The 47792-nt window shown below is 69.7% G+C and carries 37 protein-coding genes and 1 tRNA gene; 4 read left to right on the forward strand and 34 right to left on the reverse strand.

Going from position 1 to position 47792, the window contains the following annotated elements; all coding sequences use genetic code 11:
* Positions 1–616 precede the first annotated feature (616 nt).
* The 5 genes from CEP50_RS15575 to CEP50_RS15595 all read right to left on the reverse strand — a co-directional run bounded on the left by CEP50_RS15575 (position 617) and on the right by CEP50_RS15595 (position 7361).
* Positions 617–1231: a hypothetical protein gene (locus CEP50_RS15575; RefSeq protein WP_106114685.1), complete on the reverse strand. Its 615-nt coding sequence runs from the start codon at positions 1229–1231 to the stop codon at positions 617–619.
* Positions 1232–1392: 161 nt separating this feature from the next.
* Positions 1393–3978, reverse strand: a complete 2586-nt coding sequence (locus CEP50_RS15580; RefSeq protein WP_019855812.1) for an ATP-dependent Clp protease ATP-binding subunit — start codon at positions 3976–3978, stop codon at positions 1393–1395.
* A gap of 259 nt (positions 3979–4237) precedes the next feature.
* Positions 4238–5143: an ABC transporter ATP-binding protein gene (locus tag CEP50_RS15585; RefSeq protein WP_181188412.1), complete on the reverse strand. Its 906-nt coding sequence runs from the start codon at positions 5141–5143 to the stop codon at positions 4238–4240.
* Complete coding sequence (locus CEP50_RS15590) at positions 5140–6246, reverse strand: FecCD family ABC transporter permease (protein ID WP_106114686.1); 1107 nt, start codon at positions 6244–6246, stop codon at positions 5140–5142. The genes CEP50_RS15585 and CEP50_RS15590 overlap by 4 nt, the downstream gene beginning before the upstream one ends.
* Entirely contained in the window at positions 6243–7361 is a 1119-nt protein-coding gene (locus CEP50_RS15595; protein ID WP_106114687.1) for a FecCD family ABC transporter permease, read from the reverse strand. Before CEP50_RS15595 ends, CEP50_RS15590 begins: the two co-directional genes overlap by 4 nt.
* Positions 7362–7457: 96 nt before the next feature.
* Here CEP50_RS15595 and CEP50_RS15600 point away from each other — a divergent pair, with 96 nt between their 5' ends.
* Positions 7458–8450 (forward strand): ABC transporter substrate-binding protein, encoded by a 993-nt coding sequence (locus CEP50_RS15600; protein WP_106114688.1) that lies wholly within the window; start codon positions 7458–7460, stop codon positions 8448–8450.
* A 216-nt stretch (positions 8451–8666) separates the two neighbouring features.
* Here CEP50_RS15600 and CEP50_RS15605 read toward each other — a convergent pair whose 3' ends face one another.
* The 18 genes from CEP50_RS15605 to dacB form a co-directional block, all read right to left on the reverse strand.
* Positions 8667–9029, reverse strand: coding sequence for a histone-like nucleoid-structuring protein Lsr2 (locus CEP50_RS15605; RefSeq protein ID WP_019855817.1), 363 nt, complete (start codon positions 9027–9029; stop codon positions 8667–8669).
* A gap of 242 nt (positions 9030–9271) precedes the next feature.
* Positions 9272–10786 (reverse strand): lysine--tRNA ligase, encoded by a 1515-nt coding sequence (gene lysS / locus CEP50_RS15610; RefSeq protein WP_106114711.1) that lies wholly within the window; start codon positions 10784–10786, stop codon positions 9272–9274.
* A gap of 77 nt (positions 10787–10863) precedes the next feature.
* Positions 10864–11694, reverse strand: coding sequence for a type III pantothenate kinase (locus CEP50_RS15615; protein WP_019855819.1), 831 nt, complete (start codon positions 11692–11694; stop codon positions 10864–10866).
* Between the two features lie 101 nt (positions 11695–11795).
* A complete protein-coding gene (gene panD / locus CEP50_RS15620; protein ID WP_019855820.1) occupies positions 11796–12209 on the reverse strand; it encodes an aspartate 1-decarboxylase in 414 nt (137 codons plus the stop codon).
* A 124-nt stretch (positions 12210–12333) separates the two neighbouring features.
* Positions 12334–13260, reverse strand: coding sequence for a pantoate--beta-alanine ligase (gene panC, locus CEP50_RS15625; protein WP_106114689.1), 927 nt, complete (start codon positions 13258–13260; stop codon positions 12334–12336).
* On the reverse strand, positions 13257–14210 hold the full coding sequence (locus CEP50_RS15630) for a Rossmann-like and DUF2520 domain-containing protein (protein WP_219905508.1): 954 nt from the start codon (positions 14208–14210) through the stop codon (positions 13257–13259). Before CEP50_RS15630 ends, panC begins: the two co-directional genes overlap by 4 nt.
* A gap of 169 nt (positions 14211–14379) precedes the next feature.
* On the reverse strand, positions 14380–15603 hold the full coding sequence (locus tag CEP50_RS15635; protein ID WP_106114690.1) for a PrsW family intramembrane metalloprotease: 1224 nt from the start codon (positions 15601–15603) through the stop codon (positions 14380–14382).
* 66 nt (positions 15604–15669) lie between these two features.
* Positions 15670–16932 carry a DUF6779 domain-containing protein gene (locus tag CEP50_RS15640; RefSeq protein WP_146134817.1) on the reverse strand — a complete coding sequence of 421 codons (1263 nt, stop codon included), beginning with the start codon at positions 16930–16932 and terminating at the stop codon, positions 15670–15672.
* Positions 16933–17150: 218 nt separating this feature from the next.
* The gene (locus tag CEP50_RS15645) at positions 17151–17615 is read right to left on the reverse strand and encodes a DUF3180 domain-containing protein (protein ID WP_106114692.1); all 465 of its coding nucleotides are present in this window, start codon (positions 17613–17615) and stop codon (positions 17151–17153) included.
* A 107-nt stretch (positions 17616–17722) separates the two neighbouring features.
* A complete protein-coding gene (gene folK / locus CEP50_RS15650; protein ID WP_106114693.1) occupies positions 17723–18217 on the reverse strand; it encodes a 2-amino-4-hydroxy-6-hydroxymethyldihydropteridine diphosphokinase in 495 nt (164 codons plus the stop codon).
* Complete coding sequence (gene folB / locus CEP50_RS15655; protein WP_019855827.1) at positions 18214–18606, reverse strand: dihydroneopterin aldolase; 393 nt, start codon at positions 18604–18606, stop codon at positions 18214–18216. Before folB ends, folK begins: the two co-directional genes overlap by 4 nt.
* The gene (gene folP / locus CEP50_RS15660) at positions 18599–19447 is read right to left on the reverse strand and encodes a dihydropteroate synthase (protein WP_258175304.1); all 849 of its coding nucleotides are present in this window, start codon (positions 19445–19447) and stop codon (positions 18599–18601) included. The genes folB and folP overlap by 8 nt, the downstream gene beginning before the upstream one ends.
* Positions 19447–20070, reverse strand: a complete 624-nt coding sequence (gene folE, locus CEP50_RS15665) for a GTP cyclohydrolase I FolE (RefSeq protein ID WP_106114695.1) — start codon at positions 20068–20070, stop codon at positions 19447–19449. The genes folP and folE overlap by 1 nt, the downstream gene beginning before the upstream one ends.
* Before the next feature lie 80 nt (positions 20071–20150).
* Positions 20151–22706, reverse strand: coding sequence for an ATP-dependent zinc metalloprotease FtsH (gene ftsH / locus CEP50_RS15670; protein ID WP_106114696.1), 2556 nt, complete (start codon positions 22704–22706; stop codon positions 20151–20153).
* Positions 22707–23047: 341 nt separating this feature from the next.
* Entirely contained in the window at positions 23048–23605 is a 558-nt protein-coding gene (gene hpt / locus CEP50_RS15675) for a hypoxanthine phosphoribosyltransferase (RefSeq protein WP_019855832.1), read from the reverse strand.
* 32 nt (positions 23606–23637) lie between these two features.
* Positions 23638–24621 carry a tRNA lysidine(34) synthetase TilS gene (tilS, locus tag CEP50_RS15680; protein WP_106114697.1) on the reverse strand — a complete coding sequence of 328 codons (984 nt, stop codon included), beginning with the start codon at positions 24619–24621 and terminating at the stop codon, positions 23638–23640.
* A gap of 78 nt (positions 24622–24699) precedes the next feature.
* On the reverse strand, positions 24700–25890 hold the full coding sequence (locus CEP50_RS15685) for a zinc-dependent metalloprotease (RefSeq protein WP_258175306.1): 1191 nt from the start codon (positions 25888–25890) through the stop codon (positions 24700–24702).
* 64 nt (positions 25891–25954) lie between these two features.
* Entirely contained in the window at positions 25955–28123 is a 2169-nt protein-coding gene (dacB, locus tag CEP50_RS15690; protein ID WP_106114698.1) for a D-alanyl-D-alanine carboxypeptidase/D-alanyl-D-alanine endopeptidase, read from the reverse strand.
* A 532-nt stretch (positions 28124–28655) separates the two neighbouring features.
* Here dacB and CEP50_RS15695 point away from each other — a divergent pair.
* Positions 28656–29144, forward strand: a complete 489-nt coding sequence (locus tag CEP50_RS15695) for an inorganic diphosphatase (protein WP_106114714.1) — start codon at positions 28656–28658, stop codon at positions 29142–29144.
* Positions 29145–29282: 138 nt separating this feature from the next.
* On the opposite strand, the gene CEP50_RS15700 is transcribed toward CEP50_RS15695, so the two are convergent.
* The 5 genes from CEP50_RS15700 to CEP50_RS15720 all read right to left on the reverse strand — a co-directional run bounded on the left by CEP50_RS15700 (position 29283) and on the right by CEP50_RS15720 (position 34672).
* Positions 29283–29717 carry a hypothetical protein gene (locus tag CEP50_RS15700; protein ID WP_106114699.1) on the reverse strand — a complete coding sequence of 145 codons (435 nt, stop codon included), beginning with the start codon at positions 29715–29717 and terminating at the stop codon, positions 29283–29285.
* Positions 29718–29880: 163 nt separating this feature from the next.
* Positions 29881–30708, reverse strand: a complete 828-nt coding sequence (locus tag CEP50_RS15705; RefSeq protein WP_258175307.1) for a DUF4231 domain-containing protein — start codon at positions 30706–30708, stop codon at positions 29881–29883.
* Positions 30709–31861: 1153 nt separating this feature from the next.
* A complete protein-coding gene (locus CEP50_RS15710) occupies positions 31862–32884 on the reverse strand; it encodes a cytochrome d ubiquinol oxidase subunit II (protein ID WP_106114701.1) in 1023 nt (340 codons plus the stop codon).
* Positions 32881–34236, reverse strand: coding sequence for a cytochrome ubiquinol oxidase subunit I (locus tag CEP50_RS15715; protein ID WP_106114702.1), 1356 nt, complete (start codon positions 34234–34236; stop codon positions 32881–32883). Before CEP50_RS15715 ends, CEP50_RS15710 begins: the two co-directional genes overlap by 4 nt.
* 362 nt (positions 34237–34598) lie before the next feature.
* Positions 34599–34672, reverse strand: a tRNA-Thr gene (locus tag CEP50_RS15720).
* Positions 34673–34774: 102 nt separating this feature from the next.
* On the opposite strand from CEP50_RS15720, the gene CEP50_RS15725 reads away from it, so the two are divergent.
* A complete protein-coding gene (locus CEP50_RS15725; protein WP_106114703.1) occupies positions 34775–36301 on the forward strand; it encodes a hypothetical protein in 1527 nt (508 codons plus the stop codon).
* A 30-nt stretch (positions 36302–36331) separates the two neighbouring features.
* Here CEP50_RS15725 and CEP50_RS15730 read toward each other — a convergent pair whose 3' ends face one another.
* From CEP50_RS15730 to CEP50_RS15745, 4 genes are all read right to left on the reverse strand, one after another.
* Positions 36332–37552 (reverse strand): DNA polymerase III subunit delta', encoded by a 1221-nt coding sequence (locus tag CEP50_RS15730; RefSeq protein ID WP_106114704.1) that lies wholly within the window; start codon positions 37550–37552, stop codon positions 36332–36334.
* Positions 37553–37624: 72 nt separating this feature from the next.
* A complete protein-coding gene (topA, locus tag CEP50_RS15735) occupies positions 37625–40552 on the reverse strand; it encodes a type I DNA topoisomerase (RefSeq protein WP_445596576.1) in 2928 nt (975 codons plus the stop codon).
* A gap of 186 nt (positions 40553–40738) precedes the next feature.
* Positions 40739–41323 carry a hypothetical protein gene (locus tag CEP50_RS15740; RefSeq protein ID WP_106114715.1) on the reverse strand — a complete coding sequence of 195 codons (585 nt, stop codon included), beginning with the start codon at positions 41321–41323 and terminating at the stop codon, positions 40739–40741.
* Between the two features lie 162 nt (positions 41324–41485).
* Positions 41486–43894 carry a sodium-translocating pyrophosphatase gene (locus tag CEP50_RS15745; protein ID WP_106114706.1) on the reverse strand — a complete coding sequence of 803 codons (2409 nt, stop codon included), beginning with the start codon at positions 43892–43894 and terminating at the stop codon, positions 41486–41488.
* A gap of 291 nt (positions 43895–44185) precedes the next feature.
* Between CEP50_RS15745 and CEP50_RS15750 the strand changes: the two genes are divergently transcribed.
* Positions 44186–46558, forward strand: a complete 2373-nt coding sequence (locus CEP50_RS15750) for a DEAD/DEAH box helicase (RefSeq protein ID WP_106114707.1) — start codon at positions 44186–44188, stop codon at positions 46556–46558.
* Between the two features lie 101 nt (positions 46559–46659).
* On the opposite strand, the gene CEP50_RS15755 is transcribed toward CEP50_RS15750, so the two are convergent.
* The gene (locus CEP50_RS15755) at positions 46660–47295 is read right to left on the reverse strand and encodes a bifunctional DNA primase/polymerase (protein WP_106114708.1); all 636 of its coding nucleotides are present in this window, start codon (positions 47293–47295) and stop codon (positions 46660–46662) included.
* 133 nt (positions 47296–47428) lie between these two features.
* On the reverse strand, positions 47429–47792 hold a 364-nt coding region (locus CEP50_RS15760; protein WP_146134818.1), incomplete at its 5' end, for an Rv3654c family TadE-like protein.

Raw genomic sequence — 47792 nt, forward strand, 5'->3', positions numbered from 1 at the left:
AGGGGAAAGCACACGGGGTGCGAGCGTTCGACTTGCATGTGTGAAGCGCGCCGTCAGCGTTCGTCCTGAGCCAGGATCAAACTCTCCAACAAACAACCAGAGAAAAAACCCCAGCAACAAACACTCAAAAAAACCACAAGACCCACACGGGCCCCACACGCACACAAAACAGGGCACTGTTGAATTCTCAAAGAACACACCCACCACCGTGGGCTTCCCGAGTACCGGGACTTCGTCCCCGGCATCCGAGCGTCAACCATTGTAGCACCCCCGCACCGTTCCCCCAACCAGGGGGGTTGGCACCGCCCGACAGCACGCCGAGCATCACACGGGCACCACAACAGCTATTCGGTTACCACCGTGCTCCCGGTCCAACCGGACCCCGGAACACCGCCAAGCGGCCTGACCGCCTGACGGACAAACACTCTACACACTCCCGGAGAACCACTCGCACCCACCCCCCGGCAATCGACAAAACACCAGGTCAGCTCCGGTTTATTCCGCGAAACGAATTCGGTTGTCCGTGGTGGCTTCACACCCGAGGCACCACGAAGCTCCTCGTTCGGACACACGCAGCGGTTCCGACCGGAGATCCGCGACGGACAACTCCGCCACCTCAACCGACACGACGTCGTCGCAGCCACGTGACGGCCCCACCGATCGCGGTCACGAACAGCAGGAGGGCACCGAGCAGAGTCGGCCAACCCCACCGCTGCACCACCGCATCCAACGTACGCCGGGTCAGACTCGTCTCGTCGGCCAGCACGATCGCCAACAGCACGGCCGCCGCCACCAGCACTCCCGCCAACAGCACGTAGCGCGCCGCTCCGAGAACACCGACCCGCTCGTGCACCACCCGGGCCACCTTCACCAACCGGACGACGCGGACGAGCTGAACCGCCGCGACCAGCCGGACCAGTCGCAGCACCTGGGCCGGACCGAAGGCGAAAACCACAGCCGGGATCGTCAACAGCGAGACGAGCACCATCCACCAGTGGGTGCGCAACCAGCGCAGCCGGTTCTCGCTCGCCCAGAAGAGCAGCACCGACTCGGTGGTGAGCACCAGCATCGACAACCAGTTCAACACCGAACCGGCCGCCCCCACGGGCCCGTCCAACCGGGCCAGGAACACGGCGGGGACCGAGACGGCCGCAGCCGTCAGCACCGGAACGTGCAGCGCCCGACCGACCCGGTTCTCCCACGAGTCCGTCAACGGTTCCCCGCCGGACATCACACCGCACATCCTGACAGAGCACCCCCGGATCCGGGGTGCACAGCCTTCTCACCGTCGAGAGATCCCTCCGACTCCGGCCCTGGGGACTCCCGAACGGTGAAAGGCCCCGCTCCTTCGGGCGAAGGAGCGGGGCCCGCAACGGAACTCATCCGAACCACTCACTCGGAGGAGGTGGGCCCCTCCGACTGGTCGTCCTGGTTCGAGGTGGTGCCTCCCGAGGAGTTCCCCGAGGAACCGGCCAGGTCGACCGGCGGGGCGTCCGGGACGGTGGAGGGCTTGCTCTCCCCGCGGAAGACGAACTGGGCGTCGTCGTCCGGGCCTTCCTCGTCGTCCCAGCCCTCGACGTCGACGATCACGATCTGACCGGGTTCGACCTCACCGAACAGGATCTTCTCGGAGAGCTTGTCCTCGATCTCGTGCTGGATGGTGCGCCGCAGCGGCCGCGCACCCAGCACCGGGTCGAAGCCCCTCTTGGCCACCAGCTTCTTGGCCTTGGAGGTCAGCTCGATGGACATGTCCTTGCTCTTCAGCGCGGTTTCCACCCGGCCGATGAGCAGGTCGACCATCCGGATGATCTCTTCCTCGGTCAGCTGGTGGAAGACGATCACGTCGTCGATCCGGTTGAGGAACTCGGGCCGGAAGTGCTTCTTCATCTCCTCGTTGACCTTGGCCTTCATCCGCTCGTAGTTGGAGTCCTGCTGACTCCCCGAGGAGAAACCGAGGCCGACGGCCTTCGAGATGTCCGAAGTACCGAGGTTGGAGGTGAAGATCAGCACCGTGTTCTTGAAGTCGACGACACGACCCTGTCCGTCGGTGAGCCTGCCGTCCTCCAGCACCTGCAACAGCGTGTTGTAGATCTCGTGGTGCGCCTTCTCGATCTCGTCGAACAACACCACGGAGAACGGCTTGCGCCGGACCTTCTCGGTGAGCTGGCCGCCCTCCTCGTAACCGACGTATCCCGGGGGAGCACCGAACAGCCGCGAGGCCGTGTAGCGGTCGTGGTACTCACCCATGTCGATCTGCACCAGCGCGTCGTCGTCGCCGAAGAGGAACTCGGCCAGCGACTTGGACAGCTCGGTCTTACCGACACCGGAGGGGCCGGCGAAGATGAACGAACCGGAGGGCCGCTGCGGGTCCTTCAGTCCGGCACGGGTGCGACGGATCGCCTGGGAGACGGCCCGGACCGCGTCGTCCTGCCCGATGATCCTCTTGTGCAGCTCCTCCTCCATGCGCAGCAGCCTGGAGGTCTCCTCCTCGGTGAGGCGGAACACCGGGATACCGGTCCAGTTCGCCAGCACCTCGGCGATCTGCTCGTCGTCGACCTCGGCGACGACGTCGAGGTCACCGGCCTTCCACTGCGCCTCGCGCTCCTCCTTCTGGGCGATGAGCTGCTTCTCCTCGTCCCGCAGGCGCGCGGCGCGCTCGAAGTCCTGGCCGTCGATCGAGGACTCCTTGTCCCGACGGACCTCGGCGATCTTCTCGTCGTACTCCCGCAGGTCCGGCGGAGCGGTCATCCTCCGGATACGCATCCGCGCACCGGCCTCGTCGAGCAGGTCGATCGCCTTGTCCGGCAGGTACCGGTCGTTGATGTAGCGGTCGGCCAGGCTCGCCGCGGCGGACAGCGCGGAGTCGGTGATGGAGACCCGGTGGTGGGCCTCGTAGCGGTCCCGCAGCCCCTTGAGGATCTCCACGGCGTGTTCGAGGGAGGGTTCACCGACCTGGATCGGCTGGAAACGGCGCTCGAGCGCCGCGTCCTTCTCCACGTTCTTGCGGTACTCCTCCAGGGTGGTGGCACCGATGGTCTGCAACTCACCACGCGCCAACATCGGCTTGAGGATGCTGGCGGCGTCGATGGCGCCCTCCGCGGCTCCCGCACCGACGAGGGTGTGGATCTCGTCGATGAACAGGATGATGTCGCCCCGCGTCTTGATCTCCTTGAGCACCTTCTTCAGGCGCTCCTCGAAGTCACCACGGTAGCGCGAACCGGCGACCAGCGAGCCCAGGTCGAGTGTGTAGAGCTGTTTCTCCTTCAGCGTCTCGGGCACCTCGCCCTTGACGATCTTCTGGGCCAGCCCCTCGACGACCGCCGTCTTGCCGACACCGGCCTCGCCGATCAGCACGGGGTTGTTCTTGGTGCGCCGGGACAGCACCTGCATGATGCGCTCGATCTCGGTGTCCCTGCCGATCACGGGATCGAGTTTCGACTCGCGGGCGCTCTGGGTGAGGTTGCGGCCGAACTGGTCCAGTACCAGCGAGGAGGACGGAGTGCCCTCGCTGCGACCGCCAGCCTCGGCCGGTTCCTTGCCCTGGTAGCCGGACAGCAGCTGCAGGACCTGCTGGCGGACCCGGTTGAGATCGGCGCCGAGCTTGACCAGCACCTGGGCGGCGACGCCCTCGCCCTCCCGGATCAGCCCGAGCAGGATGTGCTCGGTGCCGATGTAGTTGTGCCCGAGCTGGAGAGCCTCGCGCAGCGACAGCTCCAGAACCTTCTTGGCCCTCGGGGTGAAGGGGATGTGGCCACTGGGGGCCTGCTGGCCCTGGCCGATGATCTCTTCGACCTGCTGGCGTACGCCCTCCAGGGCGATACCCAACGATTCCAGCGCCTTGGCGGCGACACCCTCACCCTCGTGGATCAGACCCAGGAGAATGTGCTCGGTGCCGATGTAGTTGTGGTTGAGCATCCTGGCCTCCTCCTGGGCCAGGACAACCACCCGCCTCGCGCGGTCGGTGAACCTCTCGAACATTCGCACTCCCTGACTGCTGCGCCGGCGGTCTCGTACCGGGCACGGCTCCTGCTCACGCCCATGCCCGCGATGGGTTCAGCACTCTGAGCTCCACTCTAGTAGCCCCGGCCCGTTCAGGGCCGGTCCGGCTCACAGCCCTCTTGTCGACAACGCTTAATTCACTGTGCCTAACAGCCCGCTGAACTGCGACATTCCAGCCGGAAACAAACCGGTGCGCGGTGTCCGCCGAGCGCGAACAACCCCCTGCGTACCCACCGTGTCACTCGTTCGGCCCAGTGTCCTCCTCCTCGCTCGGCCCGTCGGACCCCCGGGGGCGGCGCCCACCGAGTGGAACCACCATGGGGGTACCCGTCACCGGATCCGGAATCACACGTGCCCGAAGGTCGAAGACCTCGGCGAGCAGGCTCTCGGTGATCACCTCGTGGGGAGGCCCCTCGGCGGCCACGCGTCCGGCGGACATGGCCACCAGACGGTCCGCGTAGCGTGCGGCGAAGTTGAGGTCGTGCAGCACCATGACCACCGTCCGCCCGCTCTCGGCGTGCAGCCGACCGATCAACTCCAGCACATCCACCTGGTGGGACAGGTCCAGATAGGTGGTCGGCTCGTCCAGCAGCAACAGGTCCGTCCGCTGGGCCAGCGCCATGGACAGCCAGGCCCGCTGCCGCTGTCCACCGGAGAGCTCGTCCACGGACCGCTCGGCCAGGTCCCCGATGCCGGTGAGTTCGAGGGCCTCGGCCACCGCCCGCTCGTCGTCGGAGGACCACTGGCGGTACCAGGTCTGGTGCGGATGCCTCCCCCTGGCCACCAGGTCGGCCACGCACAGTCCCTCCGGGGCCACCGGGGACTGGGGCAGCATCCCCAGGCTGCGGGCGACCTCCTTGGTCGACATCCGGTGGATCCGCTTGCCGTCGAGCAGCACGCTCCCGCTGCGGGGCTGCAACAGTCGTCCCAACGCACGCAGCAGGGTGGACTTCCCGCAGCCGTTCGGCCCGATCACTCCGGTGATGCCGCCGTCGAGGACGTCCAGGTCCAGTCCGTCCACCACGACCCGCTCACCGTAGGCCAGGGAAACGCCGCGGGCGCGTAACCGCGACGACTCCCCCTCGGGGGCCTGGGCACCCCCACTTTCCGACACGGCGGTGGCTCCGACCTGTGAGGCGGTCATGTCCGCACCTCCCGGTACCGGCGAACGAGCAAATAGATCAGGTAGGGCGCGCCGAGTGCCGCCGTGACCACACCGACCGGCAGCTCCAGCGAGCCGAACATCGTGCGTGCGATCAGATCCGAACCGACCACCAACGTCGCCCCCAGCACCATCGAGATCACCAGGGGCGGACGTGACGTGGCGGCCAGGCGCAGAGCTATCTGGGGAACGGACAGGGCCACGAAGGCGATGGGCCCCGCCGCCGAGGTCGCCAGGGAGGCGAGCACGGTCGCCCCGAGCAGCATGGCCGCCCGGGCGGCCGTGACCCGGATCCCCAGTTCGCGCATGGTGTCGTCGTCGAACTGCAACGCCCCGAGCACGTGGGCACCGACCAGCGCGAGCGGCACCAGCACGGCCAGGGCCAGCCCGACGGGAACGACGTTCTCCCAGCCGCGGGCGTTCAGGCTTCCGGTCAGCCACACCATCGCCCTTCCCGCGTCCTGGACCTCACCGGCGGTCAGCAGCCACAGGGTGGCGTTGACCATCAGGGTGTTCATCCCGATGCCCACCAGTACCAGCCGGAACGAGTCGACACCGTTGCGATAGGCCAGCAGCGCGACGAGCAGTCCGGTGCCCACACCGCCGAACAGCGCGACCACGGGAACCCCGAGAGCGGCGACGAGGCCGCTGACACCGCCGAGGGCTCCTCCGGCGACGATCACGGCCGTGGCCGCGGCTCCGGCTCCGGCGGTGATCCCGAGCAGGTCCGGGCTGGCCAGCGGATTGCGCACCACCGCCTGAGTGATGGCACCGGCCAGGCCGAGAGCCGCGCCCACCAACAGGCCGGTCAGGGCTCGCGGCAGGCGCAGTTCGAACACCACGAGGTTCTCCCCCGTGTCCCCGCCGCCGAGGAGGGTCCGCAGCACCCCCAGTGGGGTGATCGGATAGTCCCCGAGCGCGAGATCACAGGAGAACACCACCAGCAGCGCCAGTATCCCCCCGAACAAGGCCAGCAGGGGGCGCGGACGCAGCACGGTGGAGACCGGACCGAGGCGCAGCGGTCTTCTCCCCGGAACCGGGGGCGTGGCGGACCGCGCGGGAGGTGTCCGCTCCGTCGCCTTCACAGTCGCATCAGCCTCCTGCGCCGTACGAGCGCGATGAAGAACGGGGCACCGACCATCGCCAGCATCACGCCGACCTGGATCTCCGAGGGCCGGGCGACCACCCGCCCGACCAGGTCGGCCAGCAGCACCAGACACGCCCCGGTCAGCGCCGCGAACGGCAACAGCCACCGGTGGTCCGGCCCCGAGAAGTATCTGGCCACGTGGGGCACCACGAGTCCGACGAAGCTGATCGGGCCGCACAGTGCCACGGCACTGCCGACGAGCACGGCTATGGCCGCGACACCGGTGGTCCGTGATCTCGTCACGTTGTGCCCGAGGGCCGCGGCCATGTCGTCACCGAGGGAGAGCGCGTTCAGGCCGGGGGCGCTCGCCAGCCCCAACACCATCCCGAGCAGCACGAAGGGCAGCACCTGCCGGATGACGGTCATGTCGCTGACCGCGATGGAACCGACCTTCCAGAAGCGGTAGGTGTCCATGCTCTGCCGGTCCAGCAGCACCAGCGCCGAGGTGAGCGCCTGGAGCAGCGCGCTGATCGCCGCGCCGGCCAGCGCCAGGGCCGCCGGGGTGGCGCCGCCCCGTCCCACCGAGCCGATCGCGAACACCGCGAGCGCGCTGATCAGGGCTCCGCCGAAGCTGAACCAGACGAAACCGAGCATCCCGGATATCCCCAGGGTGAACACGGCCAGTACCACCGCCAGTCCCGCGCCCTGGGTGATCCCGAGGATGCTGGGCCCGGCGATCGGGTTCCTGGTGTAGCCCTGCATCAGCGCCCCGGCCAGGCCGAGGGCCGATCCCGCCAGCACTCCCACGAGGGTGCGGGGCAACCGCAGCTCGTAGACGATCAGATGGTTCTCGGTGTCCGTCGTGGACAGCAGGGCTCGCAGTACCGCCTCGGGCGGTATGAGCTTGGCTCCGACGAAGACGCTCAGCACGCAACTGACCAACAGCAGTGCCGCCAGCAGGGCCAGTCCCGTCAGTCTTCTGCGGCGACGGGCGCTCACGCGCTCCAGCGAGGTGGCGCCTTCGGTCCCTTCCGGAACGGACGGAGCACTCCGGGAGGGGGGCGAGTCGGGATCGGGGTCCCGCGGGTTCCGGTCGACCGAGCTGCGACTCACATCCCACTCCCTTGGCTGTCCGCCCCTGCTTCGCTTAGGTTACCCGCACTTAGGTTAGGCCCACCTAAGATTAACGCATACGGGGGAGGAAAACCGATGCCCGACATCACACGAAGCAGACGGGACCTACTGCGAACCGCGCTGACCGCGGCGGGAGCCCTGCCCGTCCTCGGACTGAGCGCCTGCGGCGGGGGCTCGACGGAGTCGAGCGGAGCGGACTCGGCCGACAGCCGCACCGTCGAGCACGCCATGGGCACGACCACGGTCACGGGCACGCCGAAGCGGGTGGTCGCACTCGACGCGACCTTCACGAGCGCGGTCATGGCCCTGGGCACCGACGTGGTCGGCTACACCACCTTCGGCGGCAGGAAGGGGCTTCCCGCCTACCTGGGCGAGGACCGCGAGGAACACGGCGCGGACGCCCAGCGGGTGGGCAGCCTCAGCGAACCCTCCCTGGAGGGGATCGTCGGGACGGACCCCGACCTGATCCTCTCCGCGAAGGTCCGCCACGAGAAGCTCTACGACCAGCTCTCCGAGATCGCCCCCACGGTGTTCAGCGCGGACACCGGGGCCAGCTGGAAGGAGAACCTGCTCCTGACCGGTCGTGCCCTGGGCAAGGAACGGCAGGCGCAGCGTGAGCTGAGCGACTACGAGCGACGTGCGAAGGCCGTGGGCGACAAGATCCGCACACGGGTGGGACACAATCCCACCGTGTCGGTGGTGCGTTTCGCCGGGGAACCGACCGTGCGCCTGTACAGTGCCGACTCCTTCCCCGGTCTCGTGCTGGGGGACACCGGACTGGCCCGTCCCGAGGGGCAACCGACCGGAGAAGGCATCGCGGTGAACCTGAGCCAGGAACGGATTCCCGAACTCGACGCGGAACACATCTTCCTGACCGTCTACCCGGACGAGGCGGGAGAGGCCGCAGAAGCCAGAAAGAAATTCACGTCCAATCCGCTGTGGGACACCCTGCGAGGCCGGGTGCACGAGGTCGACGACATCACCTGGATGACCTCCGTGGGCATCCACGGTGCACACGCCATCCTGGACGACCTCGCCGACGCTTTCGGCACGGACCGCGCACGCTGAAGCACCACAAGGACGCGGAAGGGTCGGACACCTCGCAGGTGTACGGGTGCGCTCCACGAGGGCGACGTGGCACGACGTCCGCCGGGGGCGCACCCGGACCGAACCGACTTCACGACAGGACGGCCGGATGGTGCCGACGGAACCCGGTACCCGAACGAGTCCGTCCGATCCACGGACGGCCCGAGGAACCGAGCCGTTACCGACTTCCGCGTCGGCTCAGTGCGCCTTGTGGTACTCGGCCACGATGTCGGCCGGGATACGCCCCCGGTCCGAAACCTTCATGCCACGCTTGCGTGCCCATTCCCGAATTGCCTGGTTCTGCTCACGATCCGCGCTGGTGGAGCCTCCCGAGGAAGAGGAAGCCGACCGTGTCGAACCGCTCTTCGGCCCCGGCTTCTTACGCCCTCCGGAACGGCGGGCACTGGCCAGATACCCGCTCAGCGCCTCACGCAGCTCAGCCGCATTCTCATTCGAAAGGTCGATCGTGTAAGAGACGCCGTCCAAGGCGAACTCGACCGTTTCGTCGGCTTCTCCACCGTCCAGATCGTCCACCAGCTGGACGGTCACCTTCTGCGCCATCTTCTTTGTTCCTCTCCGGACCAATCCCTCATGCGACGATGTCCTCACTTCCGGAGTACAGCCCGGTTCCGGGGGAACCGGGCCAATACCGAAGTCCTCCCGCGAGCCCGAGTCGGTATCAACCCCGCGAATACATCGTCACCGTTTCATTCTCGTCAGCAAGGTTAGCGCAGTAAAGCCGGAGCCGCACTCACCCCGCCGAAGAAATTTTGAGGGAGCCGGCCCGGAAGTCCGCGGAACCCTCATTCCGGCCGAACGAGCGGGAACAGTATCGTCTCCCGGATCCCGAGACCCGTCAAAGCCATCAACAGACGGTCGATCCCCATTCCCACGCCCCCGGTCGGCGGCATTCCGTACTCCAGGGCCCGGAGAAAGTCCTCGTCCACGGGCATGGCCTCCTCGTCTCCCTCGGAGGCCAGCCTCGCCTGTTCCTCCAGACGGCTACGTTCCACCACGGGGTCGACCAGCTCCGAGTAACCGGTGGCCAGTTCGAAACCACGGACGTAGAGATCCCATTTCTCCGCCATCCCCGAATGCTGCCGGTGCTGCCGGGTCAGCGGGGCGGTATCCAGCGGGAAGTCCCGGACGAATGTGGGTTCGTAGAGGTGGTTGCCGACCAGGTGTTCCCAGAGTTCCTCGACCAGTTTGCCGTGGCCGTGGGAAGGATCGAGATCGGACAAACCGACGCTTTCGGCGTGTTTACGCAGGGTTTCCACCCCGGTTTCGGGAGTTACCTCGAAACCGAGCGCCTCGGACAGCGAGCCGTACATCGTAATGTGCGACCAGCTGCCGGAAAGGTCGTACTCCGAGCCGTCCGCCCACGTCACCGTCTGAGTTCCGAACAGGCTCTGGGCGGCCTCCTGGATCAGTTCCCGGGTGAGCTCGGCCATCCCGTCGTAATCCGAGTAAGCCTCGTAAAACTCGAGCATCGCGAACTCGGGAGAGTGGGAAGAATCACTCCCCTCGTTGCGAAAGTTGCGGTTGATCTCGAAGACTTTCTCGATCCCACCGACGACACACCGCTTGAGGAACAGCTCCGGGGCGATCCTCAGGTACAGATCCGTGTCCAAAGCATTCGAGTACGTCACGAACGGACGAGCCGCGGCTCCCCCCTGCAGGGTCTGCAACATCGGGGTCTCGACCTCGAGGTAACCGCGCCGGTCGAACGAGTGCCGCAACGAACGCAGCGTCGCGGCCCTGGTCCGCACGGTTTCGGCGGCCTGCCGCCGAACCAGCAGGTCCACGTAACGCTGACGTACCCTGTTCTCCTCGTTGAGCTCCTTGTGCGCCACGGGCAGCGGACGCAGTGCCTTGGCCGCCATACGCCACTCGTCGGCCAGCACGGAAAGCTCACCCCGGCGGGAGGTGATGACCTCCCCAGCGACGAAAACGTGATCCCCCAGGTCGACGTCGGCCTTCCAGTCGGACAACCGCTGTTCGCCGACCTCGTTACGGCTGATCATGGCCTGTAGCTCGGTACCGTCCCCACCGCGCAACGTGGCGAAACAGAGCTTGCCGGTGTTGCGCAGGAACATCACCCGACCGGCGACACCGACCCGCTCACCGGTCGCGGTGTCCACGGGCAGATCCGGGTGAGCGGCCCGCACCTGGGCCAGCGAGTGCGTGATCGGCAGCGCGACCGGGTAGGGGTCCTCGCCCTCCTCCAGGAGGCGCTCCCGTTTCTCCCGACGCACCCGCAGTTGTTCCGGCAGCTCCTCGGCTCCGTCGACACGCCTTGATTGATCCTGGTCATTCACGGTTCCCCAGGGTACGGCCCCCGGGGATGCCCCCACGGCCGGAGGGGTTCGGAAACCGGTCCCGCCACCGGCGGGAATCACTCCATGTTGCGGTCGAAGACCAACCGCAGCCCGAGCAGTGTGAGTTCGGGAACGTGGTGGGAGATCGTCTGCGACTCGCCGATCACCAAGGGGGCCAGCCCTCCCGTGGCCAGCACCGTGGTCGGGCCTCCGTGCGTCTCCTCCAGCTCGGCGACGATGCTGCGGACCAGACCGTCCACCTGACCGGCGAAGCCGAAGAGCAGACCCGACTGCAGGCACTCCACGGTGTTCTTGCCGATCACCGAACGCGGCCGGACCAGCTCCACCTTGCGCAGCTGGGCGGCACGGGAGGCGAGGGCGTCCAACGAGATCTCCACCCCGGGAGCGAAAGCCCCGCCGAGGAACTCCCCCTTGGCCGAGATCGCGTCGATGTTGGTCGAGGTCCCGAAGTCCACCACCACGCAGTTCGTGGAGTACAGGTGGTGGGCCGCCAACGTGTTGATCACCCGGTCGGCCCCCACCTCCTTGGGGTTGTCCACCAACAACGGGACACCGGTACGGATGCCGGGCTCCACCACCACACGCGGGACCTCGCTCCAGTTCCGCCCGAGCATCACGCGCAGTTCCCGCAGCAGCGTCGGCACGGTCGACAACGCGGAGATCCCCGTGATCCTGTCGGCGTAGTCCCCGAGCAGTCCCCGCATCGTGAAGGCCAGCTCGTCGGCGGTCATCCTCGGCTCGGTGCGCATCCGCCAGTCCCGTACCAGGCGGGCCCGCGCCTTCGGCCTGCGTGCCGAACCGGATCCCTGCTCGGAACCGTCGTCAGGGTCGTCCTCGTAGAGTCCCAACACGATGTTGGTGTTGCCGACATCGATCGCGAGCAGCACCGTTGCCTTCCTTCCTTCGACTCGGTCGGCACGACACCGACACGCGGGCGCTCCCCGGATCCACACACGGGGGGGGACACGCCGGAACACGACGGGTGCCGTCACCCGGAAACGGCCGAACTGGCCAGCCCCGAACCGGCGGGGGCGTGCCCGGGATCCCCACCGGTCTCGACGACACGGTTGTCGGAGTCCACGAACAACACCCGGGGACGGAAGGAGCGGGCCTCCGACTCGTCCATCATCCCGTAGGCGATCAGGATCACCAGATCCCCCGGATGCACCAGGTGCGCGGCCGCCCCGTTGATCCCCAGCACCCCGGAGTCCCGCTCACCGGTGATCGCGTAGGTCTCCAGCCTGGCCCCGTTGGTCACGTCCACGATGGTGACCTGCTCACCGTCGAGCAGGTCGGCGGCCTCCATCAACGCCGCGTCTATGGTCACCGAGCCGACGTAGTGCAGATCCGCCTGGGTGACGGTGGCTCGGTGGATCTTGGACTTGAGCATGGTACGAAACATCGGTACTCCCCTCCCGGTCCCGAACACCGGGACCTCGGCCCGGTGCCGGAGACCGCCCGGAACATCCGGAAACGGCAACGGTCGACTCACCCGTGCGTGGCGAGACGGAGAACACGCCGCGCCCCTAGCCCGCCACCGCGTCGGACTCGTTCAACACCACCAGCGCGTTGTCCAACAGCCTGGTCCCTCCCACCGTCGCCGCGAGCAGCAACCGGGCCTCCCCCCGTTCCGGCGGCGGCCCGAGGTCACGGTCCCGCAGCTGCAGGTAGTCCACCTCCACCATCGGCTCGGTGTCCAGCACCTCCCGCGCGGCGGCCAGCACCGCCTCGGCCCCGCGCGGCCCCGCGTGCGCCCCGGCGGTCAGGGCGGCGGACAGTGTCAGGGCGGCCGAGCGCTGCCGTTCGGTGAGATAGGCGTTGCGGGAGGACAGCGCCAGACCGTCCGACTCCCGCACGATCGGAATGCCCTGGATCTCGGTGGGGAAGTCCAGTTCGCGAACCATCCGACGCAGCAGCACGAGCTGCTGGTAGTCCTTCTCGCCGAACAGGGCCAGATCCGGCCCCACGATGTTGAACAGCTTCGCCACCACGGTGAGCACCCCGTCGAAGTGGCCCGGCCTGCTGGCCCCCTCCAGCTCGTCGCCGGCCCGGCCGGCGCTCACCGTGATCCGCGGATCGGGACCGTAGAGGTCCTGCTGCCCGGGAGCGAAGACGAGCTCGACCCCCTCCCCGGACAACGCCGCCACGTCGGAGTCCAGCCGGCGGGGGTAGCTGTCGAAGTCCTCGTCGGGACCGAACTGCAACGGGTTCACGAACACCGAGACCACCGTCACGCTGTTGGGCACACGGCGGGCCGCCCGGACCAGCTCCAGATGCCCCTCGTGCAACGCCCCCATCGTCGGCACCAGCACGATCCTGCGTCCGGTGGCCCGCAGGGCGCGTGTCACCTTGCGGAGCTCCTCGGGCCGCCGGTGCACCGTCAGCTCACGCGGGGTGAACCCCGGCCCCGCACCGACCTCCTCCGAACCGCTCCGGTTCGACGACGTTCTCATCGGCCACCCCCGTCGAGTACCTCGTGAACACCCACCGCGTCGTCCGAGCGAAGCACCCCGGAAGTGACCGCCCGCTGTGCGGTGCGCCTGGCAAGCTGCACGTAACCGGCCACCGTGTCCGGTTCCGCCTCCTCGAGAACCTCCAGATGAGCGCGCACGGTCCCCGCGTCCCCCCGGGAAACCGGCCCGGTCAACGCCCGGTCCCCGTAACGCAGCGCGTTGTCCAGCGCCGCGGAGAGAATGGGGCCCAGCACCCGGTCGGTGTGCTCGATGCCCGCCGAGCGCAGCAGCTGAGCACACTCGTTGACGAGGGTGACCAGGTGGTTCGCCCCGTGGGTCAACGCCGCGTGGTAGAGCTGCCGGGCCTCCTCCGGGATCCGGATCGGGTCCGCGCCCATCTCCACCGCCAGTGCGGTGCCGACGTTGAAACCGGCCTCGTCGTCGGGACGTGCGGTCACGGCCATGCACGCCGTACCCAGCCGCTCCAGGTCCTCCCGTTTTCCGGTGAACGTCATGGCCGGATGCAGCGCCACCGGCAGCGCCCCGAGCCGGGCGGCCGGTTCGAGCACCCCCACACCGTGGGCCCCGGAGGTGTGCACCACGATCTGTCCGGAGCGCAGCGATCCGGCCGCGGCGAGCCCGCGCACCAGCCCCTCCAGGGCGTCGTCGGGAACCGTCAGCAGAACCAGGTCGGCCTGGCGGGCGACCTCGTCGGGAGCACGCACCGGGACCGTGGGAAGCAGTTCGTCCACGCGTCGCAGAGCCGCGTCCGAGACGGCCGCGACCGCGCCCACCTCGTGGTTCACCCCGTGCAGCGCGGCGCCGAGAACACTGCCGACCCTGCCGGCCGAGATCACGCCCACGCGCAACCGCGGACGTGAGGGCCCCACGTCCGAGGGAAGGAACCCGTCCGTGGTCTCCGAACGGGTACCGTGTCGATCAGCGGACACGTCAACCAATCCTCCTACCGTTCCAGTCCCGTACCGGGTACCGGACAGCGCCGCGAGAGTAACGCCGAAACCACCCCCGTGTGCCCCGAGGGTGGCGAGAACCACGCACCGCCGGGCGCGAACGGGGGCGAGAAGGTGCCCGACACCACACCCGGTCGGGCCCGCCGGCTCAACGCCGCGAGGACCGCCGGACGTTCGTCCTGGTGAGCTCGTCCAGCTTGATGTGGGCAGTGCGGATCGCGTCCGGCGATCCGCTCGCCGAACGCCGCGCCTCCTTCAGGTCCGCGATCAGCTTCTCACGGCGTTTCCGGCGCACCGCGCTGGTGGTGTTGCCCTGTTCGGCCCGGTGTTGCAGGAAGGCCAGCTCGGTGACGGCTATCTGGTAGTCCCGCACCGCCTTGGCCGCCTCGGGACCGGCGCTGCGCCGCACCTTGCGTTTCCAGCCACGCCGTTCTGACAGGCTGGCCAGCAGTTCCAGTTCGCTGGGCACGATCAGACCCGCCCGTTGCAGGGCGGGAAGCTGCTGGGCCACGATGCGCTGTTCCCTCCGGCGCTGCCAGACGACCAACCAACCGGTCCCCAGGAAGACGGGCACCATGATCACGAAGTAGACGTTCAGGAAACGGTCCCCGCCGAGCGTGGTGGAACCGTTCCAGACGGCGTGCAGCACCACCGCGGTCAGGAAGCCGAGGGTGGGCCACACGGCCCTCATCCGCCTGTTGCGTGTCCGGGTGGCCATACCGATCCCGATACCGACCATGGCGCTGAACAACGGGTGCGAGAACGGCGCGAGAAGTCCGCGCAGCACGAAAACCGCCACCACGCCCCCGCTCAGGTCGCCCAGACCGGTCTGGGCGAAAGCCTTGCCGAAGTAGAAGATGTTCTCGATGAAGGCGAACCCGGCCGCGGTCAGCGCGGCGTAGACGATGCCGTCGACCATGCCGTTGAACTCGGACCGGCGCCGGATCCAGAGCGCGATCACGAACAGCGCCTTCGCCGCCTCCTCCACGACGGGGGCGGTCACCACCAGGGCGAAGTGCTCCTCGAAGGAACCGTCGAACAGCACCTCGCCGAAACCGGTCATCGCGTCGTTGAGCAGGAACGCGCAGGCCGTGGCTCCCCCGGCACCCCACAGGAACGCGCCGAGCAGCATCATCGGGGGTTCGGGCTCCCAGCGGTCGATCCAGACGATCGCGCCGAACACCACTCCCACCGGCAGCAACGCGGCCAGCGCGCCGACCGTCGCGGCCACGTACCCCATGCGGGCCGTCGCGATGCCGAGCATGGTCAGCCCGCACATGCCGAGCAGTATCAGTCCGGCGACCGGCCATCCGACGGCCTGGTGCTTGTGGGACTGGGTCCTCCGGGCGTCCGAGAGATCAGGATGGGACACGCACGAAACGATAAGCCTCCCGGGGCGACGCCGACACCGCGCACCGCACCTTCGAGACCGCGCGTTTCACTCTTCCCGGCGGCGCCTGCGACGTGTCTCACCGGACTCGCCGTAGGCGGCGAGCAGATCCACCACCGAGGTTCCCTGGGTGTGTGCGCCGGTGGAGCCGGCGGGGGCGTTCTCCCCGCCGGAAGACTCGGAACCACCGTCCCGCCGCGGAACGGGAGGCGGCTGGTTGGCGGAGGGCTGTGCGGACGCCGCCGCTCCCTCCGAGGTCCGCTGTCCAGGCGGTGGGGCGGGCGGCGGGACGGCAGGAGGTTGATCTCCCCGGCCTCCCGAGGCGGCTCCGCCAGAGGGGCGAGGCGGGGTCGGTCTCGCTCCCTCCGGAGCCGGGGGTTCCGTTCCCTCCTTCTCGGCTGGGGGGTGTGGCCCGGAGGGCGGTGTCCGAGTCGGTGCGGGTCTGCCGGGACGGGAAACCGTTCCCCCACCCGTCGCGTTGCCGGGTCCGGCCTCCGCCTCCCGCCCTGCGCGGGGAGGTCCCGCCGGGGAAGGTGGAGGGGTTCTCCCGCTCTCCGGGGAGGGTCGGGAAGGCGGCTCGGGGGGCTGCGCCCGCTCAGCGGATCCGGGGTTGGTGACCGTCCCGGAAAGTGCCCCGACGAAGCGAGGCGGACGTTGGGGAGGAGGCCCCTGGGGCTGTCGTACCAGTCGGGGCTGGTTCACCGGGGCCGCCGGTACCGACTCACCCCCACCGGGGGGAGCCGGAACCGGGCCGTCGGTGGCCGTCTGCCGGGGCGGACTCCCCGCCGAGGAGTCACCCGCGACGGGGGAGGCGGATTCCGCGGAAGCCGCACCGACCGGACGCTCCGCCGCCGCGCGCTGTTCTCCCTCCGAGCGGAAACGTTCGTCCCCCCGGGCGGAGGGGGCACCTCCACGACGTTCGAGCAGCCGACGAAGCTCGTGCACCTCGGAACGCAGCTCGGTGAGCTCGGCGTTGTCCCGTTCCTCCACGCGCCGCCTGATCTCCTGCTCGGTCTCCGCCTCGTGTTCCCGACGTGCCGCTATCTCGCGTTCGAGTTCGCGTTCGTAGTCGAGTTGGCGGCGGTCCAGCAGCTCGTCCCGCTCCCGGACCCGCTCCCGCAGCCGTCCCGCCCGCAGCGCCGCCAACAGGGTCGCCCACAGGGCGGCGATCGTGCCCACACGCAGCAACCGGACATCGTCCCCCAGGACCAGCACGAACGTCGCCGCGCCGGACAGGACACACGCACCGATCCACAACAGGGTGGTTCGAGCACCTCGCGCCGGAGCTTCCGAATCGGTCCGGGCAGTCATGCGGCCAACCGTACCCGGATTTTATCCGTTCGAAATCGGACGGGACTCGGCCGCCACGAGACGGCCACGCAACGAAACGGGACTCCTGCCCACCCGCCACCCGGGAATCCACCGTTTCGCGGGAGGGGCACGCGGCGGGACAACCGAGTGTCCTTCCGGATCCCCGGATCGGTACCCGCGCTCCGCGCCCACCCCGCACCGGAAGACACGAAAGTGTGTTATTCGTCCTCGGTGTCGTCCTCCTCCGGCTCGTCCGGATTGCGCATGCACCGCTCCAGCCACAGCCCCGAGGCGATCAACGCCGCCGCACTGACCAACCCGACCAGCGCGGCCGCCGTGTCCGAACGGGCCACCTCGACACGGGCGTACATCGGCACCAGGAACACCAGCAGCGCCACCCACACGCCGGACATGAGCGCCCCCGCCAACGAGGAGGCCTTGGCCAGCGCCACCATCCGGGTGGCCGTCATCGGATCGAGCGGCTCCCGCCCCTGCCAGTGCTGCGCCCGGGGACGCACCGCGAAGGCCAGCACGACCTCCAGCACAGCCACCACCAGCAGGGTGGCCCCGGCGGCCAGCGGCAACGGAGGCAGGGCCTCGTAGCCCACCCGCACTCCGGCGTAGACCAGCACGGCCGCGATCAACGCCGCGACCACGAGGTCTCGGGCCCTGGTGTAGTTCATCCGTCCTCCGTGCCCACACGGCCGCGCCGCCGACGAACCCCGGGACCCGCCTCGGGCGTGCCCCACCCGAGCACGGCTTCCCGACCCACGCGCTGCGGCCACGGTTGTCAGTACAACGTCAGATCCGAGCGTTTCCGCACCCCGGCGACCTCCTCAGGAGGGAGTTCCCGGCACAGCGCGAAAACAGCACCGTGTCCGGGTAACACGGCGGCACCGTCCATCTCCGCCCAGGGAACCAGCACGGTGGCCCGCTGCGGCGTCCCCGGGTGCGGCAGCAACAACTCGGGGTGGTCGCTGCGCACGTCGTCCACAGTGACCACGTCGACGTCCAGTGTGCGCGGTCCCCACCGCTGCCGGCGAACCCGTTCGGCCCGCTGTTCGAGCTGCTGGGCACGGCGCAACCAGTCCCACTCCCCGAACTCGACGGAGTCCACCAGCACCACAGCGTTCAGGAAGTCGGGCTGATCGGTGACCCCCCACGGAGCGGTCTCGTACACCGAGGAGGTCGCCACCAGCACCTCGGACAACCCCCGCACCGCCAGCCGCAGGTAACCGAGCCGGTCCCCGAGGTTCGACCCGAGGGAAAGGACCGCCCTGCTCATGCCGAAACGGCCCTCCCTCCGCGGCCGCCGCGCCGTGAGCGCCGGATGGTCACCGCGACGTCGTCGAAGGTGAGCGGGATCGGAGCGGAGGGTTTGTGTATCGTCACCTCGGCGGCATGGGGCCTGTCGTCGGTCATGATGTCGTCGGCAATCTCGGCGGCCACCGTCTCGATCAGGTCCCGCGCGGGACCGGCCACCACGGCGGCGGCACGTTCGGCGAGCACCCCGTAGTGCAGCGTGCCGGTCACGTCGTCGCTCGCGGCGGCCTCCCCCAGGTCGACCCACACCGTGATGTCCACGACGAACTCCTGACCGTCCCGCTTCTCCCGCTCGAACACTCCGTGGTGTCCGAACACGCGCAGTCCGGTGAGTGTGATCCGGTCAGCCACGTTCGCTCCCTCCGTGCTGCCAGTGGGCGGCCACCGTCACCGCGTCCAGCGACGCCCGCACGTCATGCACCCGCACCGCCCACGCCCCGCGCTCGGCGGCCAACGCGGACACCGCGGCGGTGGCCACGTCCCGGCCGGAGGCGGGGCGGGGAGTTCCCGCGGAGTCCGCCAGCGCGCTGCCCAGGAACCGCTTGCGGGAGGCACCCACCAGCACGGCGGGCCCCATGTCCAGGAAGGTCTCCAACGCACGCAGCAGCCGCCAGTCGTGTTCGGCGTTCTTGGCGAAACCGAGCCCCGGGTCCAGCACGAGGGCGTCCTCGGACACCCCCGCCGCCAGCGCGTCCTCGACACGGGCGGACAGCTCCGCCCGCACCTCGCTCACCACGTCGGTGTACACGGCCAGGGAGTTCATGTCCCTGCTGTGACCCCGCCAGTGCATGAGGATCCAGGGAACACCGGCGTCGGCGACCGCAGCGGCCATCTCCGGATCGGCGAGTCCGCCGGAGACGTCGTTGACCAGCACGGCTCCCTCCCGCACGGCCGCGACGGCGATCTCGGCGCGCATGGTGTCCACACTGACGGGAACACCGGCCCGAGACAGCTCACGGACCACCGGCAGCACGCGTTCCGCCTCGACCTCGGCCGCCACGCGTTCGGCACCGGGACGGGTGGACTCCCCGCCCACGTCGACGATGTCGGCACCCTGGTCCCGCAGGTGCTTGCCGTGGGCCACGGCGACCTCGTGGTCCAGGTAACTGCCACCGTCCGAGAAGGAGTTGTGCGTCACGTTCAACACGCCCATGACCAGGCAGCGCGACGCTCTCGGCAGCTCTGCGGGCATCACTTCCCCCGAATCAACGACAACGCCTCGGACCGGGAGGAAGCCGAGGAGCGGAACACGCCGCGCACGGCGGAGGTGGTGGTCACCGAGCCCGCCTTGCGCACCCCGCGCATCCCCATGCAGAGGTGCTCCGCCTCCACCACGACGATGACCCCGCGCGGCTCCAGCTTCCTGGTGAGGGCGTCGGCGATCTGCGAGGTCAGCCGCTCCTGCACCTGCGGGCGCTTGGCGTACAGGTCGACCAGCCGCGCCAGTTTGGACAGCCCGGTGACCCTCCCCTGGTCGTTGGGGATGTAGCCGATGTGGGCCATGCCGTGGAAGGGCAGCAGGTGGTGCTCGCACTGCGAGTACATCGGAATGTCCCGCACCAGTACGAGCTCCTCGTGCGACTCGTCGAAAGTGCGGTCCAGCACCTCGTCGGGGTCGGTGTAGAGCCCGGTGAACAGTTCCTCGTAGGCACGGGCCACCCGCTCCGGGGTCTCCCGCAGCCCTTCCCGGTCCGGATCCTCACCCGCGGCCAGCAGCAACTCGCGGATCGCGGCCTGCGCTCGGGGCTTGTCGAAGCGTTGATGCACGAACTCGGCGGGGTCGGAGCCGAATTCGGCGTCCGGCCCCGCCGGCACGTTCTCAGCTGTCACGTGTCGTTCCCTCCACGGAGGCGAGGCCTCCGGCCTCCGCCGGAAGCCTCCGGGACCCCACCCTCTCAGCGGTGGTCGGAAGAACTCCCGTTCTCCCCCGTCGACGGCCCCGTCTCGTCGCCTCCGGAATTCCGTCCTCGGTCCTGTTCGGCGGACGTTTCCGCACTCGAATCAGTCGGGGACTGCTCGGCCCGCTCACCGGCCCCCTCCTCGGGGGAGGCGGAGGGCGAGGCGGACTGCTGTCCCTGCTGGATCTGCTCGGTCTGCTGCCCCGGCTGTTGGGAGGGGGGCTGTCCCCCGCCCTGCGGGCCACCGCTCCCCGGCTGACCCCCGCTGTCCCACGAGGGAGTCCAGTTGTGCTGGTTCGAGGCGGGAGGCTGGTATCCGGGCTGGGCGCCGGGGGAGGTCGCCGGAGTCCACCCGGGGGGAGCACCGTAGTTGGGCGGAACACCCTGCGGCGCGTACCCCTGGGGAGGAGCGGGGTAGGGCATCTGGACCGTTCCCGGCTGCTGCCCCTGTGGGGGCTGCTGGGGATAACCGCCCTGTTGCGGCTGTCCGGGGTAGCCCTGGGGCTGCGGCCCCTGCTGGTTCGGTGCCGGATATCCGGCGCCCTGCTGCGGGCCGTAACCGTTGGTTCCGGGCACCGCCCCCACCGGGGTCGGACTGGGCTGCTCCTCGACCGGGGGCGGCCAGGGCTCACCGCGTTCCATGGCCAGCTCGCCGGGCGTCTTGATCGGCGGCTTGTCCGAGGGGGTGCGTCCACCGAAGTCGTTGAACGCGGTGATCCGGGGACGCTTCTCGACCTCGGCGAAGATCCGCTCCAGGTCGGTGCGGTTGAGCGTCTCCTTCTCGATGACCTCCAGCACGAGGTTGTCGAGCACGTCCCGGTAGGTGTTCAGGATCTCCCACGCCTCGGTGTGCGCGGCTTCGATGAGCTTGCGCACCTCCTCGTCGATCTCGTGGGCCACCTCCAGCGAGTAGTTCGGCTGCTGGCCGGCGGAGCGTCCCAGGAAGGGGTCCCCCTCCTCCTTGCCGTACTTGACGGCACCGAGCCGGGCGGTCATGCCGTACTCGGTGACCATCGCCCTGGCGATCTTCGTCGCCTGTTCGATGTCGCTGGAGGCCCCGGTCGTCGGCTCGTGGAAGACCAGTTCCTCCGCCGAACGCCCACCGAGTGCGAACACCAGACGGGCGATCATCTCCGAGCGGGTCATCATGTCCTTGTCGTCCTCGGGGACGACGAGAGCGTGCCCGCCGGTCTTGCCCCGCGGGAGGATCGTCAGCTTGTAGACGGGCTCCAGGTCGGGCATCGCCCAGGCGGCCAGGGCGTGGCCACCCTCGTGGTAGGCGGTGATCTTCTTGTCCCGCTCCGAGATGACCTTGGTCTTGCGGCGCGGACCACCGATCACCCGGTCGACCGACTCCTCCAGCGCCGCACCGGTGATGAGCTGCGCGTTCTCCCGCGCGGTCAGCAGGGCAGCCTCGTTGACCACGTTCTCCAGGTCGGCACCGGAGAATCCCACGGTCCGTTTGGCCAGCCCGTCCAGGTCGACGTCGGCGCCCAACGGCTTGCCCTTGGTGTGCACGTTCAGGATCGCGCGTCGACCCCGCAGGTCGGGCGCGGCCACCGGAATCTGGCGGTCGAACCGACCGGGGCGCAGCAGAGCCGGGTCGAGGATGTCGGAGCGGTTCGTCGCCGCGATCAGGATGATCCCGCCACGGGAGTCGAACCCGTCCATCTCGACCAACAGCTGGTTCAGGGTCTGTTCCCGCTCGTCGTGGCCGCCGCCGAGACCGGCACCGCGTTGCCTGCCGACGGCGTCGATCTCGTCCACGAAGACGATGCACGGAGCGTTCTGCTTGGCCTGCTCGAACAGGTCGCGCACCCGGGAGGCACCGACACCGACGAACATCTCCACGAAGTCCGAACCGGAGATCGAGTAGAACGGCACCCCGGCCTCACCGGCCACGGCACGGGCGAGCAGCGTCTTACCCGTTCCGGGAGGCCCGTAGAGCAGCACGCCCTTCGGGATCTTCGCGCCCAGCGCCTGGTACCGACTCGGGTGCTGCAGGAAGTCCTTGATCTCGTGCAGCTCCTCGACGGCCTCGTCGGCCCCGGCGACGTCGCTGAACAACGTCTTGGGCATGTCCTTGGTGAACTGCTTGGCCTTGGACTTGCCGAAGTTCAGCACCTTGCTGCCGCCGCCCTGGGCGTTGTTCATCATCCACATCACCAGCAGGACCAGCAGCCCCAGCGGGATGAGATAGATGAACAACTGGCTCCAGATGGAGCTCTGGGAGACCTCGGAATCCCAGTTCGAGATACCGGACTGCTCTATCCGGTTGACGATGTCCTCGTTCGCACCGCTCGGATACTGGGCGATGATCCGGTTGCTGCCCTGAACCTGGACGCCCTCGTTCAGAGTCAGTTTCAGCCGCTGTTCCTTGTCCTCGATCGTGGCCTCGGCCACGTTCCCCTGCGAGATCTGGCGCAGAGCCGTGGAGGTCGACACGTCGGTGTACCCACGCGTGTCGTCGAAAAGCACGCTGAAGGCGTAGAACAGCAGCAACACCGCCAACAGCCACAGCAGCGGGTTGCGGAGCAGGCGCTTTCGGTCCATTCACTTGCGGCCGCGGCGCGGCCTCGACCCTCCCTGACTGTCACGTCGGGTGGTGGCGGGCGTCCATTCAACGTCCACCCCCGGTTCGGCCCAGCGTACCGGTCCCACCAGCGTGAAACTGAGCGAACCGAGCCACAGCCCTCCAGGGTACCCGCCCCTGGATTTCCAACGGGTCACACGCCGGATTAGTTCCCACCACCTCCCCACGGGTGGTACGACACACCGACGAGGACCCGCCCGAGCCGTTCTCCGAGGTCGCCCCGGAGACGGACTCCACGCGGGCGCTTTCCGTCCCCTTCCGGTTGTACCCGCCACCACGGCACCACGGGAACCGCGCGGAGTCAGGTCCCGGAGGTGTAGACCTTCGGATCGAGGCTACCGATGTAGGGGAGGTCGCGGTAGCGCTCCGCGAAGTCGAGCCCGTAGCCCACGACGAACTCGTTGGGGATGTCGAAGCCGACGTACCTGACCGGGATCTCGACCTGCACCGCGTCCGGCTTGCGCAGCAGGGTGCACACCTCGAGCGAGGCGGGGTTGCGCGCGGTCAGGTTCTTCAGCAACCAGGACAGCGTCAGCCCCGAGTCGATGATGTCCTCGACGACCAGCACGTGCTTGTCCGCGATGTCCCGGTCCAGGTCCTTGAGGATCCGCACAACCCCGGAGGAGGAGGTCGAGGACCCGTAGGAGCTGACCGCCATGAACTCCAGCTGGGCAGGCCGGGGAAGCGCCCGGGCCAAATCGGTCATCACCATGACGGCGCCCTTGAGGACCCCCACCAGGACCAGATCCCCGCCGTGGAGCTGCCCGTAGTCCTCGTCGATCTGCTTGGCCAGTTCGGTGATCTTGTCGTTGATCTGCTGCTCGGAGATGAGCACGGAGGCAATGTCGCCGTCGTACACGGCCCGCCTTCCCCTCTCGATTGGGTTGCTGTTCACCCGTCGCTCGCTCGTTCTTCGATTCGGCGACCCCCGCATTCCACCAGAAGAGTTCCGCGCACACGAATCAGCTCGAACCCTCCGGGCAGAGCGTGACCACCCTGACCGCGCCAGTCACCGACCAGCGCGTCCGCCTCACGCAGATGGGCATCGCTGAGCTCGGGGACACCGCACGCGCGCAGCCAGTCCCGCAGTACTCGTCTGCGCAGCGGGGGCGGGTTCTCGGCCAGCGCCGGCGCGTCGAGTCCCTCCGGGGTGCGCACCCGCGCGCGCAGCTCCTCGGCGAGCGTGTCCAGCGCGTCCGCGTCCTCCCGAAGCTGCGCCGCCGTCCGGGACAGGGCGGAGGCAACCCCACCCTGCAACACGTCCTCCATCAGGGGCAACACTTCGGTGCGCAGCCGTACCCTGGTGAAACGGGAGTCCGCGTTGTGCGGATCCCTCCAGGGGGACAGCCCCAGTTCGGCACAGACCGCCTCGGTGGTCCTGCGGGAGACCTCCAGCAGCGGACGCAGCCACGGCGGATCCACCGGCCGCATGCCCGCCACCGACCGGGGGCCGGAGCCCCTCCCCAGACCGAGCAACACCGTCTCGGCCTGGTCGTCCCTGGTGTGCCCCAACAGCACGGGAGCCCCCTCCGGGCGGCACCGGCGCAACGCCTCGTAACGAGCACGGCGGGCCGCCGCTTCGGGTCCCCCACCGCCCCCGGGGGTGACCCGCACCGTCTCCACCCCGGAACAACCGAGCCCGCTCAGTTGGTCGGCCGCCCGTGCGGCCACCGCCTCCGAACCCTCCTGCAGGCCGTGGTCGACGACCACCGCGTGCACCGGAACGTGGCGGTGCCGGCCGACGTACACCGCCGCCGCGGCCAAGGCGAGCGAATCAGGCCCGCCGGAGCAGGCCACCACCAGCGGTTTTCCCCGGTAAGGGGCAGCCTGTTCGGAGTCGAGCAGTCTGCGCACCGCGACGCGGATCTCACTCACACAGGGAGCTGGAGGCACACCGGAATTGTGCCCCTCGCCCTCCGGGTTCCCGACCACCGGCCACGCGGCGGTGTGCGGTCACCCGTGTACCCGGCGCACCCACTCGGCGGGAGCTGACAGCTCCGCGCGGGTCGGCAGGTGGTCAGGACGGCTCCACACCGCGTTGAACCCGTCCATGCCCACCGTGTCCACCACGTGCCGGGTGAACTCGGCGCCCTTGGCGTACTGCTTGATCTTCGCGTCCATCCCCAGCAGACTCCGCAGCACCCTGTCCAACAGTCCTCCGCCCGCGCGGCGGCGGGTGAACCGCTCCCGGATCGTGCGCACGCTGGGGACGACCCGGGGGCCGACCGCGTCCATCACGTGGTCGGCGTGGCCCTCCAACAGGGTGGAGACCGCGATGATCCGGTCCAGAGCCGCGCGCTGCTGCGGTGTCTGCAACAGCTCCACCAGCCCCAACACACCGGGACTGGTGTCGGCCTCCCCGGAACGGCCGGAACGCACCTCCCGCACCGCAGCCGGCACCCTGCTCAGCATCTCGCCCGTGGAGCCGTCCATCTCCCCCATGAGCTCACCCACGCTGTCGGCGAAGTACTCACGCAACCAGGGGACCGCGTTGAACTGCAACCGGTGGGTGGACTCGTGCAGGCACACCCACATGTGGAAGTCCCGCTCCGGAACGTCCAGCGCGCGCTGGGCCGTCACGATGTTCGGTGCCACCAGCAACAACCTGCCCGGGTCCTCGTCCGCCGACACGGCGGGGGCGAAGGGGTCGTACTGCCCCAGGACCTTGCTGCCGAGATAGGCCAGCACCACACCGGCCTGAAGTCCCGCACCGCGGCTGCTGACCGCCGCCAACAGCTCACCGGAGCGCTCCGCCCCGGCGGACACGGCGTTCTCGACGGCCGTCTCGGTCAGCTCGGCCAACCCTCTGCTCGCGCAGTGCAGCCATCCGGGCCGGTCCACCACGTCCCCGGAGCGCACGGGAAGTTCCGCACCCAGCCCGGTCACCTCGCGCACATGGGTCTCGGCTCCCACGCTGTACTCGCGCAGGCTCGCCACCGCACTGTCCGCCTCGGCGCGGGAGATCTCCGGCCCCGGACCGAGCAGCCTGGCGGCCGTGCCCACGGCGAGATCCCAGTCGATCGTCCCCGATCCCGCCCCCGCGGCCGCACGTTCGTCCCGGATCCGTCCGGGGCGCTCCGGGCCGGCGTGCCCGGACACCGTACGACGCGGCGGCACGGGGAACGCGGAAGCACGAACACTCACAGCACTGACCGTACACGCATCGGAGCGGGGCGGCGAACCTCGGAAGGAACACCCCGGAGACCGGTCACCGGCAACCGCACTCGTGCAGGTGCGCGGCCATCCTGTCCAGCAGCGGACGGGCCTGCGCAGCCCGGCTGCCGTTGGTGAGGAACACGAAACCCAGCAGGCGCCCGTCCTCGGTGACCACCGTGCCCGCCAGGGCGTTCACCCCGGTGAGCGTCCCCGTCTTCGCCCGCACCCAGCCGCGTGCCTCGGCGGAGCGCCCGTCCTCGTAGCGTCCGGCGAGACTGCCGGTGGCACCGGCGATCGGGACCGCCGTGAGCAGCGGACGCAACCGCGCGCTGGCTCCGGAGGGACTGTCCGCAGGCGCGCTCGCGGTGCGCAACACCTCCCCCAGCAACCGGGGGGTCACCCGGTCCTGCTCGGAGAGACCGCTGCCGTCCCGCAGACGGAGTCCGCTCGTGTCGAAGCCGTGCTCCTCCAACACCTCGCGCACCGCCTCCGTGGCTCCGGAGAACGAGGGCTCGTGACCGGTGGCGATCGCGACCTGGCGCGCCACGGCCTCGGCCAGCACGTTGTCCGAGTCCCGTAACAGCTTGCCCACCAGTTCCCGTAACGGCGGGGACTCGACCTCGGCGACTTCGGAGGAACCCTCCCGGACCGTCGTGGTGCTCACCGACTCGGAGGACACCCCGAGTCGGGAGGCCAGTTCCCTGCCCACGTCGAGAGCCGGTTCGTGGCTGCGCCCACTGACCTTGCTCGTGGGGTCGTCACGCCCTCCGTCGAGCATCACCGGACGCATCGGGGCGATGTATCCCCGGTCCACGTCGTCCGGGTCCCAGCCGGGGGCCAGCGTGGGACCGCTGTACCGGCTCACGTCCACCTTGATCGACTCGATCTCGCCGGTGGTGGTCTCGCGGATCTCGCGCACCAGCTCGTCCAGCCGCGCCGCCCCCGGATACACCGACTCCTCCCCCTCGGGGAGAGAGGACAGCGTGGGATCCCCTCCGCCCACCAGCACCAGGCTGCCCGGTTCCTCACCCCGCACCACCGTGGTGCGGAACCGGAAGTCGTGGTCGACGGCCAGCAGCGCGGCGCACGAGGTGAGCAGCTTGTTCGTCGACGCCGGGGTCATGGCCCGTTCCTCGTGGTGGCTCCACAGCACCTTCCCACTGGCGGAGTCCAGCACCACTCCTCCGAACTCACCCAGCTCCGGACGCGCGGCCGTCCCGTCGAGCGCGGCGGCCAGCCCGTCCCGGGTGGGGGTCGGGGCGGCCGAGTCCAGCCCCCGGACCGAGGGGTTCAGCCACGCGAGCGCGGGGCCGTGGGCCCGAGGTGTGGTCCCGCCCCACCAGGCCAGTGTTCCGAGCACCGCGGCGCAACCGAGCACGACCACCCCCACCAGAGAGAGGAGCACGGTCGGCTTCCTGCCGAGTCCTCTCCTCCGGGGTGGCCGCTCGCTGTCCGCGGGCGTCTCCTCCCCGGCGGTGGCGGCCGGTTCGCGGACGGCCTGTTCGGCCGGGGGGTGTTCCCCGGCGACCGGTTCGGCCGGGGGTTGTTCACCGACGGCCTGTTCGCCCGAGGATCGTTCGCCGGAGTCGGTGTCCTCCGCCGGGGTCCGGGGTGGAACGGGCGCGGGCGGAGGCGGGGGCTGCTCGGAACCAGTGGTTCGTCCGGCCACCGGGAACACGGGGAGGGTCGCCGAGGGCATCCCGAAGTCGGAGGGCTCCGCCGGCCGCTCGGTCGTCGGGGGGACGTTGCCCGCCAGCGTGTTCCCCGTGAAGAGGTCCGCCCCACCGGCACCCTCACCTCGCTCGTCCGGGGTCCCCGGAATCCCGGAGGAACCGCAGGCCCCCTCTCCTCCGATCACGGGGATCGTCGTGGTCGGGGGATCCGAGATCGGGTCGCTCGGCCACGGCCCGGCGGGGGACTCCGGTTCCTCCCGATCCCCCTCGGGTTCGGGCTCACGGGCCGCGGTGTGCAGCCGTTGCGTGCTCTCGACGGCTGCCTCGTCGTGCTCCGGCCACTCCGGCACCGGCTCGGACGTCGCCCCCGACGTGGCCTCCTCGGGGTCCTCGGTGGGCCAGGCCGGGGCCTGCTCCTGCTCGTTCCCCTCCGAGCACGTCGCGTCCCGGTCGCCGGAGACGGCGGCGGCACCGGTGTCCGCCTCCCCGGAGACGTCGGTCTCCGCGTACTCGCCGGTCGCGCCCTCCGGTTCCTGGGGCTCGGGCAAGGGACTCCTCCTGGGGTGCTGCCTGTCCGCGGGTGCGATCTCGCGCACTGTCGTGCGGCTGGAACGGCTGACGTGTCCCACACTAGATGCGCCGGAACGACAGGCGGGCACAGCCACACCCGGAAGAGCCGGAGACGAGGGACACGATGCGAGAACCCCCGCAGCGCCGCTCGCCGTGGGGCGGGTCGGTGACGACTCGGTCACGGCCCCGCGGAGGATGGGGGCCAACGGTTCGCCCGTGCTCCGCGTCGGCCCGTCGCTCGGCACCGTTGTGGGACGGCCCGCCAAGCCCGCTCCGGAGACGCTCACTTACGCTGTACGCGCATTCCACCGGCGAGCGGCGAGGGTCGCCGTGTGGCCTGCGCGCCGCCGCGACCGGCCCGGCGCCGGACGGTCCGCCAGTGCGCGGGCGATCGGGGACTCCCCGAGAAAGGGTCGGCAACGGCACGGCCGTTCCGGCGACATCCGAGCGGTCGGCGGACCGCACGAGGGGTCGCCGTCCGAAACACCGTCAGGACGAATGAGGAACCGCGTGGACTTCGACGTCACGATCGAGATCCCCAAGGGGAACCGCAACAAGTACGAGGTGGACCACGAGACGGGGCGGATCCGTCTCGACCGGACGCTGTTCACCGCCACCCAGTACCCGGCCGACTACGGGTTCATCGAGCACACCCTCGGCGAGGACGGAGACCCGTTGGACGCGCTCGTGCTCGTGCAGGAGCCGACCTTCCCGGGCTGCCTGATCAGTGCACGCGCGATCGGAATGTTCCGGATGCGCGACGAGAAGGGCGGCGACGACAAGATCATCTGCGTTCCCGCCGACGATCCCCGGCAGGAGCACATCCGGGACATCCACCACGTCCAGGAGTTCCACCGGCTGGAGATCCAGCACTTCTTCGAGGTCTACAAGGACCTCGAACCGGCCAAGAGCGTCGAGGGGGCCACCTGGGTCGGCAGGGACGACGCCGAGGCGGAGATCAAGCGTTCGTACGAACGCGCCAAGGAGCAGGAGCACTGAGCCCTTCCCGGGACGCGGAAACGACGAGGGTCCCCACCCGGTGCGGTGGGGACCCTCGCGTTCCGAGGGCGCCGGTCCCGTACCGGAGCGGCGACGGCGAACACGCGCCCCGCCCCGGGGGGAGGCGTCACCGATGTTCTACCGGCCGCTGATCGGCAGTCCGCCGAGGAGCCCTCCGAGCGGGGAGTCGCCGAGCAGGTCCCCCCCGGTGGACGGGGCGGAAGCCCCGTCGCGCTGCCGCAGCTCTCCCGGCAGCACACTGCTCGTCCCGTCCACGGAGTGGGCGTCGGCGATCCCGGGGACGGTCTGGTCGTGGCCGGGAAGCCCCGCGGGCACGGCGGGAACGTCGTCGCCGGAACGAGCGCTCGCCCCGGGAGCGGCAACGACGTCTCCGACCACTTTCTCGGCGGAGTGCAGGGTCGTGGCCGTGTGGTGGGCGGCCTGGGCGGTGCTTCCGTCGGTGGGCAGCTCGGTCGGCAGGGCGGGGGTCTCCGCCGCGGCGGTGCCCGCGAGTCCGACGGCGCCTGCGCTTCCCGCCAACAGAGCGGCCGCTGCGCTCACAGTGCGTTTCATCGCCTTGCTCCTCTCTGCACAGGGGGCGGTCCTGCGCGCGGCAAAGAGCCTACGGAAACGCCACTGGACACGGTTCAGCGATTACCGACAGCCAACCTTGCACGAAAAGTAATCAAAAACTCCCCAGTTCCCCCTCCGCTACAGTCCGAATCACACCAAAGGGTCAAACAAGAGTGTCCGGGAGGACAGCGGGCCCCACCTGCTGCTGACGTTTGGCGTGTTCGTCCAACAACACCTCGGCCTCGTTGGCGAACTCGGCGTAGGCGGCCTGCTCACTGTCGAAACGGCGGTACTTGCCCACCCGCAGCTCCACCGAGTGGTACTCCCGTTCCAGGGAGTCGGCGGTGAACTGCAGATTCACGCTGCGCTCCCGGTACTTCCCGTAGCCGGACAGCGCCGCCGTCACGGCCACCACGAGACTCAGCCCGACGGCCACCCACCGCGCGGGGGCCATCGACACGGAGGCAGCGGCCACCACCGAGGTCACGATCGACCCGGAGATGACCACCATCTGCAACGAGTTGTGCACGGAACGATAGCGACGGGCCTGTCTGCGGTAGGCGCGCACCGCATCCGGCAGGTACACGCGGTAACGCTTGTGCGCGGACAACAGGTCCCCCGACCCCACCTCCTCCAGCAACTGTTCGCGCCGCGCCTGGTTCAGCTCACGCAGTTCGATCGCCATACCGCGTACCTTGAAGTACTGGCGGTACAGGAGGAAGGCGGAACACACTACGGAGATCACCGAAATCACCGAGACGAGTGTGGTCATCCCCCATCCCGGTGTTCCCAGCACGAAGTAGCTCACGGCCGAGGCGAGCAACGCCACGTTCACGGGCAGGGCCCACACGACCAGCAGACGTCGTAACAGCAGCGCCCGATGCGCCTGCTCGGAGAGGTCCGCGATGCGTCGCGCGACGTCATCGGGTGGCGAGTCGGCGGAGAGCACACCTCCTCCGACTATCCCCGTACTGACCTCGGTACTGCTCATCACACGATCCCTTCACGGCGTCACTGTGATCGAAATAGCTCAACAGCGTTACTGCAATCGGCTGACGGGGTGACGCCCGAGCTGATCGAATAACGGAACGCGTTCGGCACCTCCGAACGGAGGTACCGCTCCCGCTCACCGGCGACCACCGACCCGCCACCTCACCCACGAGCTCTCCCAGACGATCACACGCGTCATGAACACGGGTTGTACCACTTCGGACACTCTTCTCCGACACGGTCTCCCGCACCGTTGTCCTGCCCCGGAGAAAATCCGGTTCCGCGCACTCGACCACAGCGGAGAGCCAACATACCGAACCGGAGAACAGGCCTTCCGGGCAAGCACGGCGGACCGAAGCGACGTCTCCCCCACCCGCGCGGACGGCACCGCCACGGGTCGTCGTTCGCGTGCACCACTCGGCAGAGCCGACGACAACTTCCCGCTATCGGGAAAGTAAGCACCACCCACGATCACCCGACCGTGTCCCGGCTCCCGCGGTCACGCACCACGAGTACGCCCACAGCCGCCCCGTCGTCGGAACGCGGGAGCGCCGGGGCCGCGGACACGGCAACACCTCCGGCACCACTCCGAGAACTGTCGTCCACGACGGACCGAGCGGTCGCGACGGGAAGATTCCGGGGAGGTCCATCGCGAAAACGTCCCGAAAAATCCCCCGGAAGAGGGCCCACACGTCTTTCCGGCGCCTCATCCGAACAGTGCCCCCATTCACACCACCCCAGCACTCGACCACCGCTCGGAGTGCTCGATCACGTCATGCCCCGTGGCTGTGCGACATCCGGCCCGAAAGAGCTCGCGGAGCTGGCCACGCGATGATCATATTACATCCCGGAACGGAATCGTCGGGCCTTCCGAACCGAGGAAGTACCAGCAGCGCAGTCCGGCTTCGTGCCGCCGTGTCCGCGCGGCATCACAAGGCCCGGCGCACACGCGGAAGGGGGCCGGTGAGCATTCCCTCCGCCGACGGTGTTTCCCTCGTTCCGGACGAAAAGGACTCGAAGACAGCGTCGAATCGCGGACCATACCTCGATTCGACGAAAATTCTCATTCCTTTCGGTGCCCACCGAACCGAAGAATTTTTCTCATCGGCGTGTTCGCCCCACCCCATACCGATCGGAAGAAACACCGTCACGACTCATTCGGACCCCGTCCGCGTGCGTTCCTCGGAGCTCCCCCGCTGGAACAGGCTGAACATCCACCACAAGGACGGAAGCAGCACCAAGGCCCCGACCAGGATCACCCACAGGCTCACGCGCAGCACGGCGGGTTGGGCCGCGGCCTCGGCGATCGTGGTGTCCGGCAACAGCACCAGGGGGTACTGGGCCACCGCCCACCCCCACAGCAGAGCCGCCACGGCCACAGCCGCGGCGATCCGCGAGAGCAGGTAACGCCTGGTCAGCAACAACAGCAGCGAAACGACCCCGCCGAGAGCGGAGACCGCGATCACCCCGATCCCCCTGCCCACCAGCCCCGCGTAGAGCCGAGGGGCGTCGGCGTGCAGCACACCGATACCGGCCAGGGCCACCACCCCGGTGACCACGGCGGTACCGAGCGCCTTGCGCCGGAAGACCTCGGCGAGCTCGGCCTTGCCCTCCCTGCGCGCGTCGGCGCACAGGAACACCGCCGCCAGGTAGGCCGCGACGGCCACCGCGAGCACTCCTCCCAGCGCGGAGGTCGGATTCACCCAACTGGTGATCAGCCCACCTTCGGCGATCCCCAGTGGGGTACGACCGGAGGCTATCCCCCCGGCCACCGTTCCGAGGAAGAACGGAGTCACCACCGAGGAGGAGGCGAAAGCGGCCCCGTACATCCGGCGGTGCCCCGACTCGGTGCTCGCCTTGCGGAACGCGAAGGCCGCTCCGCGTGCGATGATGCCCAGCGCCACCAGGGTCAACGGTATGTACATCGTGGAGGCCACCGAGGCGAACACGCCGGGAAACCCGGTCCAGCACAGCACGATCACGAAGATCAGCCACACGTGGTTGGCTTCCCAGACCGGACCGATCGAGTGATTGATGAGCGCACGTTGTTCGGAACCCCGCTCGGTCCCACCGGCGAGCAGGTCCCAGAAGCCACCCCCGAAGTCGGCCCCGCCCAGCAGCACGTAGGCGGTCAGCGCCAACCACATGACAGCGATGAACCAGTCCGCCGGAGTCATCGGAGTTCCTCGTCGTGTTCCTGCGGGGCCAACGGGGCACGGGCCAGGCGTCTCAGCACGTAGACACTGGCCACGGTCATCACGAGATACACCGCGAGCACGGCCAGCAGCCCCCAGAGCAAGCCGGGCACGGGGGTGACGGCCTCGACGGTGCGCATCCGCCCCCAGACGATCCAGGGCTGGCGACCCACCTCGGTGGTGATCCATCCGAACTCCACCGCGAGCGGGGCGGCGAAACCGGCCGCGGTGGCCAGTGCGAGAAAGACCCGCCCCCGGGGCATCCTCCGGCGACGCCACCACACGAGCCCGCACCAGGCCGCGAGCACCAGCAGTCCGAAACCGATCGCCACCATGAGCTGGAAGGACCAGTGCACGATGTTCACCGGGGGGCGGTTCTCGACGGCAGCCGCGGCCAAGCCGGTTATCCGACCCTCCGGGGTCCAGTGGGCCAGCAGGGACAGTCCACTGGGGATCTCGACCGCGTACTCCATCTCCCCCTGCCGGTAGATCCCACCGATGTGCAGCGGAACATGACGCGCCGTCTCGTGCACGCCCTCGATCGCCGCGAGCTTGATCGGCTGGTTCACCGCGAGGAACTTGGCGGCCCAGTCCCCCACCCCGATCTGGACGGGGGTGAGCACCGCCCCCACCGAGAACGGCACCAGGAAACCGAGCCGGTGGTAGCGGTCGTCCCGACCACGCAGGATCGCCGCCGCGTACACGGCCGCCATGCCGAAGCCGGCCACCATGAAGGCCGCGAGGATCATGTGCACGCTCTGGGGCCAGGCCGCCGGGTTGAACATCGCCGCCCACGGCTGTACGTGCACGACCCGACCGTCCCGCAGCTCGAACCCCCGGGGCTGGTTCATCCAGGCGTTGGCCGTGACGACGAAGAACGCCGAGGCGACTCCCGCCACGCACACCGGGATTCCGGTCCACACGTGCACCCGGGGCGGAAGTCTGTCCCAGGCGTAGAGATAGATGCCCAGGAAGATGGCCTCGACGAAGAAGGCGAAACCCTCCAGTGTGAACGGCAGCCCGATGACCTGCCCGTAGGTGTCCATCATGCCGGGCCAGAGCACGCCCATCTCGAAGCTGAGGATCGTGCCCGAGACAGCCCCCACGGCGAAGAGCACTCCCATGGCCTTGGCCCAGCGCCGTGCGAGCAACCGGTAGACCTCGTCACCGGTGCGCACACCCCGCCACTCGGCGAAGACCGTGATCGCGGGCATTCCCACGCCGAAGCAGGCGATCACGATGTGCCATCCCAGCGAGAAGGCCATCTGCAACCGCGCCGCGAACAGATCCGTGGGAGAGGCCGCCTCGGCCAGCACCGGGCCCGTCAGGGACATCCGACCACGTCCCCGGACGACCCGGTCCCCCGCACCCCGGAGCTCGACAACGTTCCTCCCGCTCGCACCGACGAGTCACGGCGCGGACCCGAAGTCACCCCGGACCACGGATCCGCCGCACCACGGTCCGGAACATAATGGATCTCCGGGCCGCTCGCAGGACGAACGAAGCTCCGGGGAACGACACGAGCCGCTGTTCCACACGACGAGCGCACACGGACTTCCCGGTCAGTCGAGTGGGTTGCTGGGGAAACCTCGCGAGCAGCGGTGAGCGCACCTCGGAAGGGGCAACTGCGACCAGAACTGGGACCAACGAGAACCGGCCGCTTCCCGCATCGCGGAAAACGGCCGGTCACTCTCGGAGCCGCCTAGGGGAGTCGAACCCCTGACCTACGCATTACGAGTGCGTCGCTCTGACCGACTGAGCTAAGGCGGCGCAGCCTGGTCCCACTATAGCCTGCCGTCGAACGTCACTCGCAGACCCCCCGCTCGTTGAGCCCCACGGTGACCTCGATCACGAACAGTCGGAAGGTGCCGGATGCGCATACCCACCGTCCACCGCATCGCCGTGTGCTCCGTCGTCTCCCTGGCCGTGGGGTTTCTGGGCCTTCCCGCCGCCGCTCAGAGCACCCCACCGAGCACCCCGGTGCCCAGTCCCGAGTTTCCGGACCAGCCACCGGGTGCCTCGGAACCCGAGGTTCCCCCTCCCGGCCCGGTCGTGGCCGAGGCGGGAACCGGCATAGGTATGCTGCGCGTGCTGCCCAACGCCGTGCCCGGTGAGTCGATCCTCGACGATCCCGAGTTCGACGAGAAGATCCCCAGGCAGGCGCTGGTGGAGACCGGCATGGGCATCTCGGTGGCCAAAGCCAACTCCGAGGCCTACCTGGCCCAGGAGAGGGCCGTGGCGGAGGCGGCCCCCTTCGGTTTCGCCGTCGGAGGCCACGCGCCCGCCCTGCCCGGTTCCCTGGCACAGACGGCGGTGCCCGACCACGAGGAACCGAGGACCCGCGGACTCGAACCCCCTTCCTCCCCGCTGGACAAGCTGCTCGACCTCGGACTGCTCGAAGGAAGCGTGCACGCCCGCTGGGACGAACGGCTCGGCCCCTGTGTGAGCCCCATCTCCGACGCGGAAACCTCGCTGGCCAGCATCTCGGCGGTGAACGTGCTGCCCGCCCTGAAGGACAAGGAACCGGAGTTGGCCCGACGGGCCACGCAGGCTGCTCCCGGGGCGGCGGACGAACGGACCGACGAGCTGTTCGCCCCGCTGGAGCGGCTGGGCGGACTGCTCGGTGGCCCCGCGGCCGAGCCCACGGCGGGCTCGCTGCTGCGTGTTCCCGACCTCATGCGGGCCCACTCCAACGTACGGCTGGTCGACGCCGAAGGGCAGGAGGGCAAAGCGGTCCGGTCCACCTCCGAGTTCGAGGTGGCCAGCATTCGCCTGTTCGCGGGAACCTCCCAGGAACTCCGGGTCGACGTGGTCAGTGCTCCGCGCCTGACGGCCACCGCGACCGGCGACCCCGAGACGTCCACGGTGGACTACATCGCTCCCGTGCTGCGGATCAGCCGGGACGGCGAGGAACTGTTCACTCTCGACGCCGCCCACCCCGAGTTCGAACTCCCGATCGGACTCCCGCTGCCCGGCGACGGGGACACGCCGGGCACCGCCGTGGTCGGCGAGACCGAGCACCCCCGGGTGATCGACCTCGGAGTGCTGCGCCTGAGTCTGGGAGAACTCACCGAGGACAGGGTCGGCACCGAGATGCGTGCCAGAGCCAGGCTGCTGGACCTGGAGATCCTGCCCAACGACTTCCTCGGTTTCTCCACCGCACTGGCCAAGGTCTCGTTCGGGGAACAGTTCGCCAGGGCGAAGGCGCCCGAAGGAGGAGTCCACTGTGATCGGGAACCCGCCACCGAGCCCCCGACCACACCACCGGTGAAGCAGGTGGCGGATCCGCCGCTGCCGAAAACCTCCGGGGCCTACCACGCGGTGGGGCTCTTCTGGACCGGAACCCTGCTGCTGTTGTTCGGGGCCGTGCTCATCGCCGCGCTGCCGCGTCGCCGTTGATCCGCTGCCCTCTTTTCGCGCCGGCAGCGGTCACCGGTACAACTCGGCGGCCAGGGCCTCCACCGCCACCACGGGTTTGACGTTGCGGTTCAGGGCGGTGCGGCAGCGCAGCACCGCCTCCAGCCGACGCAGTGTGGTCTCCGAGGTCCACTCCTCGGCGGCACCGCGGATCTCCCGGGCGAAATCGGGATGGTTCAACGGGACCGAGGCCCCGAAACGGGTGGCCAGCACGTCCCGGTAGAAACCGGCCAGGTCAACCAGGGCGAGGTCCAGGGCGTCCCGTTGGGAACGGGTCGTCCTGGCCTTCTGCTTCTTCTCCAGCTCCTTCAGCGCCGCGTTGGCGCCCTTGGCGGCCGAGGAGGCACCCTTGCCGCTGCCCCCGGCCCCCATGGCGGTGCGCAGCTCCTCCTTCTCCGCCTCGTTGCGCTCCTCGTGCATCTCGGAGGCCTCGGTCTCCGCCGAGCGCACCAACGCCCCGGCCTCGGTGAACACCTCGGAGAGGTCCCGCAGGCCACGCGGGATCCGCAGCACGTCCTCCCGCCGCTGCCGCGCCTGGGGATCGGTGGCCAGCCTCCTGGCCCGGTCGATGTGCCCCCCGCACACGGAGGCGGCCCACTCCGCCGTCTCCGCGTCCACACCGTCCCTGTGGCGGAGCGACTCGGCGATCGCCCCGGTCAGGGGAGTGCGCAGTTGCAGGGGCCGGCACCGGGACCGGATCGTCACCGGGACATCGGCGGGATGGTCCGAGGGGGCGCACAGCAGGAACACCGTCCGTTCCGGGGGTTCCTCCACCGCCTTGAGCAGCGCGTTGCCCGCTCCCTCGGTGAGTCGGTCGGCGTCCTCGATCACCACGATCCGCCAGTGGCCGGTGCTGGGCTTGCGGGCGGCGGCCTGCACCAACGACCGCATCTCGGAGACCGAGATCGACAGTCCCTCCGGTGCCACGGTGGTGACGTCCGCGTGCGTGCCCGCCAGCGCCGTCTCGCAGGAGGCGCACGCCCCGCACCCCAGCGAGTCCGGGTCGGAGCACTGCAACGCCCCCGCGAAGGCCCGCGCGGCGAGCGAACGACCGCACCCCGGCGGCCCGGTGAACAGCCAGGCGTGGGTCATCGCCCCACCCGTCACGTCACCGGTGCCCCGCAGGGCCCGCCGCGCGGCCCGCACCGCGGCCGTCAGGGTGCGCACGGCGGCGGGCTGCCCGATCACCTCGGACCAGATGCCCTGAGCGGGCGAGACATCCTGCTCCGTCATCGACGCCCCTCACCCCGGGTCCGCCACCGGCGGTGGGAGCCGCACCGGCCCCGGCCCCGGTGGCGCGCCCGGTCAACCGTTCGAACTGCCCGCGGCACTGCGCGCGTCCCCACCCGCCGAGCTCCCCGCGCCGGAGTCCTCGGACGTCGAGGCCGCCGAACCGGCCTTCCGGGTGGAGGACGACTTCGCGCCCTTGGCGGAGGTCCCCTTCCTTCCACCGGAACCGCTCTTCGCCGAACCGTTGGACCGGGAACCGCTGCCGCCGGTGGAACCGGTGGTGCTCTTCGACTTCTTCGAGCTCTTCTTCTTGGCCGGAGCCTTGGCCCGGCGTTCGGCCACCAGCTCGATCGCCCGGTCCTTGGTCAGTTCCTCCACCGTGTCGCCCTTGCGCAGCGACGCGTTGGTCTCCCCGTCGGTCACGTACGGCCCGAAACGGCCGTCCTTGACCACGAGGTTCCGTCCCGTGTCGGGTTCCTCGCCCAGCTCCCGCAGCGGAGGGGCCGGGGCCCGACGACCGCGCTGCTTCGGCTGCGCGTAGAGCTCACGGGCCTGCTCCAGCGTGATGGAGAAGATCTGCTCCTCGTTCTCCAGGGACCGCGAGTCACTGCCCCGCTTGAGGTACGGGCCGTAACGGCCGTTCTGGGCGGTGATCACCTCACCGGTGTCCGGATCCGTGCCCACCGTGCGCGGCAACGAGAGCAGCCGCAGCGCGTCGGACAGGGTCACGGTGTCCAACGACATCGACTTGAACAGGCTGGCCGTGCGCGGTTTGCCCTTGGAACCCTCGGGCAGGATCTCGGTCACGTACGGCCCGAAACGGCCGTCCTTGGCCACGATCTCGTTACCGGTTTCCGGGTCGGTGCCGAGCCGGTGTCCCTCCATCGGGGTGGCGAACAGCTTCTCCGCCACCTCCGGGGTCAGCTCGTCGGGGGCCAGGGCGTCCGGCAGGTTGGCGCGCTGGGTCTCGCCGTCGCCGTTCTCCCCCGGCTGCGCGGCCCGCTCCAGATAGGGTCCGTAGCGGCCGACGCGCACGTACACCGTGCGCCCCTGGTCGTCGGTGAACATGGGGATCGAGTTGACCTGCCGCGCGTCGATCTCCTCCACGCCGGAGCCGACGAGCTTCTTCAGCCCACCGGCACGCCCGATCGACTCCTGCGGCCCCACGTCACCGCCGAAGTAGAAGCCGTGCAGCCACTTGGTGCGCTGCTGCGCCCCCTCGGCGATGCGGTCGAGCTCGTCCTCCAGCGCCGCCGTGAAGTCGTAGTCCACCAGCCGGGAGAAGTGCTGCTCCAACAGCCCCACCACGGCGAAGGCGATCCACGACGGCACCAGCGCCGAACCCTTCCGCCACACGTAGCCGCGTTCCTGGATGGTGCTGATGATCGAGGCGTAGGTGGAGGGACGCCCGATCCCCAGGTCCTCCAGCGCCTTGACCAGGCTCGCCTCCGTGTAGCGGGCGGGGGGGTTGGTGGTGTGCTCGTCCGGGCGGAGCTCGCCCGCCCGCAGCGACTGGCCCTCGACCAGCCGGGGCAGGCGCGACTCCGCGTCGTCGGCGACCCCACCGGCCTCGGTGTCCACGGACTCGACGTAGGCCCGGAGGAAACCGGGGAAGGTGATCGTCCGGCCGGAGGCGGCGAACACGCACTCCCGTCCGTTCGCGGCGGTGCCGCTCACCCGCACCGTCATCGTGGTGCCCTTGGCGTCGGCCATCTGGGAGGCGATCGTGCGCTGCCAGATCAGCTCGTAGAGCCGGTGGCCGTCGGCGTCCAGCTCGGAGGCCACCTCACCGGGGGTGCGGAAGTTCTCCCCGGCGGGGCGGATGGCCTCGTGAGCCTCCTGGGCGTTCTTGACCTTGCGCGTGTACTGCCTGGGCTGGGCGGAGAGGTGGTCGTTGCCGTACAGCTCCCCCGCCTGCCGGCGGGCCGCGGACAGCGCCGTGTCGGACAGGGTGGTGGAGTCCGTACGCATGTAGGTGATGTAGCCGTTCTCGTACAACCGCTGCGCCGTGCGCATCGTGCGGTCCGCCGAGAAGCGCAGCTTGCGACCGGCCTCCTGCTGCAACGTGGAGGTCATGAACGGCGCGTACGGTTTCCGCGTGTAGGGCTTCTCCTCGACGCTGGACACGGTCAGCTCGGCCGTTTCCAGGCCGGAGGCGAGCTCCCGGGCGTGCTGCTCGTCCAGCACGAGCGCGTCACCGGTCAGCTGCCCGTCCGGGCCGAAGTCCCTGCCGGTGGCCAGCTTCTGCCCGTCCACGGCCACCAGCCGCGCGCCGAAGTCGCCGTCGTCCTCCTCGGAGCGCAGTGTCGCGGCGATGTCCCAGTACTCGGCGGGGACGAAGCGGATGCGCTCGCGCTCCCGCTGCACCACGATGCGGGTCGCCACCGACTGCACCCTGCCCGCCGAGAGCTTCGGCATGACCTTCTTCCACAGCACGGGGCTGACCTCGTAGCCGTAGAGCCGGTCCAGGATGCGCCTGGTCTCCTGGGCGTCGACCAGGTTGTGGTCCAGCTCGCGCGGGTTGGCGGCGGCGGCCCGGATCGCGGACTCGGTGATCTCGTGGAAGACCATGCGGTGCACCGGCACCGAGGGCTGGAGGGTCTCCATCAGGTGCCAGGCGATGGCCTCGCCCTCGCGGTCGCCGTCAGTGGCCAGGTACAGCTCCTCGGCCCCGGAGAGCGCCTCCCGCAGCTCGTCGACCGTCTCCTGCTTGTCGTCGGTCACCAGGTACAGCGGTTCGAAACCGTTGTCCACGTCCACACCGAGCCGCGCCCACGAGTGCCCCTTGTAGTCGGCGGGCACGTCGGCCGCACCGCGCGGCAGGTCCCTGATGTGCCCGCGGGAGGACTCGACCTCGTACCCAGCGCCGAGAAAGGAAGCGATCTTGCGCGCCTTCGCCGGGGACTCGACGATCACCAATCGCCGACCGCCGGAACTCCCGGTGGAAGCCTGAGAAGCGCGCCCCTTGGCGCCGTCCTTCTTCGTCCGTGTCGAGCCAGCCACGCCTACCCTGCTCTCGTCCGAAGGTGTCCGATTCGTCAGTGTGCACCCTGCACGGTCGGGTTCACCGCGCCGGGGAACGCACAGCGTGACACACGTCGAGTCCGTTCCGCTCGTTTCACCGGGCCGAACGTCTCCGATGCTGGCGGTGTTCCTCCGTGACGACAGGGGTGGTCTGTGTCGAACGACTCACGGCGAGAACGGCCACGCTCCCCCAGCGACGCCTTCCGGCGCCGGTCCGACGAGCTCGGCCAACCGCATCAGACGACGTCTGCCCGCGATCCGCAGAGCGGGTTGGCTCCCCGGCGAGCCCACCGTCCGCGCGGGCAGGCCGACCCGACCGAGGGAACTGGCCAACGGTCCGTGCGTTTCCGGCACACACGGATCCAGCCCGAGAAGATAGCCCCCGGCAGCAGGGGCGCCCGAGACGAGCACCCAGACTCGGAGCGCCGAACCATCCGGGATGAATCCGTTCGGCACCGACTTTACCTCGCCGTGTAACCAGCACGCCGCCAGCTGGGTCAGATCGGCCCGGAAAGGGGTGCGGAGCAGGGGTTGCCCCGCCTCGTCACGCCCCAGTTCCACGTCCACCCCGCGCTCGGCGCACACCTCGGCCAGCGTCCGGGCCCGCCACGTCTCGGAGACCACCACGGAAAGCCGTGCGGCCGTCCCGCGTCCGAACGTGGTGATCCGTCCCGGCCCACACAGCAGCCCGGCCAGATCCGCCACACGGGCGGGCCGTGCCTCGGCCGAGAAGAACGAAAGCTGGCCCACGCCGGTGATCGTAGGACCCCCGCCGGCCACGCACCAGACTCCGTTCGGCCCGTGCGGGCAACACGACCCGATCGACGGGTGCGAGCGGGCCCCGGCAGCCGCCCCGCGCACCCGTGCCGTGATCGGTGGCCCACCCGGAGTCCGTCCGCCGGGGCCGGGGGCTCACCCGACTAACTCGTTGTTGCCCGTGGACTCGGCGATGGCCGTGCTCCTGCGCTTGGAGACGATCACCGCCGCCGCGATCGCCCCCACGCACAGCACCGCGATCACCGTCCGCAACGGTGCCGAGCCCTCCATGCCCACCGTGACGGTGACCACGGCGGGGGCCACCAGCACCGAGACCAGGTTCATCACCTTCAGCAGCGGGTTGATCGCGGGACCGGCGGTGTCCTTGAACGGATCACCCACGGTGTCGCCGATGACGGTGGCCTCGTGGGCCTCCGAGCCCTTGCCACCGTGATGGCCGTCCTCGACCAGTTTCTTGGCGTTGTCCCAGGCTCCTCCCGAGTTGGCCAGGAAGATCGCCATCAGGGCTCCCACCGCGATCGCCCCGGCCAGGTAACCGGCCAGCGGACCGACCCCGAGCCCGAAACCGACCGCCACCGGAGCGAGCACGGCCAACAGCCCCGGAGTGGCCAACTCCCGCAGCGAGTCCCGGGTGCAGATGTCGACCACCCGCCCGTACTCCGGGCGCTCCGAACCGTCCATGATCCCGGGCTTGGCGGAGAACTGCCTGCGCACCTCGTACACGACCGCACCGGCCGCCCGGGAGACGGCGTTGATCGCCAACCCCGCGAACAGGAACACCACCGCGGCGCCGATCGCCACCCCCACGAGCACGTTCGGGGCGTAGACCAGGAACTCGCCCACCGCGATCTCGGCTCCCAGCCCGGCCAGCGCGGAACCGATGGCGTCCCGGTAGGAACCGAACAGGGCGGTGGCCGCGAGCACGGCCGTGGCGATCGCTATCCCCTTGGTGATGGCCTTGGTGGTGTTGCCCACCGCGTCGAGTTCGGTGAGCACGTCGGCCCCGGAACCCTCGAACTCGCCGGACATCTCGGCGATGCCCTGCGCGTTGTCCGCGACCGGCCCGAAGGTGTCCATGGCCACGATCACCCCGACCGTGGTCAGCAGGCCGCACCCGGCCAGCGCCACCGCGAACAGGGCCACCGAGATGGAACCGGACAGCAGGAAGGCCCCGAACACCGCGGCGGCGATCACCAGCGCCGTGTACACGGCCGACTCGAAGCCCACCGAGAATCCGGTGAGGACGACGGTGGCCGGGCCCGTGGTGGAGGACTGCCCCACGTCCCGCACCGGTTTGCGTTCGGTCGCGGTGAAGTAACCGGTGAGCTTGAGGATCACCACGGCCAACGCGATCCCGATGAGCACCGCGACCAGGGCGACCACGGCCGGGTTGCCGGGCAGCTCGCGCACGGAGGGCGCCACCCCGCTCAGCCCCGCGTAGGAGCCGGGCAGATAGACCAGCGCGGCCACGGCGCAGGCCAGACCGGAGGCCCCGGCGGAGAGGTAGAAGGAACGGTTGATCGACCGCAGCGCCCCCTCCCCCGCGCGGGCCCTGGTGATGTAGACGCCCAGCACCGCCGTGACCACCCCGATCGCGGGCACGATGAGCGGAAACAGCAGCCCCTGGGTGCCGAAGGCGGCCGTGCCCAGGATCAACGAGGCGACCAGAGTGACCGCGTAGGACTCGAAGAGATCCGCGGCCATACCCGCGCAGTCACCGACGTTGTCCCCGACGTTGTCGGCGATCGTCGCCGCGTTGCGCGGATCGTCCTCGGGGATGTTCTGCTCCACCTTGCCCACCAGGTCCGCGCCCACGTCGGCGGCCTTGGTGAAGATGCCGCCACCGACGCGCATGAACATCGCCAGCAGGGCGGCACCGAAACCGAAGCCCTCCAGCACGCGGGGTGCCTGGCCCGCGTAGACGAGCACCACCAGGGCGGTGCCGAACAGTCCCAGCCCGATCGTGCTCATCCCGACCACACCTCCGGTGCGGAAGGCGATCCGCATCGCCTTGGCCCGCCCACCGGAGGGCTCGTTGGCCGCCGCGGCCACCCGCAGGTTGGCCCGTGTGGACAGCCACATCCCGAGGTATCCGATGACGGCGGAGAACACCGCCCCGAACAGGAAGAAGACCGATCTGCCTATGCGCTCCTCCGCGCTCTCGGCGGGCAGCGCGAACAGCAGCAGGAACACCACCACGGCGAAGACGGCCAGGGTGCGGAACTGTCTGTTGAGATAGGCCGCCGCTCCCTCCTGCACGGCCCTGGCGATCTCGCGCATCCGCTCCGAGCCCTCACCGGCCGCCAGGACCTCCCTGATGAGGACGTAGCCGACGACCAGCGCGGCGAGCGCGATCACCAGCACCGCGGCGACGAGGGTGTAGTCGGCGGCGTCCAGCCGCAGCTGGTGCACCTGCGAGTCCTGTGCCAGCAGCCGCGCCCCGTGCGGGAGAGGGTCCGGTTCCGCGCCCCCACCTCCCGGCGGCTCGGGGCGCGGCGGACCGTGGCCGTCCCACCCGGGGCGGGAAACACTGAGCAGGGACATCCGTCCTCCTCGGTCGTAGTCGGGTCCGCCCTCGGGAACACCTCCCGACGGGCGGTACCCGCGACGCCGGACGAGTCGCGGAACACCCCGCGACCCAGGTCCCGCGTCGCCTCCGTCCACGATGTGTCCTTGTTCACCTTGTGATATTTCACTCGTCCCGAGGTGGGGATTCTTCCATCATGGACCGATCAAGGCATCCGCACGATCACCCGTTCAGGGGCGTCGCGGGCGACCTCTCCGCGCGCGGACGGCACCCAGGGCCGGAAAACACACCTGTGCGAGGCTCGGTCCGTGAGTTCCATCGGAGAGGGACCGCCCGGGGCGGAGCCCCACGGCGGAAACGGTCCGGAACTGCTCGACAGGGTGCTGGCCGGAACTCCGCCGGCCGAGTCCCCGCTGCGGCACGTGGAACGGCTCCCAGCCAGGCCCGCCCGTCACGGGGAATGGCCGGAGTGGGTTCCGGCACGGGTGCTGCGGGCACTGCGCGCCCGGGGCACGGAACTGCCGTGGAGCCACCAGAGCCGGGCGGCGGAGGCCGCACACGGGGGAGAGCACGTGGTTCTGGCCACCGGCACCGCCTCGGGAAAGTCCCTGGCCTACCAGCTTCCCGTGCTGGCCGCCCTGGAGCGTGACCCGCGTGCCACGGCGCTGTACCTGTCCCCGACCAAGGCGTTGGGCGCCGACCAGCTCCGCGCCGTGGAGGAGCTGGGCCTCGACGGGATCCGACCCGCCACCCACGACGGCGACACCCCCACGGACGAACGCGAGTGGACACGGGCCCACTCCAGGTGGGTGTTCACCAATCCGGACATGCTGCACCACAGCATCCTGCCCAGGCACAACCGCTGGGCGCGTTTCTTCCGCGGTCTGACCCACGTCGTCGTCGACGAGTGCCACACCTACCGTGGCGTGTTCGGCTCGCACATCGCCCTGCTGCTGCGCAGACTGCACCGGATAGCCCGGCACCACGGCTCCCACCCCGTGTTCGTGCTCGCCTCCGCCACGATCGCCGAACCCGCACAGCTGGGGCAGCGACTCACCGGACAACGGTGCTTGGCCGTCACCGAGGACGGCTCCCCACGTGGGGCACGGGCGGTGGCCCTGTGGGAGCCCCCGCTGCTCGACGAGATCACCGGGGAGAACGGGGTTCCGGTACGGCGTTCGGCCGGGGCGGAGACCGCGCGGCTCCTCAGCGACCTCGTTCTCGAGTCCGCCCGGTGCCTGGCGTTCGTCCGGTCCCGTGTGGGCGCGGAACTCGCCGCCGTCGGTGCCGGCCGCGCCCTGCGCGAGGTCGCCCCGGAACTGGCCGACAGGGTGGCCGCCTACCGGGGCGGATACCTCCCCGAACAACGCAGGGAGCTCGAACGCGCCCTGCTGTCCGGGGAGCTGCTCGCGCTGACCACCACCAACGCCCTCGAACTCGGGGTGGACATCTCCGGGCTGGACGCGGTGGTGCTGGCCGGCTACCCGGGAACGCTGGCCTCCTTCTGGCAGCAGGCGGGCCGGGCCGGGCGGGAAGGGGGCGACGCGCTGGTCGTGTTCGTGGCCCGGGACGATCCGCTCGACACCTACCTGGTTCATCATCCGTCCGCGGTGTTCGACAAACCCGTGGAGGCCACGGTGCTCGACCCGGGCAACCCGCACGTGCTGCACCCCCACCTGGAGTGTGCGGCCGCGGAACTGCCGCTGCGCGAGCACGACCTGGACGCCTTCGGAAACACCGCCGCGCGGGAGGCCGTGGAGGAGCTGCGGAGTGCGGGCAGGCTCCGGGCCCGTCCGAAGGGGTGGTACTGGACGAGTCGGACTCCTCCGCACCGCACGGTGGAGCTGCGCGGCTCGGGAGGACAGCAGGTGATGGTCGTCGAGGGGGACACGGGACGGGTGCTGGGCACGGTGGATCCCGAGTCGGCCCACGGTCTCGTCCACCCGGGCGCCGTCTACCTGCACCGGGGCGAGTCGTTCGTCGTGGACGAGCTCGACACGGAGGAGGGGATCGCCCTGGTCCACGCCGAGGACCCCGAGTGGCACACCACCCCGCGCGAGGAAACCGACATCACGGTGCTGGAGACCCGGCGCGAGCACCGCCTCGCCCCCGGCGTGGCCGCCCACCTCGGCTCCGTGGAGGTCACCTCGCGGGTGGTCGGTTACCTCCGCAGACTGCCCAGCGGGGAGATCCTCGACCAGGCGCCGCTGGACCTGCCGGCGCGCAGGCTGACCACGGTCGCCGTCTGGTACACCCTGGACGAGGAGTCCCTGACCGGGAGCGCGCCGGGAAGCGCCGGACTGGATCCGGCACGTGTCCCCGGCGCGCTGCACGCGGCCGAGCACGCGGCGATCGGCCTGCTACCGCTGTTCGCCACCTGCGATCGCTGGGACATCGGCGGGGTGTCCACCGCGTCGCACCCGGACACCGGGGAGGCGACGGTGTTCGTGCACGACGGTCACCCCGGAGGCGCCGGCTTCGCCGAACGTGGGTTCGCCGCGCTGTCCCCCTGGCTGGCCGCCACACGGGAGGCGATCGTCTCGTGCGAGTGCCCGGCGGGCTGTCCGTCCTGCGTGCAGTCACCGAAGTGCGGCAACGGCAACGAACCGCTGGACAAGGCCGGAGCCGTGGCCGTTCTCGACGTGGTGCTGGCCGGGGACCAGGCAGTTTCTTCGGAATGAGCCACCGAACCGGTCGGGTACCGGCACGTGGATCGGCGCCTCGCGCCGTTGCGGGGCATCCGACCCACGCACCGACACCCGGGTCACTCCGTCCGAGACAGTCACGCGAACACCGCGAGGGGCCGGGCGTGGTCACTGGCGCGTTCGGCCGGATCGTGCAGGCCGGTCAGCAGGGCCTCCTGCACGTGTTCCGGCTCGGGCAGCCACCAGTCGCACACCTGGGGCTTGACCCGCCAGTGCAGCACCCCCTGGGGGAAGGTCGACGGCGGAAGCGGCACCCAGCTGCCCCCGGAGTGCAGCACGAGTCCCGCCTCCCCGAGTTCCTCGTGCAGTCGCTGCCCACCACGGGTCAGGAAGTACCACCGCCCGTGGGGGGTGGCGGCCATCGGAACCGGGCGTCCCCGCCCGCGGAGCGCGCGGGCCGCGCGGCGGCCGAGATCGGCCTCCACCTCGATCGCCTCGATCTCCGGACCGGTGGCCAGCAGGACGCTGTGCGGGTGTTTCGACCACCACGCGGCGATCCCGTCGGTGTTCCCGGCTCTGTCCGCCCAGTCCTCCCACACCGGGATCGGACCTTCCGAGAGGACCTCCTCCGGCGCGGAGTCCGAAGCGCTCCATCCTCCCGGGACCGGATAGGTCCCCGGAAAGACCGGCCAGCCGCGCGAGACCAGTTCGAGAACCTGAACACGCAGCTCGATCCGGAAGGCGCTGTGCCAACCTTCCGCCGCCAAATCCATTCCGTCTCGCCTCCTTGTTCCGGGCTCGTACTCCCACGAAACGGCACCGGCGGGTGTCGAGTACACCCCCGTGTCGACGACCGGTCGACGGAGAACGACGAGCGTGATTCGGATAACAGGACAACCGAAGAACTCAGCATGACGAGTGGTCGTGCCGACACCGTTCATCGTGGACCGGACCCGCGTGTGCCCTGCCGATGACACGCCGGAACCCCGGCGGCCCGACGTTCCCGGAGGACGCGGTACGCACCCGGGCGTGCCCCTGCCGCGTCCGGCAGGAAAGCACCACGATCCCGGTCTGCCGCACCACGCGCTCCGCCCGTGCACAGGCGGTCTCCCCTCCCCACCGCGCGTGCGCGGCCACCGCGAGAGCCGCCAGGTCGGCGGCACCCTGCACGCGGTGGCGTTCCACCACCAGGATGCCCACCTGGACCCCCAGCCACACCACCGTCAGCACGACCACGGACAACACCGCCCCCACGAGCGTGATCCCGCCC

It is taken from the genome of Actinopolyspora mortivallis (genome assembly GCF_003001495.1).
In the GTDB taxonomy this organism is placed as follows: Bacteria; Actinomycetota; Actinomycetes; order Mycobacteriales; family Pseudonocardiaceae; genus Actinopolyspora; species Actinopolyspora mortivallis_A.

Bases quoted from the DNA above. Each gene is read 5' to 3' on its own strand.
- CEP50_RS15575 (WP_106114685.1), bottom strand. From the start codon at position 1,231: ATGTCCGGCGGGGAACCGTTGACGGACTCGTGGGAGAACCGGGTCGGT.
- CEP50_RS15580 (WP_019855812.1), bottom strand. From the start codon at position 3,978: ATGTTCGAGAGGTTCACCGACCGCGCGAGGCGGGTGGTTGTCCTGGCC.
- CEP50_RS15585 (WP_181188412.1), bottom strand. From the start codon at position 5,143: ATGACCGCCTCACAGGTCGGAGCCACCGCCGTGTCGGAAAGTGGGGGT.
- CEP50_RS15600 (WP_106114688.1), top strand. From the start codon at position 7,458: ATGCCCGACATCACACGAAGCAGACGGGACCTACTGCGAACCGCGCTG.
- CEP50_RS15605 (WP_019855817.1), bottom strand. From the start codon at position 9,029: ATGGCGCAGAAGGTGACCGTCCAGCTGGTGGACGATCTGGACGGTGGA.
- panD (WP_019855820.1), bottom strand. From the start codon at position 12,209: ATGTTTCGTACCATGCTCAAGTCCAAGATCCACCGAGCCACCGTCACC.
- panC (WP_106114689.1), bottom strand. From the start codon at position 13,260: ATGAGAACGTCGTCGAACCGGAGCGGTTCGGAGGAGGTCGGTGCGGGG.
- CEP50_RS15640 (WP_146134817.1), bottom strand. From the start codon at position 16,932: ATGACTGCCCGGACCGATTCGGAAGCTCCGGCGCGAGGTGCTCGAACC.
- CEP50_RS15645 (WP_106114692.1), bottom strand. From the start codon at position 17,615: ATGAACTACACCAGGGCCCGAGACCTCGTGGTCGCGGCGTTGATCGCG.
- folK (WP_106114693.1), bottom strand. From the start codon at position 18,217: ATGAGCAGGGCGGTCCTTTCCCTCGGGTCGAACCTCGGGGACCGGCTC.
- folP (WP_258175304.1), bottom strand. From the start codon at position 19,447: ATGCCCGCAGAGCTGCCGAGAGCGTCGCGCTGCCTGGTCATGGGCGTG.
- ftsH (WP_106114696.1), bottom strand. From the start codon at position 22,706: ATGGACCGAAAGCGCCTGCTCCGCAACCCGCTGCTGTGGCTGTTGGCG.
- CEP50_RS15700 (WP_106114699.1), bottom strand. From the start codon at position 29,717: ATGAAACGCACTGTGAGCGCAGCGGCCGCTCTGTTGGCGGGAAGCGCA.
- CEP50_RS15705 (WP_258175307.1), bottom strand. From the start codon at position 30,708: ATGAGCAGTACCGAGGTCAGTACGGGGATAGTCGGAGGAGGTGTGCTC.
- CEP50_RS15710 (WP_106114701.1), bottom strand. From the start codon at position 32,884: ATGACTCCGGCGGACTGGTTCATCGCTGTCATGTGGTTGGCGCTGACC.
- CEP50_RS15715 (WP_106114702.1), bottom strand. From the start codon at position 34,236: ATGTCCCTGACGGGCCCGGTGCTGGCCGAGGCGGCCTCTCCCACGGAT.
- CEP50_RS15725 (WP_106114703.1), top strand. From the start codon at position 34,775: ATGCGCATACCCACCGTCCACCGCATCGCCGTGTGCTCCGTCGTCTCC.
- CEP50_RS15730 (WP_106114704.1), bottom strand. From the start codon at position 37,552: ATGACGGAGCAGGATGTCTCGCCCGCTCAGGGCATCTGGTCCGAGGTG.
- CEP50_RS15745 (WP_106114706.1), bottom strand. From the start codon at position 43,894: ATGTCCCTGCTCAGTGTTTCCCGCCCCGGGTGGGACGGCCACGGTCCG.
- CEP50_RS15755 (WP_106114708.1), bottom strand. From the start codon at position 47,295: ATGGATTTGGCGGCGGAAGGTTGGCACAGCGCCTTCCGGATCGAGCTG.